The organism is Devosia sp. 63-57 (assembly GCF_001899045.1).
Classification (GTDB): Bacteria; Pseudomonadota; Alphaproteobacteria; order Rhizobiales; family Devosiaceae; genus Devosia; species Devosia equisanguinis.
In genome coordinates, this window is the sequence record NZ_MKUY01000005.1 from 1,129,336 (window position 1) to 1,185,925 (window position 56,590).

Below are 56,590 nucleotides of genomic sequence, written 5' to 3' on the forward strand. Positions count from 1 at the left end.
ATGGCCGGCGGGGTGAGCAGGAATGCAATCAGCACCAGTGCCTTGCGCATTAGAGCGACTCCAGAAAACGGACCAATTGTGCTCGCTCGGCGGGCGACATGCCAATCACGGCGTCGCGCGCCGTTTGGGCTTCGCCGCCATGCCAAAGCACGGCCTCCAACAGGGTGCGGGCGCGGCCATCGTGCAGGAAGCTGGCTTGCGGATCGACCAACTGGCTGAGCCCGATGCCCCAAAGCGGCGGCGTGCGCCATTCACTGCCTGCGGCCAGACCCTCGGTGTGTGCGTCGGCCAGGTCGGGTCCCATGTCGTGCAGCAGAAAATCCGAATAGGGCCAGATCAGCTGGAATTGTTGCGCCGGATGGCCGGCGTCGCGCCGGGTGACATATTTGGGCGTATGGCAGCTCGTGCAGCCGCTGGCGTAAAACTGCGCCTTGCCGGCCAGCACATCGGGACTGTCGATATCGCGTCGCGCCGGAACGGCGAGGTTGCGCGAATAGAACGCCACAAGATCAAGCAGGTCGCCGGGCACTTCTTCGGCACCAAATTGGGGCTGCGCCCCATGCGGCAGCGCGCGACACGCCGTTTGTGCTGCGGTGCAGTCGCCATAGTGGTCGGGCAAAATCGGCGTGCTCAACCCCATGTCACCGGCAAAGGCGTGGGCCGTCTGCTGGATAATGCTGGGTTGAGCGGCCTTCCACCCGAAAAGGCCCAGCCGCCTCTCGCCATCGGCGCCCAAGCTCCAATTGGCTCGGCCAGAAATGCCGTCGCCATCAGCATCGTCGGGATCTGCCTTGGCCAGAATATCCTCGGGGGCGATGGCTTCGACCAGACCGAGCCCAATCATCGGTGGCGATACGCGGGCCGAGAACCGCAGCGTGTCGACAAAAGGCCCATAGCCGGGGTCGACCAATTCCAGTTTCGGCCGGCGCAATTCGATGCTCTCATCCCCGGCAAAGGCGAGGATCACAGGCTCGTATGTGAACCTTATGCGCGCCTCGGGCGGCAGGCCGGCAACGGCACCATCCTGGATCTGGCCGCCATAGATGGTGTCGGGCGCAGCCGTGAGGCGGCCCTCGGAAATCGCCTCGGCCTGTTCGGGGGTTGGCTCGACCGAAATGCGCACCAGAAGCGAGGTGGCGCTATCGTCGGGCCCCATCGGCGCATGTCCACGGCCGTCCTTGATGTGGCAGGACTGGCAAGCGCGGGCATTGAACAATGGCCCGAGCCCGTCGGAGGCCTGGGTGGAGGAAGGTGCCGAAACCCAATCCTTGCGGAAAATGCCATTGCCCAGGAGGAACTGCTGCTGCCCCTCGAAATCGAGATTGGCCGAGGGCAGGGAGAACGCATTGCTGTCCAGCCTGACATCGACAGTCGCGGCGCCCGCCTGCTTTGCCTCGAACGCTTCGGGCTTGTCAAAGGCCACGGTCGGCGCCGTTACGCGCGTCACCCGTGCCAGATCGGCGGCGTCGAGATCGGTGCGGTTTTGGTTGTCGAGCGCTGTGGCCGTGGCTGCGGCGAGCATCACGGAAAGCAGGGCGAACAGGCTGGGGCGCAGGCGCATCGGAAAACGTCCGACAGGGGTTTGCCCGGCAGGGGAGCCGCCGGGCCTCACGTTTGCTGGAAAATTTGCCTGCGACTACTGGAACACGGCGTTGGGATTGTCGAGGCTGTCCGAGCCCTCGATAGTCACATCAGCCAGGTTGAGATCGGCAATGACCCGCTCGAAACTGCGGGTCTGGGCGATAAGCCCGTCGATCACCGCCTGCACAGCCGCATTGCCCTCCACATTGCCTTCACCGATCATCTGATCATAGGCCTCGCCTGCCTCGGCACGCGCCACGAGCGCCTTGGCGGCGGCCACCGTGTCGCTGAGCTTTTGGCTGACCTCGTCGGCCAGTGCTGCATCGCGCTCCGTCATCAGGTCGGCCATGGATGGACCCTCTATCACCGAACCATCGATGCGCTGATAGCGTCCATTCCAGACATTCTGCATGCCCAGCACGTCATAATAGTGCGAGTTGTGCGTGTTGTCGGAGAAGCAATCATGTTCCTCCTCTGGGTCGTTGAGCAGGAGCCCCAGCTTCATCCGCTCCCCGGCCATCTCGCCATAGGACAGCGAGCCCAAGCCGGTCATGATCGCGGTGAGACCGGAGGTCGGGTCGCCATCGATGATGGCAAGGCGCGCTTCTCCGTCTTCGGCCCACTGGCCGGTCATGTCTTCAAGATCTGAGATCAGCAAATCGGCTGCGGCTTCGAGGTATTGGATGCGTCGGTCGCAATGCCCGCCGGTGCAATTGGCGGTATCGAAATCGCTGGCCGGGCGATTGCCGGCGCCCGGGCCGGTGCCGTTGAGATCCTGCCCCCAGAGCAGGAATTCGATGGCGTGGTAGCCGGTGGCGACATTGGCCTCGACACCGCCAATCTCATGCAATGCGCCCAGCACTTCAGGGGTGATGGTGGTGGCATCGACGCTCTGCCCATCGACCGAGATATCGGAATTGGCGATGACGTTGACGGTGTAGAAGGCATTCTCATCGGACTCGCTGCCATAGCGTGCGTCGACATAATCGATCAGCCCTTCGTCCAGCGGCCAGGCATTCACCTTACCCTCCCAGGCGTCGACCAACGGATTGCCGAAGCGGAAGGCTTCGGTCTGCTGATAGGGCACGCGGGCCGCGAGCCAGGCCGCGCGCGCAGCGGCAAGGGTGTCGTCGCTGGGCTTGGCCGCAAGCGCGTCGATGGACTCTCGCAACGCCCTGGCCGAGATCAGGCTGTCCTCGTAACCGGCATGCGCGATGTCGGCATAAGTCTCGAGAATTCCCGCCTCGTCTGCGGCATAGGCGCCCTGGCTCCCCATCAGGGTGAGAGCGAGAAGGGACGAAACAAGGTGAAAACGGCGCATCGCAAACTTCCTCCGGAGCGCCTGCCTCCTATGGCCGGACGCTCTTCTGCTGGCCTGTCTGGACAGGGAGACAACACGTCTCGCCTTCACCGATCGGCGACCGATCCGTTGACTAGCAAAACTTGAGGTTGAGTGTCAATTTTTACATCAGCCACCGCTGATGGTCGAGGCGACGCTGCCTGCGAACACCTTGATCATGGCGGGCGACAGGATGACGATGAACAGCACCGGCAGGAAGAAAATGATCAACGGTACCGTCAGCTTGGGCGGTAGGGCCGCTGCCTTCTTCTCGGCTTCCATCATGCGGGCTTCGCGACCTTCTTCGGCCATGACGCGCAGCGCCTGGCCCACGGATGTGCCGTAGCGGTCCGCCTGGATCAGCGCTGTCATCACCGCCCTGACGCCGTCGAGCCCGGTGCGGCGACCGAGATTTTCATAGGCGCGGGTGCGGTCTTCGAGAAAGGACAACTCGGCTGTGGTCAGCGTCAGTTCCTCGGCAAGTTCAACGCTTTGCGTCCCGATTTCCTTGGCTACCCGCTTGAAGGCGTGTTCCATCGACATGCCGGCTTCGACACAAAGCAGCAGCAAGTCGAGGCAATCCGGCCAGGAGCGCCGGATAGAGGCCTGCCGCTTCTGTGTGGAGTTCTTCAACATCAGGATCGGCAGGTATGATCCGATCAGGCCCGCACCAATGGCATAGACGATGTTGAGATAGACCGGCCGATCGCCGGACGAGACGAACAGCAGATAGAAGGCGACGGCGGCGAAGATGGCCAGCGGCGTGGCGAAGCGCTGGAACAGGAAACTCGTCAGGTGCCCCTGGCCACGAAAGCCGGCCGTGGCCAGCTTGTCGATGGTGGTGTCGTCCTGAAACGCCTTTTTGAGGTCGAACCGCTCGACCGCGTTCTTCATATAGCTCTTGGCCTCAGAGCCGCGGCGAATGGAACTGCGCGAATCCGAAACTGTGCCACCTCGCAGGCGCGCCATTTCCTCGGCGCGCATCTTGTCCCGTTCCAGTGCCACACGCTTGATGCGGCCCTTCACCTCTCGCTTGCCGATGAACGAGGTTCCGAAGGTGAAAACCACCGCACCCGCCGAAATGGCGGCCAGCATCGCGATCAGGAAATCGCGCTGGGTGATCATATCGATAATGCTCACGTGAACGTCTCCTGGGTCCCGTACACCGATCAGATCTCGAACTGGACCATGCGATACATGATGAAAATGCCAAGCGAGAGCATGATGCCTCCGATCCCCAGACAGAGCATGCCGATGGGGGTGGTGAACAACGGCTGCAGGTAGCCCGGCGAGAAGACGGAAACGAGGATGGCCACTACGATCGGCAGCGATCCAATGATACCGGCCGAAGCCTTGGCCTCGGACGACATCGCCTTGACCTTCTGCTTCATCTTCTTGCGATTGCGCAGCACATGCGCCAGATTTCCCAGTGCTTCGGACAGATTGCCACCGGCCTGTTGCTGCACCGAAATCACCACCACGAAGAAATTGACCTCCGGCAGCGGCACGCGGTCGAGCAGCACCTGCACCGCCTCGGTCATCGAGAAGCCGAAGCTCTGCTGGTCCAGCACGCGGCCGAATTCGGATTTTACCGGTTCCTTGGTGTCCTTGGCCACCACGCGCATGGAATCGTTGAGCGGCAGGCCGGTCTTGATGCCGCGCACGATCGCCTCGATGGCGTTGGGCAGTTCATCGAGAAACCGGTCCTGATAGCGCTTGCGCTTATGTTTCACATAGAGCCGCGGCAGCAGATAGGCGCCGGCAACAGCGAAAATGGCGGCGAAATAATAGGGTATCTGCACAACCAGCAGGATCAAGAACAGGCCGCCGCCGAAGATTATGCTGTTGCGGATGAACGTTGCAGGCGTGATGGTCATTCCGGCCTGGAACAGCAGGTCGGTTAGCGTCAGCCGCTTCTTGGTATTGAGTTCGTCGGACTGCGCCTTGAGCGCCAATTGCACGGTCTTGCGGCGCTGGTCGCGGGTGCGGTCGGCGTTCTGGCCGCGGCGGGCGGCACTGATATCGCCCTGATAGAGCTTGCGCCGTGTATCGGCACGGCTATTTCCGAGGGCCGATGGCACCAGGGCAAAGCCCAGGGCGCCGATGAAGACTGCGAACAGCAGGGCCAGCAGGAGAGTTTGCATGCTCAACGCCCCAAAAGCTCGTGCTGTTCGGTATTGGCTTTCTCCAGCGCCTCGACCAGATTGGCCTCTTCGTTGAAATAGCGGGCGCGCTCGGTAAATTGCGGCTTGGTGATACCGGTTGAGCGGTGCTTGCCCAGCAGCATTCCACCTGCATCCTCGCCCATGATGTCGTAGACGAACACGTCCTGGGTCACGATCACATCGCCTTCCATGCCCAGCACTTCGGTGATGTGGGTAATGCGGCGGGAGCCGTCGCGCAGGCGCGCCGCCTGTACGATGACGTCGATGGACGACACGACCATTTCGCGGATCGTGCGGCTGGGCAGGGCATAGCCGCCCATGGTGATCATCGATTCCAGACGCGACAGCGCCTCGCGCGGTGAGTTGGCGTGCAGCGTGCCCATCGATCCGTCATGGCCGGTATTCATGGCCTGGAGAAGGTCGAAGGCCTCCGGGCCGCGCACTTCGCCGACAATGATGCGTTCGGGCCGCATACGCAGACAGTTCTTGATAAGATCGCGCATGGTGATCTCGCCCTCGCCCTCAAGGTTCGGCGGGCGGGTTTCGAGGCGCACCACATGCGGCTGCTGCAACTGAAGTTCGGCGGAGTCTTCGCAAGTGATGACCCGCTCGTCCTTCTCGATGAAGGCTGTGAGGCAATTGAGCAGCGTCGTCTTGCCCGAGCCGGTGCCGCCCGAAATCAGCACATTGGCCCGTACGCGGCCAAGGATGCGCAGCACTTCCGCGCCTTCAGGCGAGATGGAATTGTATTTGACCAGCTGGCCCAGGGTCAGCTTGTCTTTTTTGAACTTACGGATGGTGAGTGCGGCGCCGTCGATGGCGAGCGGCGGCGCGATGACGTTGACGCGGGAGCCGTCAGGCAGGCGGGCGTCACAGATGGGCGAACCTTCATCGACGCGACGGCCGACCTGGCTCACGATGCGCTGGCACACATTCATCAAATGGGCGTCGTCGCGGAAGCGCACATTGGTGAGGCGCACCTTGCCGGCCACTTCGATATAGCACTTCTGCGACCCGTTCACCATGATGTCGGCGATGTCGTCGCGCGCCAGCAGCGGCTCCAGCGGGCCATAGCCCAGCACGTCGTTACAGATATCCTCGAGCAAGTCCTCCTGCTCGGAGATCGACATGACGATGGACTTGAGCGCGATGATCTCGGCGACGATGTCGCGGATTTCCTCCCGCGCCGCCTGGCTTTCCATCGTGGCCAGCTGGCTGAGGTCGATGGAATCGATCAGCGCGTTGAAAATGGCCGACTTGGTCTGGAAATAGTTCTGGTCACGTGCGGCGTCCACCGGTGCGCGGACGTCGAGCACCTCGTCGGTGGTGCGGCCACGCGCACCGATGCCATCGGTGTCGCTCGCCCTGCGGATAGGGGCAGAAGTGGCGGCAGCGGTCGTCGAAGGCGGAGGGCTGGCGATGGGCCTGGGGACTTCTCCGACCCCAGGGGTATTGCCCCCGAATGTTGTGCGCTTGCCAAACATGGTTCCGTCCTTGGTCCGTCAGTGCCGGTGGCGTCTCAGGCCCGCTTCTTGAACAAAGCGGGCAGGGTGGTCAGCAGGCTTGTCGCTTTGCTGGCGCTGTGTGAGGCCTGCCGCCCGGTGACATGCATGCCGATGGCGCGGTAGATCTCGTTGGCCTTGTTGTTTGCCGAGACCTCGGCGATCATCTGGCCATTATTGGCGGCAGTGCCGAACAAGGCTGCATCGAAGCCGATCTGGCCGATCAGCGCGCATTCCACCGAGCTGGCAAACTCGCTCGGATTGATCTCGGGCCGGCGGGGCACGCCATGCTTGTTGATCACCAGACTCACGGCTTTTTCGGTGGGACGCAGCGCCTTGATGGTGTCGGCGAGGTTTTTGGCATTGCGCAGATTGGCCAGGTCGGGTTCGGCCACGATCACCACCTCATCGATGGCGGCGAGCGTGTGCCGCGTCCAGCCACTCCACACATGTGGGATGTCCAGCAGAATCACGGGCACCGATTTCTGGCAGATCTCGATGATCTGCTCGAAGGAGCGCTCTTCGAAATCCCAGGATCGATCAAGCGTTGCGGGCGCGGTCAGCAGGTTGATGTGGTTGGCCGCCTTGCTCATCAGGCGGTCCAGCATGGTCTGGTCCACCTTCTGGTTGGCCAGCAGTGCATCGGCCAGTCCGTGCGGCGGGTCCTGATTGAAGTTGAGGCCGGCCGTGCCGAAAGGCAGGTCCATGTCGAGGATCAAGCAGTCCTGGCGCAATGTCGTTGCAATGGACCAGGCTACATTGTGCGTGATTGTGGAGCCGCCGGCACCACCCTTGGCCGAGATGAAGCCGATGGTCCGCCCGATGGGGGCAGCGCCTTCGGCCGCATAGAGCTCGGTGATGGCCGTGACGATCAGCTGCGGCGAGGCCGGCAGCACGATATATTCGGAAATGCCCGAGCGGATCAGCTCGCGATAGAGCGTCACGTCGTTGAAGTGGCCGAGGACGATCACTCTGGTCGAGGCGTCGCAGACCTCGGCGAGGCTTTGCAGCGCCTGCGGAATGGCTTCGGGCGGCAGCGAGGTTTCGACGATGATCAGATTGGGGGTGGGGTTGGACTTGTAAGTCTCCACCGCCCCTTCAATCCCGCCATTATGGGTGGTGAGCGCCACCTTGGACATGCGCCGGTCATGCAGCGCGCTTTCCACCATCTGGGCGGTCTGGGAATGCTCGCAGAATGCCTGGATGGTGATGCGCGGCACCAGCCGGGCGCCGGCGGCGATCTCGGCTGCCGGCTCTTCTGCCTTGGGGGTGACGGATGGGGTGAGGAAACTCATTGGTCTGAACTCCTGGCGTGGTGCGGGTCAGGGCTTAGTCGAGCACGAAGCCGACTGAACCGTTGAAGCCGCCACGCATCTCGCCGCCGCCGACGACGCCATAGCGCCGCTCGAGAGCACCAAGAAAAATGCCTTCCGCATCCGTGGCGGGCACGCTGAAATCGGTCGGAACGGCGACGGTGTTGGCAGGGGTAGGCGAGACGAAATAGGGGGTTACCAGAATAACCAGCTCGGTCTCGAAATTCTGGTACTGGCGCGAGCGGAACAGGGCGCCCAGTATCGGGATATTGCCCAGCACCGGCATCTGGCTGATATCGCCGGTGGTGCGTCGATCCAGCAGGCCGCCAATGGCCAGGGTCTGGCCGACGCCCAGCTCTACCGAGGTGACGGCTTGGCGCTTGTTGATCGAGCCATCGGTTTGCGGCTCGGAGACCGCGGTATTGACCTCGAGCCCGATCGTGCCATTGGAACGCACCTGAGGGGTGAACTTGAGTTCCACGCCATAGGGCTTCCACGTCGTCTGCCGGACATTGTCGACGACAGTGTTGTAGGGCAATTCACCGCCGGCCAGGAAATCAGCAGACTTTCCGGACATAGCCGTCAACGTCGGCTGCGCCAGCACGTGCACGGCGCCCCGCGTCTCGAGCGCCTTGATGGCGGCGTTGATCTGCACATTGCCGATAGGGAAGCCGCCGGTGGCATTGTCGCCGCCCCAGCCGGAGCCAGTGGCCTGCGTGCTGTTGAAGCCCAGGCTCACATTGCCGATCGTGGCGCTGCCCGAAAGGTTGATGCCTAGCTGCTTGGCCACGTCGCGGCGGATTTCCGAGACGGTGACTTGCAGCATCACCTGCTGCGGCCCTGACACATCGATAATGCTGGCGACGTTCTCTGCAGAGCCTGCGAACTGCACCGCCACCGCTACGGCGCGGTCCTTGTCCTCGGTGGAGAGCACAGAACCGGTCAGTACGACACGATTGGTCGATCCCCCCAAGGTGACGGACTCCACCTTGATGTGCGATCCGGGAATGACCCGGGCCAAGGCTGCTTCGAGTGCGCTGCCGACCTGGGAGGGTTCTTCCATCACCCGCACGTCCAGCACCTGGATGGTGCGGCCGGCATCGTCGATGAACAGGATATTGGTGTCGCCACCGCGCACGCCCTGGATGATGGCACGCGTCCTGGTCCGCATGATCGCAGCCGCAAGGTCGGGCTGCGACACGATCACTTCGGCCACCCCTGCGGGCAGGTCGACGATCATGGATTTGTTGAGCTGCACCTCCACCTTGCGGGTCGCGCCATAAGCGCCAGCCGCGATGGCGATCTGCGCTTCCTGTGCCACAAGCGGCAGGCCCGGCGCTGCAGTGGCCAGCATTGCGCCCACCAGCGTGGCACCAAGGGTGCGGCGGAAAAAGGATTTCGGCATGGTCATGGACTTGCGCATCTGCATCTCCGCCCCCTACTGCGGGAGGACCTGGGGCGCCTCGGGCGCCATCTGAATCTCGGGATCCGACGACACGTAGTCGCTATCGGACGAATAGTCGGCCGCAAACTGCTGCTGGTCGGGCATGGTGCCGCCAGCTCCGGCGCCGGCCATCACTGACTGTTCCTTGCCGAAGCGGATCAGGCGCACGGCCTGGTTGGCCGTTGTGGGGCGCCCCATATCAGGGCGGTTGAAGTCGGTTACCGCGCGCAGCGTCAGGCTGAGTTGGCCACGCATCGAGGCGTTGATCAAGGTTTCGGCCTGGGCCGGATCGAGCTCGAGAGTGGCAATGGTGTTCTTGTCGAAGGTTACCGGCACCGGGGCGCCATTCTCCGATTGCTCGCTCCCGCCGCTGGCGCCCATTTCGCCCAGGCGCTTGCCGATAGCGAGAACGCGCACATTGGACAGGATGACTTCGGAGCGCTGCCCCATATTGGTCGAGGTGGTCAGCACCACGTCCACATGGTCGTTCGGTACCACGAAGCCGCCGGCGCTGGACACGGCCGTCACGCCCACCGAGACGCCGCGCATGCCAGACGAAAGGACGGCCGAGAGATAGCCCTGGTCGGCATTGACCAGCTTGGCGGCACGGATCGGCTCGCCTGGGAAAAATTCGAAGCGCACCACCGAACCGGTCAGCTCAGATGGCGCTTCGGGCATGGCGGCAATGGTGACATATTCGGGACGCAGCGCGCCTTCCGGCCAGTCCTGCCATTCGACCGAATTCGTGGTGAGACGCTCACCAATGCCGATTGGCCCCTTGGCCACCAGCACCTGGGTCCTGGCTTCGGGAACGACCTGGGTAACGACCTGCTGTGGTGCCGGTGCGCGATTGCCGCGTGTGACGAGGAAAGCGGCAAGGCCGCCAGCCACGAGGGCAATTACCAACAGGATAATACGCGCCGGCTTCATGACCACACTCCGGTTGTCCGCGGGCCATGCAGCCCCAGTTCCACCAGATCGACTATGGAGTGAAAGGGTCAAAGTTTAGTTAATCGCTCCTTTTCAGGATAGGTTAATGAACTGTGAATGCTTGCGTTTTGCGAATGAAGACGCCCGCTGTTCGTCGTTTTACTGATGAGGTGACGCCAAAATGCAAAAGGGTCGTGCATGGCACGACCCTTGAAAGCCCGCTGAAAGGGCTGCGAAGATCAGGCAGTGAGGTGGAGGAAGATGGCCGAATGCGAATAGGTCATCAGCCCGGCGACCGCCATGGCGATACCATAGGGAATGCCCTGCTTGCTGTCATGCAGCCGCTCGAGCCAGCGATAGCGCGCCAGAAACGGGGTGAGTGGCACGCGGCGCAAAACCAGGATCAGCAGCGTCAGGACGCCGCCGAACAGGGCTGTGTAGACGAGATAGGGCAGGGCCAGCCCAAAGCCGAGCCAGAGGGTGGTCGCCGCCGCGAGCTTGGCGTCACCGCCGCCGATCCAGCCCAGAGCAAACAGCCCGAACGCCACAGCCAGCACCGCCAGCGCACACAGCACATGCATGGCAAATTGCTGCAGCGGCAGGTTGATGGCTATAGCAACGACGAAGAAGCTGGCGACCAGCAACAGCACCAGTTTGTTGGAGATCCGCATGGTCAGAAGATCGGAAGACGCAGCGAAAGCCATCAGCAGCGGAAAGATCAGCAATGCGATCGTGGACATGGTGGTGGTCTCGAAAACCTTGGGCTTCTACCAACCTGCCAAAGCACGATTAATAAAGCCCAAAAATAAAAAGGGAGGCCGTGTGGCCTCCCCTCGAAAATGTTTGGCTACTGCCGGATAAATTACGGCGAAGGTGCGGGTGTAGTGCCATTCATGTTGTTTACGCTGTCACCCAGCACATCAGAAATGCCGTTGAACAGGCTGCCGAGATTACCACCCAGCGCCTGTGCGGCGACGATGATACCAACGGAGATAAGTGCGGCGATCAGGCCGTACTCGATTGCGGTCGCGCCCGACTCGTCCTGCGCGAAACGTGCGAAAATGTTCATTCCCAGGCTCCTTTTTACACGTTCTCGGGTGACGGCTATGTCGGACACGTCACACAACGAACATGAGCAAACCCTAGCCCTGACCTATTGAAAGAGCGTTAATCGGCGCACCGATCCGGTCGCGATGGAGCTCCCCATTATTCATAGTCGACAATGGGTTAATGAGAAGAGTTGCCTTTTATCAATTGCTATCCGCAACATTTGCGGCTTTAGTTTGTCCATATATAGTATAGGGCGCTTCCACTGTGCTGGCGCCTTCGGTGCGATACTCATATGGACCTGTGCCTGCCGGTTTGGCGGTGCCGAGGACTTGGATTGCTCGTTTTCGAAGTATTTACCATTCTGGCAGATCGTAGGGGCCTGCGTATCAGTTGCCGGAATGTCGCCATGTCTCGATTTATAGCCGCCCTTATCGGTCTTGCCATGGCCGGCTCGCTGTCACCGGCACCGGCCATTGCCCAGGATGGCGCCCCCATCAATGTGAACGTCAATATGGCGCGCGTGCTGCGCATCAGCGCGCCGGCGGCAACTGTTATCGTCGGCAACCCTGGAATTGCCGACGTCACCATTCAGGATCCACTGACGCTGATCCTGACCGGCAAGAGTTACGGCCAGACCAATCTCATCATCCTCGACAGCGCTGGCCAGCCGATTGCCGACACCCTGGTTGAAGTCGCGCAGATGCAGGCGGGAGTGACGACCGTTTACCAGGGGCAGCGCCGCACCAGTATCGCCTGCGCGCCGGTTTGCCAGCCCTTGGTGATGATGGGTGACGACAATGGCTTTTCCAGCACTGCGCTGGCCTCCTCGCAGCTCGTGCAATCGACAGCCAACTGACCCGGACCTTCGGGCATGACTTAACCGGCTGGCAACTGTCTCTGCCGAAACTGCCCCAATTCGGCGCGTTCTAACCAATGATTAGCTCTGCCCACCTAGGTTTGTGGCAGATGAGGCGCGTGGGGCATGGCGACAGGGTTGATAAACAAATCCGCAAGATCGGGCAGGGCCTGGCGTCGCCGCTTCATGCGCAATGAGGATGGCGCGACGGCAATCGAATTCGCGCTACTCTCCTTTCCGTTCTTTCTGATTGTCGCCGGAATCCTGCAGACTTCGGTGATTTTTCTGGCCAGCCAGGTGCTGGAAAGCGCCGTCAATGACGCTGCGCGCAACATCCGTACCGGCCAGTTCAACGCGGCGACGACGATTGACACCTTCCGCGCGTCCATCTGCGATCGGCTTTACAATCTCTATGCCGATTGCTCGGGCCTGCATGTGCAGGTGACCGAAGTGCTGAACTTTCAGTCTGCTACAGTCGTGCCGCCTGTCGACCCGACCTGCACGGAGAACTGCGACTGGCTGGTACCCCAGGTGTGGCAGCCCGGCGGCTCCCGCAGCATTGTCCTGGTGCAGGTGCATTATCGCTATCCGGTCTATCTGCAGGCTGGCGCGCTTGGCATGTCCAACCTTGGCGATGGCCGGCGCCTGATCGGGACCGCGACCGTGTTCCAGAACGAGCCGTTCTGATGCGTCCGTTTGTCAAGACGCTCGCCATGTTCACCCGCTTCCTGCGTGCCAGAAAAGCCTCTGCTGCCGTCGAATTTGCCCTGATCCTGCCGGTCATGCTGCTGGTCTATATCGGCACCATGGAGGCGAGTGCGCTGATCTCAATGGATCGCAAGGTGCAATCCGTCGCTTCATCGATGGGAGACCTTGTCTCACGTACCAATACCAGTCTGACTCGCGCCCAGATGCGCGATTTCTTCAGCGCCGCCAGCGGCATCATGACCCCCTATGACGCCAGCAAGGTGCGTCAGGTCGTAACAGCCATCTCCGTCTCCAGCTCCGGCGAAGCCAAGGTCGCTTGGTCGCGCGAATATGTGGGAGGGGCAAGCGACTATACCGTTGGCACTCAATATCCGCGCGACAGCGCCTATCCGCTGCCGCAAGCGATGATCGATATTGCCAAGGGGCATATGGTGATTGCTGCGGAGGCGACCTATTCCTACACTCCGCTCTACGGGATCGTCTTCGACCAGCCGGTCAATCTCTACCGATCCGGTTTTTACCTGCCCCGTTTCGGTGGCATAATTACTGTGCCGTAATCGGCGAGACTAGATCTCTTCGTCGCCGTCTGCCTGTGGCTCATCATCGCGTGCGGGAATGGCGTAGCTGCCGCTGAGCCAGCGGTTGAGGTCGACGTCGGCGCAGCGTTTTGAGCAGAATGGCTTGAATTTCTCCACTGCGGACTTGCCGCAAATGGGACATTTCTTGGCGGCAGGGGTGTTCATCACACGCCTGAATGGCTCGATTGGTTGAGCCAGTTGAAATGGACGGGATAGCCTTCACCGGCCAGAAGCTGGGTGACTTCGTTGAGCGGCAGGCCGACGACACCGGTGTAAGATCCTGACATCTTTACAACAAATGCCCCGGCAATGCCCTGGATGGCGTAGCCACCGGCCTTGTCGCGCCATTCGGCGCTGGCCAGATAGGCCTCCATCTCGCGATTGGAGAGGCGCTTGAAACGGATGCGGGTCTCGACCAAGCGCTGCCGCTTCGCGCCCGAAGGGGTAATGAGTGTGACCCCAGTATAAACGCGATGTGAACGGCCAGAGAGCAGGCGCAGGCAATCGGTCGCCTCCTCCATTGTCTCGGCCTTGGGCAGGATGCGCCGACCCACGGCCACCACCGTGTCCGCACCAAGAACCAGCGCATTGGAGCCGAAGCCGGCAATGCGCGCCTTGTGCTGGGCGGTGAGGGCTTTGAGGTCGGCGAGGCGCTGCGCCAATTTGCGGGGCAGCTCGCCCTTTTCCGGCGTCTCGTCCACATGGGCCGGCACCAGATGCTCCGGCTCCACGCCCACCTGGTTCAGCAGGGCCAGCCGGCGCGGCGAGGCGGATGCCAGGATCAGGTCGGGACGGCTGGACATGCGCTCAGATCACTTGAAGCGATAGGTGATGCGACCCTTGGTGAGGTCGTAAGGGGTCATTTCGCACAGCACCTTGTCGCCGGCGAGAACGCGGATGCGGTTCTTGCGCATGCGACCGGCAGTGTGGGCGATAATCTCGTGATCGTTTTCCAGCTTGACCCGAAAGGTCGCGTTGGGAAGCAATTCGGTGACCACGCCCGGAAATTCGAGCACTTCTTCCTTGGCCATACTTTCTCCTGGGAAGGCCCCGAGCCGCGCAGAAAAGGCGGGCAGGGCCGTAAATTTGGGCGGAACCTACTGCAAATCAACCGGTTTGTGAACCACCGGAAACCAAGGGTTCCAAACGCTCGCGCACACGCCGTCTCAAACCGTCCCGAAGCTCGCGATAAGCGTTGAGAACCAGCTCGCGACTGCCCTCGACAAGGGACGGATCTTCGACCTTCCAATGCTCGATGGCGCCGGCCTCGAGCCCCTTGCGTTCGACGGCCTCGGGGGCGTCGTCGGAAAGGGTGATGACGAGATCGAAATGGTTGGCAACCAGCTCGTCGAGGATATGGGGCGTGTGGATCGACATATCAATGCCAATCTCTTCCATCACCTCATGCACGAAACCATCGGCCTTGCCGCCATTTACGCCCACCGAGCGGGCAATGACGCGGCCCGGGAAAGCCTGGCGCGCCAGCGCTGCGGCAATGGGGGAGCGCACCGAGTTCATCGAGCAAACGAACAGCACAGTGGGCAGTTCGCTGGTCGCCTCGTCGATGCGGCTGGCATAGGGCTGCACCGCGCAGATGAGCGTGAACAGACGCCGCGCCGTGTTGAGATCGATGATCAGCTTGTTGGTCAGTCGCGTGCGCAACAGCTCGGCGGCCTCGTTATGCATGCCCCGCCGGGCCATATCGACGGTCTCGATCTGAAACGGCTGGGCCGAGCGGATGGCCTCGTAATAGGCGTCGCGAATGCGGAAATAGTCGCGAATCAAGCGTCGGAACGGGGTGAGCGAGAGATAGTGCGCGGCGATCGGCTTGAAGGTTTCAGGATCACGCACGTCGAGCACAATGAAATTGCCGACAATGGAGACGTGAAGGGCGAACGGACCTTCCGCCGCGACGCGAGCCGGGCGGAAGCTGTTGTCCTCGAGCAGGTCATAAATGGCGATCCGCCATTCATGCACCTCGTCGGGATTGATCGAGGTGATGGTATTGGGGTCGAGCGTGACGGTGACGAGCCTGTCCTTGTCGGTCACCTTCTGCTCTGTACCCATGGATACGCTCACCGATTGAGACGAATGGAAATGGAGCGGCCATGGCCGTCGAGCGCTTCCACCTCGGCTATGGTCACCGCAGCATCGGCAAGCGCCGCCAGCGAAGACGGCGTACAGCCCAGGATCGAGGTGCGCTTGACGAAGTCGAGTACGCCCAGCCCCGAGGCGAAGCGCGCCGACCGTGCGGTCGGCAACACATGGTTGGAGCCGCCGACATAGTCGCCAATGGCCTCGGGCGTATGATGGCCCAGAAAGATCGCGCCCGCATGGCGTATGGCAGGCACCAGCGATTGCGGATCGTCCACCGCCAGTTCCACATGCTCAGAGGCAATGCGATTGGCCAATTCGGTCGCGATGTCGAGCGAGTCAACGGTGATGATGGCACCGAACTCTTCCCAACCTTCCCGGGCAATCGACTGTTTTGGCAACAGACTCAATTGGCGGTCGACTTCGGCCGCCACGGCATCGGCTAGGCCCGGGTCCGTCGTGACGAGGATCGACTGCGCACCGCCGCCATGTTCGGCCTGGGCAATAAGGTCGGCCGCGACCCATGCCGGGTTGGCCGAGCCATCGGCAATGACGAGAACTTCGGAGGGGCCGGCAATCATGTCGATGCCCACCTGCCCGAACACCTGCCGCTTGGCGGCGGCGACATAGGCATTGCCCGGGCCCACCACCTTGTCGACGCGTGGAATGGTCGCGGTGCCGTAAGCAAGGGCGGCCACCGCCTGCGCGCCGCCGATGCGGTAAATCTCGGTAACGCCGGCAATCTCGGCTGCCGCGAGGATGGCGGGCGAATAATGGCCGTTCGGGGTGGGGACCACCATGGCAATGCGCTTGACCCCCGCCACATGGGCAGGCACCGCATTCATCAGCACGGATGAAGGATAGGAGGCCAGGCCACCGGGCACATAGATGCCGACGGCGTCGACCGCAGTCCAGCGCGAGCCCAGCGTCACCCCGATATCGTCGGTGTAGACGTGGTCGACCGGCTTCTGCTTTTCGTGATGCGCCTTGATGCGGTCATGGGCGGTCTGCAGTGCCGCCCGCACCTCCGGCGTCACCCTTGCGGAGGCCGCTGCAATTTCCTCGGGCGTGAAGCGCAGGGTTTGGGCCGATACATCCGCCTTGTCGAAGCGGTTGGTCAGTTCCACCACCGCTTCGTCGCCGCGCTTGCGCACATCGGCGATGATGCCGGCCACCACATCGCCGACTTCCTGGCTGGCCTCGCGTTTGCCGGCAAGAAGGTCAGAAAAGCGCTGTTCGAAATCGGTGTCGGCGCTGTCGAGGCGAAGAGGCATAAGCGGACTTTCGTCAGTCGAGAGAGTGGGCGGGCTTGGCCGAAGCGGCCCAGGCTGCGCCCAGATCGGCAAGGCGCGCTTCGATATAGTCGACCCCGAGCCGTACCGTGCCGCCGCCGGAAAAGCTGAGCTCGATGGTGCCGGCTGGCGCATCACTGGGCGTGAAATGGATGGCGAGCAGCTCGAGCACGCCTTCGGGCGCCGCCGGATCGAACCCAGCATAGGCGACGTGGTTGACGGCGTTGAAATGCATGCCCGCACGCTTGCGAACGCCTTTGCCGCGGGGTTGTCCGGCGCTCCAGTCGAAGCGGTTCATCAACAGCGCGAAGCGTCTATCGCCCTTGGCATAGCCCATGTCGGATACGCGGATCACCGCATCCTGAACATGGGCGGAGACGACTTCGAGATCTTCCGAATCGAGCGCGAGAAGTTTCAGGTCGGTCATGCGCGGTAATGGCCTTTGTCAGGGTGAAGTCACCCTATCTGGTCACGTTATTGCCGATCTACAAGTTTGCGCCAAGGGGAGCAATGCGCATGGCAAGGACTTGGCATCATTCCGAGGGACAAAATGCACCTGGATTTAACGGCACCTGTGCCATGCAGAGGCCGAAAGCCGAGGAGGGCAGGGCAATGGTCTTTGGTGGGACGGTTTCGCGGCGGCAGTTTCTGGCCACCGGTTCGGCGGCTCTGGGGGCTTTGGCCCTGCCGCCTGCGCTGGCCGAACAAGCGACTCCGCTTGCCGCCGCCACGGGACCGGACCGCTGGCAGGTGCTGGCGCGCATTCTGGGCGATGGCCTGACCCGGCCGACCGATAGCGACTATGACGGCGCCGCCATGCCGAACAATCTGCGCTTCGCCGAGGTGCGACCCGCCGGCATCGCCTATTGCCGCACGCCGGAAATGGTCGCCGACACCGTAAAATGGTGCCGCGACTACGACATGCCCTTCGCCATCCGTGGCGGCGGCCACTCCTATTCGGGTTTTTCCACCTCGCACGATCTCATCATCGACATGCGCGACATGGACACCATCACCGCCGACGCGGCGACGGGCCGGGTGACCATCGGAGCGGGCGTCATCAATGGCAATCTCTATGAAGCGCTCGACGCTAATGGCCGGATGATCACCCATGGTCGTTGCCCCACTGTCGGCGCCGGTGGCTTTTTGCTGGGCGGCGGCATCGGCTTCAACATGCGGCGGCTGGGCATGGGGTGCGACGCCGTGCTCAGCGCCGAGATCGTCACCGCCGATGGCGAAATCCGCCAGCTTTCGGATGAACAGGACCCTGATCTGTTCTGGGCCATTCGCGGCGGCGCCGGCGGCAATTTCGGCGTCAGCACCGCCTTTACGCTCAACACCCATCCCGCCGACGCCGCGATGACGGTGTTCCGCATCGTCTGGCGCCGCAATGTGCTCGGCATTGCCACGGCCCTGTTTGAAGTCGCCGACACGGCGCCGCATGGTCTGGGTACCCGTATTTCGCTGGGCGGTGTTACGCCGACGACAGGCGCGCGCGGACGCCAGGTGCCGCTCACCCTGCTCGGGCAATATGCCGGCAGCAAGGATGAATTTCTGGCCCTGATCGCTCCGGTGCTGGCAGTTGGCGCGCCCGATTTCAGCGATATTCAGGAGCGTTCCTATTGGGATGGCCAGGCGTTCCTGGCCGATGCAGGCGAGCCGGCCTGGTTCCGGGAGCGCTCGGCCTTTCTCGGCACTGCGCCCAGCCGCGATTTTCTCGCCGCCGGCATCGACGCCATGGCCAGCTGGCCCGGCACCGGCGCCGCGGCCAATCTCGTTTTCTTTCAGACCGGTGGCCGGATCAACGAGATCGCAGCCGACGCCACCGCCTTCGTGCATCGCGACAGTCACTGGCTCAACGTGGTCAATCTCAGCTGGAGCGAGGATGATCTCTCGCGTCCCCACGTGGTGCGCCACGCCATGGATTGGCAGGACGCGCTTTATGGCGAGGTCAATGGCGGGGGTGGGGTCGGCGCCTTTCAGAATTTTCCGGACGCTTCGCTGGTCGATTGGCGCCAGCGCTATTATGGCGCCAATCTTCCCCGCCTCGAGGCAGTCAAGGCAAAGTACGATCCGACCAATCTGTTCCGCTACGGCCAGTCGATCTGATCGCGATGAAAAACGCCCCGCACCGTTTCCGGTGCAGGGCCTAATGTTTCAAGGGACAATAAGCCTTAGCCGGCGACGCGTTCGATCACGGCGCCGCAATTGGAGAGCTTGTCTTCGAGGCGCTCGAAGCCGCGATCAAGGTGATAGATGCGGTTGACCACCGTCTCGCCCTTGGCGGCGAGACCCGCAATGACGAGCGATACCGAGGCACGCAGATCGGTTGCCATCACCTGGGCGCCCTTGAGCTGCGGCCGGCCGGTGACGGTTGCCACCTGGCCATTGACCGAAATATCGGCGCCGAAGCGTGCGAGCTCGGCCACATGCATGTAGCGATTCTCGAAAATGGTCTCGCGAATCTGGCTGACGCCGCTGCTCATGGTCATCAAGGCCATGAACTGCGCCTGCAGATCGGTGGGGAAGCCGGGGAAGGGATCGGTTTCCACATCCACCGCCATGATGCCATTGCCGTTGCGACGCACGCGCAGTCCGCCGGGCTCCACCGACAATTCGACGCCGGTGCCGGCCAGGATATCGAGCGCTGCCTGCAGATGGGCGGGCTCGGCGCCCTTGAGCAGCACATCGCCGCCGGTCATTGCGGCCGCCATGGCGAAAGTGCCGGTCTCGATCCGGTCGGGAATCACCGCAACGGTGGCGCCGTGGAGTTTTTCCACACCCTCGATGGTCAAGGTACGCGTGCCGATGCCCGAAATCTTGGCGCCCATGGCCACGAGGCATTCGGCGACATTGGTGATCTCCGGCTCCTGCGCCGCATTCTCGATCACCGTGGTGCCGCGCGCCAGCGTCGCTGCCATCAGGATGGTGTGGGTGGCGCCTACGGAAACCTTGGGGAAATTGACCGTGGCGCCGACCAGGCCACCCTTGGGCGCCTTGGCCACCACATAGCCGTCATCGATGTCGATTTCGGCACCCAGCGCCTTGAGGCCGTGCAGGAACAGATCCACCGGCCGCGTGCCGATGGCACAGCCGCCCGGCAGCGACACACGGGCTTCGTGGCAGCGGGCCAGCAGTGGTCCGATCACCCAGAAGCTGGCGCGCATCTTGGAGACGAGGTCATAGGGCGCGGTGGTGTCGACGATATCGGCGGCATGAAAGGTCATGCGCTGGCCGACGCCCTCGTCCTCGCCGCGACGGCGGCCATGCACGGCGATATCGACGCCGTGATTCTCCAGGATCCGTTCCAGCTGCTTGACGTCGGCCAAGCGCGGCACATTGGTGAGCACCAGCGGCTCATCGCTGAGCAGCGAGGCGATCATCAGGGGGAGGGCGGCGTTCTTGGCCCCGGAGATGGCAATCTCTCCGCGCAGTTCATTGCCGCCGACCAAACGAATACGATCCATAAAATGGTTCCTCAATAACGGCCCCGCGGGGCCTTCTACCTTTTGTGGGAGGTAGGCGAGGTCTTCGTTGCCACGTAAGCTAGACCAGCCGCTCTCTGCGAAAGTGTGACGACGCTAGAATCGCCCGAAAATGGTTTACGGTTTCTTGTCCGTGTCCGTTCCGGGGGCCGGGTCAGTCTCTCGAGCCGAGCGAGCCCGAGCCTGTTCCTTGCGACGCTTCAGGTTTTCACGCAGCTTTGCGGCCAATCTTTGCTCACGCAGCTGTGCTTCGTCCGATTTGCCCATCAACCTTCCTGGCCTTCGAGTCAACGAAGGCGGTGATAGGCGCTTTTTGGCCTTGCGTCGAGAGAAACGCTATGGCAAAGGAGCCCCCGTCGCCGCAAAGAACCACCAGCGCCGACCCAAAAGATGCTGCCGTAGCTCAGTGGTAGAGCACTCCCTTGGTAAGGGAGAGGCCGACAGTTCAATCCTGTCCGGCAGCACCAGTTTTCCCAAAGATTTCAGTTAGTTAGCCTGCGCTTGCGACTTCGCATCATCGGCTTTACCGCTAGCACACGGGTAGCACGTCATTTGCCCGTTCATAAATTTCAAGGACTTAGCGGGTAGTTTGTGCCCGTGTTAGCACGGCCCTAGCACATCGACACACCGCATAAAGTCGAAGGGTGCCAGCATGAATGCCATCGACAAACGCCCGTATGAGCTGTTCCAGCGAAGCGACAGCCCAAACTGGTGGATGCGGTTTTCGATCACCGGCCACGGCCAAAAGCGGATCGGTTTGAAGACGCCCGACTTCGAGCTAGCGCGCGTGCTAGCCGAGCGAGAGTACCAAAAGGCTGTTTGGTCAGCAGAGGCAGGAGTTTTGCAGGGGAAAACTTCCTTCAGTAAACTCGCCCAGCAATACCTGGATCGGCTCGACAGGCTCAGGGCTAACGACCCAAAACAGGATACCAAGTACTTTCACGATAGGGGCATCATCGACCGCTATCTGGTCCCATATTTTGGGAAGAAGACGATCACTTCGATAACTCACGCCAAAGTGCAGGAGTACCTGGAGTGGCGCCGCCAGTACTGGACCACCGGTCCAGGTAAGGACGAATACGCGATCAAATACGAGCGAGATGGGAAGCAGTTTTCTCGGCCAGTTCAGCATATCGAGCCGGCACTATCCACACTCCGGCGCGAGGCCGTAACCCTACGGAATGTATTCAAACAGGCGGTCACGCTTGGCTACATTAAAGCAGCTGATATCCCTGCGCCGGAATTGAACACTGCTCCCAGGAACAAGCGCCCATCGTTTACTGAGGCAGAAGTCGCCATTCTGTTGACCGAAGCAATGAACCGTATCGCGTTTGTCGGGAAACCCGACGAGCCGCAGCGCCTGGTGGATGCAAAGACGCGTTTCGAGCGCGTCATGCTGTGGGGGTTCGTGCAGATAGCTATCCACACGGGAATGCGACCTACAGAGTTGCACAATCTGTCATGGGCCAATGTCGAAGGCCTTGATATCGCCCGGAAGACAGCGATCAAGGATGGTCGTATTCGCATCGTAGCCTATGGGAAGGGCAAAGCACCGCAACGGCTCGTTCCAAACGTTGAGGCCCTGGGAGGGTTCATCGCGCTCTGGGACGCATTCAAGTCCCAGTTTGGCCGCGATCCGGGCCCCACTGACGCCGTTTTTGTGAACATCGATGGCGGGCGCGCTCAAAGTTACAAGAAGAGCCTCAACAGCCTCCTGGAGGCCACTGGTTTGAAGGCTGACGCCTTTGGTCGCGTGCGAACGGCTTACAGCTTCCGGCACACGTATGCGACGAACCAACTTCGCAAGGGCACGGACATCTACACGCTGGCCATCAACATGCGAACCTCGGTCAAAATGATCGAGATGTACTATTCGGATGTGGTGCCTGATGATGTAGCGAGCAGGCTGGAAGGCAGCTTTTAGGCGCAGCGGCCGGGTTGAGCTGAGCAGACCGGAAGGCCCAAAACGTCAGTTACAGCGCTGCCATGCCTTTTGATACTCGGCATCTTCTGGTCGGCCATAGCACCACCCCCTGCCCTGCAGAATGGCGTGGTATTCTTCACGCGCTCCACACGCACCCATGGTGCGTGGGTCGTCGCCACTGCCACCACGGCAGCCAGAATTGGCCTCAGACCACAGATCGATGATTTCTTCCGTGCTAGCCGCAAATCCGTCATCTGGTGCGATCGACTGGGCAGCATCACAACGGGTCAAAGTCTGACCACGAAAGTGAAAGGCGTCTTGCGAGATGTAGGTGTAACCACCCTCGACGGTTTCCACGAAGTCGTCGGTAGTGCATTGCGCGGTGAACAATACCCGATCACCATCCCGGCGCACGTTCGAAACCGCGCAGCCAGTCTCGATGTAGTCCGTAATCTGCGGGCCGTTTATCACCCTCACAATGCCGCTTTGAAAGTACTCGTGCCAAGCCTCCATGCCGCCTTCGATGGCGTCGCAAATGGACAGACTGCTGGCATACATGCCGTCATTGAAAGGGAGTGGAGCAGAAATTGCTGAACTGGATACTGCCCATAAGCTGACGAGACCGATCGATAATCGCATGGTGCACCTTGCTCGATAAAAGCTGTGTGGAAGCGTTCTTATCGGGCTACTTGCCATCTGGCTCAGAATACAAGAAGAAATTTTGGACCGCCCCTTGAACTCAGAAGTTCCCCGCCCCAATTCTCAACAATCTGTTAACGAAGGGGGCTCCCGGGGGTGACAGAGTACTGCTTGAAGCTGTCAAGACCGAACGCAGCCAGCAAGATATTTATGGCGATCTGCATAAGATACTCCATGATTGACGACTGGATGCTGAAGGTTGCGGACGCGCACAGCGCTCCACAGCTAATATAGGCATTCGCCTCGATGAGTGTGCAGCAGGGCACTTCGGTGTCCGTAATAAACAGTTCCGGGGGAGAGCATAACCGGAAGCACACGGTGCTCTCCTCCCGGTATCGGCTGGGGGAACGTGTTGGCGGCTTGGTCAGCTGTGGTGCGGCAATATCCGCATTTTGATCCATTGATATCTAAAACAGATGCTGAAGGTGTCGCGACTGATCCGAAACGGGTCGCGGAGCACAAGTTCTATCCCTTTCTCAAGTATGATGATCGATGGACCCGGTTCGCTCCAAAAGGCGCGAAAGGCAAGGTGAAATCGCGACCGATCAGGTTTGCGGCTCGCTTGGATGCCTGCGTTTTTTCGTACTACCGAACGAAATTGTCGGCTCGATATGAGGCTTGGTTATCTGCGGCGGGACTGGAAGGAGAAGTGCTAGCCTACAGGCGCATTCCGAAAAAGAACGGTGGCGGGAAAAGCAACATAGAGTTCGCGAAAGAAGCCTTCGACACAGTTAGGGCCTATGGCTCCTGCTGCGTCGTCGCGCTGGATATCAGCGATTTCTTCGAAAATCTGGACCACGGGGTCTTGCAGCGGAGATGGGCGGCACTCCTTGACGCAAAGTTGCTGCCCGCGGACCACTTCCAAGTCTTCAAAGCGCTCACTCGCTACGCCTATGTCGACGTCAAGAAAGCGTATGAGAGGCTCGGATATTTCGGTTTAAAGACGCGCCCTGACGGATCAAAGGTCGAAGGCTACCTCCGCGCGAAAAAGGACATCCCGAAGCAGCTATGCGATGGAAGGACGTTCCGAAGCAAGATCACCGGGGACGGCGCGGACCCATCTATTATTGTCGTCAACAAGACCGGGAAAGGCGTGCCGCAAGGGGCGCCGTTGTCAGACCTGCTGGCAAATCTATACATGTTCGAGTTCGACAAAGCGGTGTCCGATAGGATGGAATCGCTAGGTGGAACTTACATGCGCTATTCGGACGACATTCTGCTTATCGCCCCTGTCAACGTCGCTGAGGGCGAGAAACTGGAAGAGTGGGTGCGAAAGTCGATCGCCACCTATGCCCCGGGCTTAGACATAAAAGAAGAAAAATCATCTCTGCACCTTGTCGAACCAGACGGGTCAGACCAGAGGGTTTCCGCCATCCTTCCATCGGGAAAACCAAACAAAAATCTTGAGTATTTGGGGTTCAAATACGATGGAAAGCATATTCTCATTCGCGACAAAACGATGAGTAGCCTGTACCGAAAAGTGGCAGCAAACTGCCGTGCGATCGCCCACAGCTTCGCCAAGCGGTATCAAGGCAAGTCGACGGCCGAGATCATGAGCATGGCCAATGTCGAAAAACTCATTCAAGCCTTTGGTCCTGTCAGAGATTTCGAGACGAAAAGTGACGACTACAGGAAGTGGACTTTTTCGACTTACGTAAAGCGCGCCAGTAAGGTCATGGGGCCTCTTGGCAACCCGATCAGTCGGCAAACTCGACGGCTACGCTCAGTTATCCGACAAAGGCTTGAGGCAGACTTGCTGGACATAGTTGGCCACTAGGTCGGCACCAGGTCTCAGTCAGTCTCTGCGAAAAAATCTTCATCCAGCCGCTTGAACTCGATGGCCCGGCTGACCCGAACACCGACGTTGTGTTCGATCATCAACCCGGTCAGGTCGTTCCCATCAAGCAGGACTACGCGCTGTGACAGGTGACGGACGAAGTCTCGGGCTTGTTGGCTGAAGCTGGAGGTGGTGACGAAAACTCCTTTGGTGGCCCCAAGGCCGACAAGGCTGCCCACGAAGGCTTGGATGTCGGGTCTCCCGACAGTGTTGCCCTCGGCGTAGCGCTTGGCTTGCACGTAAACCCGGTCAAGTCCGAGGCGATCTTCGTTGATTACGCCATCAACTCCACCATCGCCTGAGCGCCCGAGCTGGGCTGCTGCGTTCTTGTGGGACCCGCCATAGCCCATGGCCACGAGGAGATCGACAATCAACTGCTCGAAGAAGCTGGGGGAATTCTGAATGATCCGTTCCAGAAGGTCGGCACGCAGTGCCGCCTGCACCGATTGATACGCGGTCTCGATCTGTTCTTCCGGCGTGGCCTCGGCCAGATCCGAAGTTCCAGCATTGACTGTGGCACTGGTAGCCACAGCTTCCGCGCCTGTCTCGTTTCTGTAGAATTCGCGGAACGTGGGCTCCCGCATGAGTAGGGCTACATCGATTTTGGCCGGATTGGTTGCCAGCAGTGCCTTGCCCGCTTCGGTTGCCACAAAACGACCTCGTGCAGGGGACGAAATCAGCCCGGCCTTGGACATGTAGAACTTCGCCCAATGAATGCGGTTGTGCAAAATTCTTTGGCGACCGCTGGGCAGCAATTGTTCGCGTTCGGCTTCGGTCAGGCCGAACTGACTGGCAATTCGGTCTGTGATGTCGCCAACACGTTGTTCGCCTTCGCTAGCCAGCACTAGAACCGGCAACATCAGGGTCTGATAGTCTGGAATGGCCATGCCGTCATCTTACCGGGGAATGAAGTAGCGGTTTTCACCCTCGGTGCGGCCGGAGCGGGCGAGGCCGATGGTGGTGAGGGTTTCAAGAAGCGAGGCGACGCGGTCGCGGCGCTTTGGCGTGTTACGACCATCGAAGCTGGCCGAAAGGGCCTCGGGTAGCACCGGGGCCGGGGCCTTGCGCAGGAGATCGACGAGGACGGTGATCTGCTGGCTATTGTCGGCAGGCCATTTTGGCTTTTTGGCTCCGGGCTGGATGACCAGATCGGCCTCGGTCTGGGTGCCGTCGGGGCGGGCGACCTTATGGCCGAGTTTGGGGATCTGATAATCGGGGCGCAGCCAGCGCACGAGGCCGCGGGCTTCCTCGGCGGCGCGGGTCTGGTTGAGGGCGACGAGGCGCGTCAGCAGCTCTTCCTCGGATTTGAGCTGGGCGTCGGTCTTATGGGGGCTGGGCGTCGTGGCGCCGGGGCGGGCGACGAGATCGTGGGCGAGGTCCGACCAGCCATAGGCGGCGAGGACCAGTGTGTCGATTTCGTCGTGAATTTCCTTGAGGATGGCGATGTGGCCGGCGTCGTAGATGTCGCGCTCCTTGTCGGAGAGGGGCGCGATTTTCTCGGCATTGTCGCTGTGGCGGCCGGGGCCGGCTTTCCATTCCAATTCGCGCACCCGTTCGAGCACATTGTAGAGCCCGGTCATGGTGAGGAACGGATGCGCGGCAAGGCGCTCCTTGCGGAAGTCGTCGAGGCGCTCGCCAAGGTCAGAGAGGCGGGACTTCAGGCCGGGGTTTGAAGAGAAGTCGGGGAAGGGGAAGGGATCAAAAGTCGCTGTATGCTGGTACACAGGGTCATTTCCGACACCTTGCCAACCACCGGTCCTATTTGCAAAATCGACGTGAGCGCGTGAGGAAAGCACAGCGAGTTGAGATCGTTGCGAGAGCGCTATCATGACAATTTTGCTCTCGGCCACAGAAGTGGATGATAGCATCACAAATGTCCGATGCTTTGCAGTTCTGCATGTCCCAATGTAATAGTCAGTGTCGATAGTGGCTGCTCTTTGATTTTCGTGTGTACGCCCAAACCACCACCAATGCGCCTTTCGAAAAGGCTCATTGTTTTGATCTCGTTCCGGCTTCACGCGGTCTCGTACGATTTGGACCAGCTCCGGCTGTGACACAGACAGCGCTTCAATATGTTCAGGATACAAGTCTATTACCCATAGGTCGCGAGGCGTCTGAACAAGGTCGCGACCATTGAAGTATGGCTTGATGAAGCTGCCGGCACTTGGCCTCGATCTGATGAGCTTCTGCCGCTCTTGTTCATCAATTATGAACCCAGCCCCATGAAGCTTGTAGCCCATGTAGGCAAGATCAGCGTTGGCTTGGGTACTAGTCAGGCTAGCCAAGTCTGGCCCAACTGAAATGTCTGCCCGAACCTTCCCCTCCCGACGCTCCAACCCCACCTGCGGCGTGTCCGTGTTCAATCCCGCCTCGCTGACCACTTCCGCTAGCACGCCATCCTTCTCGCCGGCCTCGGCCACGGTCATGGCAATGCGCACTGCCGCCTTGTCGGCAGCTTTCATCCAGGGATGGTCGGGCACGGCGAAGACCAGCGAGAGCGGGTTTTTGGCCGCCATGTGGCGCTCGATGACGCGGCGGGAAAAGGTCTGGGTGATGGAATTGGTGGTGATGAAGCCGAAGCGGCGCAGCAGATTGGGCTGGGTCCTCGTGCCCTTGCGGGTCAGGCGCTCGGCGGCGGCGTCCCAAAAGTGCATGACGAAATCGGCGCCACCGGGCAGGTGCGGGCGGGCCTTCCAGGCCGCTTCCGCATAGCCGTCGCCCAGTTCGGCGCGCATGTCCTTGCCGCCAATAAACGGCGGATTACCGACGATGAAGTCCACTTCGGGCCAGTGGGCCGGGCGGGGATTGCGATAGGTGTAGAGCTCGATACGGGCTTGCGGGTCGGGCACCAGTTCGCCGGTTATGGGATGATCCATGCGGGTGATGCCATCCCAGCGGGTGACGGGGGCGCCGGTCTCGTCGCGCAGCGGATCCTTGCTGTCATAGGCAAGGATCGCATCCTGCTGAACGATAGTGCCATAGCGATGCAGCACCGGCTCGGAAATCGAGGCGATGCCGGAATTGCGCAATTGCCATTTCAAATAGCCGATCCAGAGGACGAGATCGGCAATGGGCACGGCGCGCGGATTGAGTTCGAGGCCGTAGAACTGATGCGGATCGACGGTTTCACCCTGCATCTGGAAACGGGCTTCGTCCTCGCCCAGTTCCTCGATGGCTTCGAGGACTTCGCCCTCAAGTTTCTTGAGAAGCTCCAGCGAGACATACAAGAAATTGCCCGTGCCGCAGGCGGGGTCGAGCACTTTGATAGTGCAGAGTTCGTGGTGGAAAGCGCGGGCAATGGCGAGGGCCGCCTTGTCGTCGCCGGAGCGCAGCGCATCTTCGATTTCGGCCTGGGCGCGTTCCCAATCGGCGCGGAGGGGCTCGATGATAGTGGGGACCACAAGGCGCTCGACATAGGCGCGGGGCGTATAATGGGCGCCGAGCTTGGAGCGCTCGCGCGGATCGAGCGCGCGTTCAAGCAGGGTGCCGAAAATGGCGGGTTCGACATCGCGCCAATCCTGTTTGGCGGCAACCAGCAGCTCGTGAATATCCTCGGGCGCCAGGGGCAAGGCGGTGGGCCTGGCGAAAAGGCCGCCGTTGAAATGTTTCAGCACCGCCATTGAATGGGGCTCGAAGCCGCCGGTATTCATGGTCTGCCAGAGGCTCTCCATGGCGGGCGGGAACGCTGCGGGATTGCCCACCAGCTTTTCGAGCAGGTTGGCCATCAGCTTTACGGGGAGCAGGCCCACATCCTCGGCGAACATGGTGAAGAGGCACCGCATGAGGAATTCGGCGACGTCGCGGGCGTCGTGCTTGCCCTCAAGGCGCTTGGCGATGATCGAGAGACGACCGGCAATGTCGCGGGTGACTTCGGCGGATTTTTTCGCCGGGTCGAGGCTCAGCGGATCGGTCCAGATGGCTTTCAGCCGCGCCTGAATGGCGGGATCGCGCAGGTCCTCCATGGAGATGCGAAAACTCTGGGCATCGGGAAATTGCGCATAATTCTTTCCCTGGCCGGAAAAGTCGGCATAGAGCTCGATGACATGGCCGACATCGATAAGGATGACGAAGGGCGGATAGCCGTGTTCGACCGGCAGATGGCGGGTGTAGTCGACCGCCTGTAGGTAAGCCGCGCGCATGACCCGGTCCCAGCCGCGGCTGCCGCGCTTGGCATGGCCCAGCTTGCGGCTGCGCGCTTCCGATCCGAACATGTCGGACTGGCGCAGGTCCTGGGCTTCGCGGCGGGCCGATTGTTTGGCTTCGAGCACAAAATGCCCCCGCTTGTAGCAATCGACATAAAGTTTCGTCGTCGAGCCGTCGGGATGCTGATAGTCGAGACTGCGCTCGAAGACATAGTCATTTCGCGCATTGGCTTCCTGGCTCATGCCCGGTTCCGGCACTCCGAGGGCCGCGCAGAGCCGCGTGATGAAGAGCTGGTAATTGGCGCGTTCGGAGCCACCAGACGCGGACGCCTCGGTGATCAGATCGTCGAGGTCAATCACGTTATATCAAAGCTCCCCCAGTACTTTGGACAGTTCTGCGCCCGAACCCTTGGTGCCATGCTGACCGTCCAACTGGCAAGACAGCAGTGCACGGCAGCGAGCTAAACGTCACAGAATGTATGTTTTATTAGGTTGCCGAAATCGCCGAGACGCCCGCAATCGCTGATGCTTCGGCCGTTTGAAGGCTTTGGTCGCGAGCGCGGGCCAGTGGCAACATCGTGTTTTCTAGCAGACCGCGACAAATCATGAGGTTCCTGTGCGCGAAGCCCGATCTCCTCTTCCTTTCACGTCGAGCGGTAATCTTTGTGCAAGGATGCTTCTGGCATTTGCACCCCGATTCAGCATGCAGGATGCGCGTCTGACAGTCAGATCGCGGCTGCCAGAGTGCTGAAGCGCTACGACAAATAGCGCCCGAGGATCGAGATCACTGTCTCACCAGTCATCCCAGAAGCGCGCTAGAGCAGTGAGGAAATCCTCGCAATCCGCCGGCTCCCAAGAAGTCGGGAAGCCGTTTCGGAGCAGATAGAATTGCTCATTGGCCGTGACGAAGTTCGTCTTGTCAGCGCGCGAGGTCCAGTTCCAGAACTGCAGAAACGTACGTTCAAATGAGTGGTCGAAGAGCGGGCTTGGGAGGTTATAGAGCAAGCCTTCGATGTAGTAGGACGGCGCCAGCCCGTCGCGGATCAGACCACCGCTGACCATGCGGTTGCGCATGTTCTTGATGACCCGCGCCATCGGCTTGAACCAGCCATTGGTGCCCTGATGTTTTGTGGTGCAGTTGTCTGCATGCTGCTTGGGGTAGTTCTCAATGCGGAGCCCATCATTGCGGTAAAAGCAGATGCCTTCGACGTAGCTCTCATCGTACATCGCATTGAACCGGTGATAGCGACGGAAGCGCATGCAGGGGAGCACGTCGGCGTCCCGACGGTTTCCGTTGCCATCGACCCGTATGGCCTTGGTCCCCACGTGCACCGTGTTGCCGTATTTCGCGCGCATCCACGAAGCCACTTCGACCTTGAACTCGGCATATCCGTAAGGGACACCAGCGTACGCTCTGTCGAAGCGCGCGCGGGAATCGTCCGTGAGGCGGTCCACGTCGTACTGAAACGCATCATCTAGGCGCATGACAACGTCCACGTCGCTTTCAGACCAGACGTTAGTGTCGTTCCCGTAGGAACCCTGAAGGAAGGTCGAGAAACCGTGTCCACTGTATGGTGCGTTCGCGTCCTCAAGCGCTCCCTTGATGGCAGCGTAGGTGTCTCGCGATCCAGAGATCGATCCTTGCTTAGACCAAACTTCCAGCTGTTCTTCTGGTATCGCCATCCGTGCCCCCTACGACAGATATTCCCGGAGCACGCCTTCGTGCTTTGCGAAGGAAGCTCTTCCCCGCTGCCGGATGATGTTGAGCTTTGTTCGATCGTGTTCGAAGATGTCTGTAGCCATTTCAGGCTGGGTGAATCCTTCGCTGATCCGTACGGTCGCGATGTGACCGAAGAGGATGGTCCGCAGCTGATCCATCGACTGCGTATTGATCTCCATCGTCTTTTGCAGGAGCTTCACACTTGGCAGTTTCGAAGCCCACCAGAATGCGTCCAGGGGCTTCTTGATGGCCGGATACTCTCCAACACCTACACTGACCACGCGAAGCCGCTCAGGAGCTATTTTCAGGCCATTGGTGGCATCTGCGATCGCATACAGAGTAGGATTGTTGGCGCAGTAGCCACCATCGATCAGGTCCACCGTGTCACCAGAGCCCGTGGTAATCGTCTTGCGGGCAAAGAAGGGGTAAGCGGAGCATGAGGCTTGCACAGCATCCCCGATCGAAACACCGAAGCCAGGTTCGAACGATCCAGTCCGTCCATGCGCTTGAGCAATGTCGCTCTTGAAGATCATCGGACGTTCCATCACCCACTTTGTCGTCACGATCCCGATGTTGGTCTTAAGCGCATCGAAGCCGACGCCTTGGAACACCGCATCGGCCAAATCCTTCAGAGCCGCCGACTTCTCCCATGGCCAGGTCTTCGACATGATCTTCACTACATGCTCATCGTAAAGCGCGTGAACCTCGTCCACGCTCTTTCCTAGCGCCAGAAGCGAACCGATGATCGAGCCCGTAGACGTGCCAAAGATCAGGTCGAAGCGATCACAGAGCGGACCGCCGACCATGCGTTCTATCTCGTGCAGCACCCCAAGCGTGTAAAAGCCTTTGGCTCCCCCGCCATCAAGGCTCAGGATACGGAAGTAGTCATTTGCCATGTGACGCTCAGTTGGGTCTTTGGGCTATTCTGTCAGGTATCGACCGACACTAGTAGGAACGCTAGGGTTTTCGCCAGTGCGGGAAATGGACCTCGCGTACCCTCGTAAGGTCCGGATTAGTGCGGTAGGTGCCGCTCCATAACGTGACACGTCTTCGTTCGTCATACGGTCAAAAGCGGGTCATCCCTAAATCTGCCCGGCCGCGAAAACTGAGCATAGAGCCATTCCAGGACGTCTTCGTCTAACAGTCCACAGACAAAGATCGACAACCAATTGTTCCTACTCTCGTGAAATTCATCCAGGCGAAACAACTCTTTCTCCAGGGTCATCCGTAGCTCGCCTTTTGAAGACGGATTCTGCGCAAGTTCGGTGCTCAGTTGTCCGGGGCGCCGGATCAGTTTCGCCCAGGTCCTCATCACAAACTGAAGAACGCCTGTTTTGCTCACCACGTTATCCATGTGAAACTTCACTGCTGGAAAACTCTCATCGTCAGGCGGCAATAGCACGCGCAAAGAGGCTACTGGTATCGGACCAAGTTCTGTGAACCGAGCTGCTAAAAGTCGCTCTCCGAGGACATTGTCGAAATAAGGATGTAGGATACGCTCTCCGTCGTGTGCCCCGATGAGATGGGTGCTACGCAAACCGTTGCATTTGCAAGCGGGCACCAGGTTCATCCCGAAAACCGCAAACTCAGGATAATCTGTTTTAGGAAGCAGGTGGTCGAGGGTGCCACTATGAAGAGAGCCGCACATCGGGCAAGTGTTAACCTCGCTCCGGGAACGTAGTTCCTTAATATGGAGAAGGTCAGTGTTTGGCGAATTATAATGCCCCAGTAGGTACTTTCCGATTTCGTCCGGGATGGGAACAGCATGCACCATAGAAGCATTGCCAGCTGCAGCAATATACTGCAGATAGCCGCCTCTCATAGCGTCGACGTATGGTTGTAGATGGGGATAGCTGCCTACGCGCGTGTTTTGGGATAACGCATGCAACGCAACATGGTCATCGAAGAAATCCGGGATTGGTAGCCTATTCACTTACCGCCTCCGGCACGGCGAGACATAACTGCTCGAATTTCGCCCAACAACTCCAATGACAGTTCATCTTTGTACCGAGCGAATACCTCGTCCCATGTGTTGGAGGACTGCGCAATGCGTTGCTCTACATCATTCCCTAGCAGAGATGGCTGGTCCTCACCGAAAACGAAGTAAGAAATAGCGCCGACATCAGCGCCAAACGTTTTGAGGGTAGGCGTGTCAATGATGATCGATCTATCTGAGCTTGATCGCAATACTCTAACCTGGTCTTCGAAAGCTTCGCGCACGAAATACACGGAGTGGGTTGCGATTATTGCCACAGAACCGGTTTCTGCGAGCAAACTATCAAGGACAGCCACAAACTGGCTGATTAATGAAGGGTGTAAATGGGTCTCAGGCTCGTCGAACAGGAGCAAGGTCCCGTTCTCTATGTGAAGGCTGGTGAGCGCAGCAAACCGTACAAACGATTGCTCCCCGCTCGACAACCTGTAGCTTCTCCCATCGATAAACCGGGTTGGCTCCCCGTCAGGGTCGACTGCTGCCATGTGACCAAGAAGCTCCTGCTCAGGCCGGGCGCGCAGGTCCGCTATCGAAACTCCCTGAGAGTATTTTTCTCGGCCAGGAAGCCTCAGTTCTTCGAAGCGCTCGATCTTAGACAGCGCGTTCAGAAAAAGGCGGAAGCGAGAATTATCCTTTATTCGTTCCCCTGCCCGTGCGAGCTGGACTATCAGGTCTGACGTCGCTTGATGGTTGCGCTGACCATCACGCCCGGTGAGTACAAACTTGCGGTACCAAACCCTAGACCCACGGCGACGAGGTGGAAAAACTGATGCAGAGGCCGTAGGTGCGAAAGCCAACAGACGATTGAATGTTGGTCGCTGGCCAGCAAGATCTCTAAGGTCGTTTGTGCCCCGCTGCGCAGCCTCAGCGATGCGTGACAAAGTCTGGCTTTTACCAACTCCATTTGGCCCAATCACCACAGCAAAACGCTTAGGTAAGATGGTCTCATGTTGAGCAAACTTGAAAGCTAGCTCGTGCTCGTTTGGCCGACCAGCAAGATGAAAGTTGACCACCAAGCCTTCGGAGATGCGCCCCAACTCCTCGAACTGTACGCCCTCTAAAATTGTGCTTGCGTTCTTCCAGGTGAAGTAGGCCTCAGTGGATCGCAAGAAGCCGATCTGAAACACATCTGAAATCTTTGCTCGTCGGAGCCAAGTGCGTCCTTTCGTAACAACCTCAGCCACAACCATGTCGTGTATTGCTTGAAGTGCCTTTTGAGCATCCTTTGGTCCCAGGCCTTCTACCAATCTCCTGTAGCCTGACATCTCGGGGAGCATAGTGAAGAATTCCGGCAACTTGGCCGGTTCCAGAAATTGCTCGTCGACATTTCGGAGCGCGTCATCAAGCAAGCGAGTGTCTGGATGGCGAACATCTGGAGCAATGAAGCCCAACAAACCTGGGACCACTATCTGCTCACCAGTTCGATCGTTATCTAACGGGTTTATGAAAATATCTATCCGGATGCGAAAACCGAAGTCGTTCCACTTGTCTTGCGACGGGCAGATCAGAATAGATCCCGGCTCCAGGGCGCTGATAGGTTGGGCCGCAAATACCACCCGATAGTCGCGATCGCTAGAATTTGGCATTTGTATCTCTGTCAGCACTTCGCCAGGAAACTAAATGCGCGCTTCTGGTCAGGCAAGATGCAGCGCTTGCGATCCGTGGCGCTTACGCCGCTCCGTGGTCATCGATTTTCAAGCGGGGTCATGTCAACATCATGGTAAGCGCGTAGCCGAGGCCGTTACGGCTTGAAGTTCCATGGCATGAGGTCTGCGATCTGGCTGTTTGGCCAACCGGCGGCGATGCTCTTGAGGGTTTGTGCCAGCCAGGCATTGGGGTCGACGCCGTTCATCTTGGCGGTTGTCAGCAGCGTGGCGATCGTGGCCCAGGTCCGACCACCACCATCCGATCCGGCGAAGAGAGCATTTTTGCGGGTGATGGTTTGGGGCCTGATGGCGCGTTCGACAATGTTGGAATCGATCTCGATACGACCATCGATAAGGAAGCGCTCGAGCGCTGCTCGGCCACTGAGGGTATAGCGGATGGCCTCGGCCAGTTTGGACTTGCCTGACAGGCGCGGCAACTCCCGATCCAGCATGGCGAACAGCTCGGCCACGATGAGACTTGAGCGCTCTGCCCGGACGCTGGCACGCAGTTCTGGATCGTGACCGCGGATATCCTCCTCAATGGCCCAGAGCGGAGCCATGGCCTTGACCATGGCGCTGGCAAAGGGCGAGGCATCGCTGGAGTGGAGATCGAAGAACTTGCGCCGCGCGTGTGCCCAGCACCCGGCAAGGGTCACCGCGTCATTGGCGCCGCTCTGCTTGCCCAGCCGGTTATAGGCAGTATAGCCGTCAACCTGCAGGATACCGCGATATCCATCCAGGTGCCGGGCGACGCAATCGCCGGACCGAGAGTCTTCGAACCGGTAGGCCACCATGGGTGGTCCTGATCCACCGAACGGTCGATCGTCCCGGGCATAGGCCCAGAGCCAGGCGGTCTTCACCTTGCCCGAGCCCGGCGCCAGGGTCGGTAACTGGGTCTCGTCGGCGAAGATCCGTTCGCCCTGTTTGATGGTGTGAAGGACGTACTGGGCCAGCGGTTCGAGTTCGAAGCCCAGCCGCCCCATCCACTGGGCCATCAGCGAGCGGTCCAGCTCCACGCCATCGCGGGCGTAAATTTCCTCTTGCCGGTAAAGCGGCAAGCCATCGGCATATTTGCTGACTGCCACCTGGGCCAGCAGCGCCTCGGTGGGGATGCCGCCGACAATCAGGTGGTCGGGCGCCAGCGCCTGTACAATGCGATCTTCGCCGTCAGCCAGGCGGTAGGCATATTTGGGACGACGGGTGACGATAACGCGGAAGGTCGCCGGGGTCACATCGAGCCGTTCGGAGACGTCTTCGCCAATGCGGACGGCCTCCAGACCAACGCAGTCGGCCGGCACCTCGGGCTCGATGACCTGCTCGATGCGCTCCAGGTGTGGAGCAAAGCCTTTTCGCGGCCGCGACGGACGGGGAGCGGCACTGTTCCTGTCGCGTGCCTCCAGCCCAGCCTTGATCTCCTCAATGCCGGTTTCGATCTCGTCGAACACGAAGGCCATCTGCTCATCGTTGAGCGGGTCGTGCCGCAGCCGTTCCGAGCGTGTGCCGTATTGGGCGCGCTGCAGCATGGCGACGATCGAGGTCAGTCGCGCTATACGCTCGTCGGCCGTGGCGTTGATGACCTTGAGTTCGGCGATCTCGGCATGGGCAGCAGCGATCATCGCCTTGAGCGCATCAATGTCATCTGGGAACTGTTGCGGATCGGTCGGAGCCATAACCGCATTGTAGCACAAAACACCCCGGATTGCCTGGGATTTTGCGTCAGTGAGTCAGTCTGCCACAGGCTTTTACCCAGCCGACTGCGGCCGGCTCTCAGTCACCGCGTGCACCCGTTTCCAGTCCATACCCTCCACCAGTGCCAGCAGTTGCGCATGGCTCAGGTGGATCCGGCTGTGGCCGATCCGCGGCCAGCAAAACGCCGCCTTTTCCAGCCGCTTGGCGTATAGACACAAACCCGTACCATCCCACCATACGATCTTGATCCGGTCCGCGCGCTTGGATCGGAACACATAGAGCGAGCCGTCGAACGGATCGGCTCCGGCGTCGCGCACCAGACCGACCAACCCATCAGGTCCTTTCCGGAAGTCGACCGGATGGCTGGCCAAAAATACCCTGGCGCCCGAGGGGATCATGCGGACCGAACAGCGCGCAAAACCCGGCGCAGGTGATCCTCGCTGATTGTCGGGCCAACCCGGATCATGGCACCTGCGATCTCGATCTCGACAGTCCCGCCCGAGCAAGCATGCTCCTCGCTCGGCGTCTCAAGCCGCTCGACCTGGCCTTTGGCAACGGCTTTGCGCCGCCAGCCGAACAATTGCGAGGGCGACATTCCGTATCGGCGCGCTACTGCTGACACGTTTGCGTCCGGGGCAAGCGCCTCTTCAAGGATCCGAGCCTTGGTCTCATCGGGCCAATTCCGCCGCGATACCGCAGGACTGCTGTCCATCCGACCCGGCACCACCTCTAGCAATTGGAAACTTCTATCACTGGGCATAGGAGCAGACATAGAAACTCACACCGTCATCAAGTCAGACGTGCAAATAATCCAACTCAAGGCAAAGCGTCAGACGGGGGCGCCTTGGCGCTTACACATCATGGAAGGCGGTTCATTCCGCATTTCATCAGGTTCTCAGGCGACGAGCTCGAGTGCTTACCAACGCCAGTTCGAGCGAATGCTGACGCAAAAGTCGGCGAGAATTCTTAGCACGTTGTGACTGTCTGCACGACGAAGGCTGCACACCAATGCCACGCCAGGCGCGGCCACCTTATTGTTTGACACCATCCAGACGATTGGCGACGCTTGTGTAAAGTGCGGAGCGCCAATGTCACGATACAACCCCCACCACCCCTCTTCCAATCAAGTGTTTCACGCTGCCGAATTTTGGAAAAACAAGTGCCTTCTTGAAGATGGCTCTGCCTTCTCTACGGGGGAGATTTGGACCTACGCTCATACTCAAGAGTTAGTAACGCATTTCGTTTTGCAGCCCGACGAAGGTGAAGGGCATTTCCTTGAGAAGCTCAAGACCCAGCTTGCAAACTCATCTTCTGGAGCCAAGCGCCTTATGGCGGAGTTGCTCTGGGTCTACTGCCTTTTTCCTAGTAACTTTGGCCCGGAAGCAAAGCGCAGGCTTGTGCTGCCAGTATGGTCTTGGTCTGGGGCCACATTGGATCCTGCGACTCCGCTTTTGTCCGATGATACGCTCGGCGGACTAGGCTCGGGCGGCCCAGGAATACTCAATCACCGTTGGCGAGAAATCCGGTTCCTGGTCAATTTTGCCGCGCGAGTTAAGCAGCTGTCTCCGCATGAGAGAACGAGTTTGCTGCACGATCCATGGGCGTTCAACGACTTTGTGGACAGCACACCGGACCAGGGCAGAAGACAGCTAAAGCTCATACTACCACACCTCGTCTTCCCAGATACGTTTGAACGGATAGCAACCACAAGCGCTGTGCATGCTATACTGCAGCGTCTTGGGAACACCTCCCGCAGTGATATCAACGCAATGGACAAGCGAGCACAAGACGAAGCGCTCGTTAGGATCCGTGAGAGGCTTGAGGCTGACGCGGGTGAATCTATCGATTTTTATGAAGGCCCAATCTCAGTTCGATGGAATCAGGATGGTGTAGCGGCGCCCGAAACCAATGCTGCGCCAGCACAGGTCGCTGCAGGCGCATCACCCCCGCTCAACCAGATACTCTTCGGCCCACCCGGTACAGGAAAAACCTTCCGGACAATCGACAAGGCTTTAGCCATTGTTGATCCGGCGTTCTATGCAGAAAACCAAAGCGACCGCTCTCTACTTCATGAGCACTTCATAAAACTCGTAGAGGTGGGGCAAATTGCGCTCGTTACATTTCATCAAAGTATGAGCTACGAGGATTTTGTCGAAGGCATAAGAGCAAGCACCGATAAGGATGGGCAACTCTCGTATTTTGTCGAAGACGGAGTCCTCAAACGGATGGCTCGACCATCTACATCCATACGCGTCGGCCAAACGTTCTCCCGTGAGTATCGCGTGCTCCGGTCGACCACGGAAATCCTTTGGTTGCAGAAACCAAATAGAGCGAGCTTGCCTCTGGCGTGGGACATGCTCCACGAACTGACCGAACACGTTCGCAGCGGGACGATCTCAATCAATGACCTCCGGGAAGGCACCTGGTTTGAGAGGCTGGAAGATAGTCGACTAGAGAAATACATAGTCAATGGCTACAAAAATGTAATACCTGAAATCATCAGCTTCATGATCACCGCTGCCGACTCCAATCAGAGCGCAGGGTTGAAGAAAGTACTAATAATCGATGAGATCAATCGCGGTAATATCTCAAAGATATTCGGCGAGCTGATTACCTTGATTGAACCTGACAAGCGTCTCGGGAACGACGAAGCGCTTTCGGTCACCCTTCCTTATTCCAAGGAGCAGTTCGGCCTTCCCAAGTCGCTGCATATTATCGGAACCATGAACACAGCTGACCGGTCGTTGTCAGCGTTGGATCTAGCCTTAAGACGTCGCTTCGTTTTCGAAGAGATGGAGCCAGATCCCGGAGTGTTAGCTGAGATCGAGATCGAAGGAGTTAACATTGGACAGCTTCTTACTGCTCTCAATGCAAGGATCGAGGTCCTTCTTGATCGTGAACACCGGCTTGGGCACGCCTATTTTACCCACCTCGACAGCTCACCAACGTTGTCTGCATTAGCCGCAGTATTTCAGACCCGCATCATACCTTTGCTGCAAGAATACTTCTTCGATGATTGGAAGAGGATCGCACTCGTTCTCAACGACGGCTACAAGCCAGTCGAGAACCGTGTTTTGTTGGAGAAAGACCGCAATATAAATTTACTGTTTGGCACAGACGTGGAGATCCCCGACCGCCCTAGTTGGACGGTCAATTGGGACGCCCTGAACCGAGCGGCTACTTATGAAGGCATGCTTCTCCCTTGACGGTGATTTCAGTACGGGAATTCGCGGTTCTAACCACTCAGGATGGCTCATTCAGCATAGATCGAGCCACTATTTCCGACGCCGACTTTGCGTGGCTTGCTGACAGTAGCCGCCGCTCAGCTGAGAATGCGTCGTTCATCAATGTTACTGGACGCGGCACGCTTACGGTCCAGAACTATGTCGGTGTCTTGAGACTGCCGAGCGGCAACGAGATCGAGGTTCTCCCAAAGCACACCCATGACCTCGATAGCGTGCATGGTTCGCGTCAACTCCTGTTCCGCATGATTGCGCAATCGCTTGGCATATCGCCCCGCGTTGCCGAAGCAGCCAATCTGAAGGTGCTCAATCGGCCTTTCACTGAATGGATGGCTGAGACCTTTCTCCGTGAAGCCCTTGTGTTGCTCTCCAGAGGCTTTAGACGCGACTATCTGCTGACGGAGACTAAGGAGCGGAGCTTGCGTGGCCGCTTGCATATAGCAAGACAAATGCGAGCAGGGCCTGCAGATGCTACTCACTTCCACGTAGAGCACGATATTTACTCATTTGATCGACCCGAGAACCGCGCTATTAAAAGTGCGGTAAGAATGATCTCGCGCCAAACAGCGGTAGCAAGCACATGGCAGACTGCTGCCGAACTACTCAACTTACTCGGCGACATTCCCGAAAGCCGAGACTTTACATCGGATCTCCGGAATTGGCGGTCTGATCGGCTTATGGCGCACTACGAGCCACTCCGCGAAATGTGCTCGCTCATTTTGACCGGCAGGACACCATTCGCGGTTTCGGGTCCGAACCTGGCCCAGTCCATGCTGTTCCCAATGGAGAAGTTATTCGAGGGTTTTGTAGTTCGCGCAGTGCAGAAAGCACTCCCCGCCGCCTTTCAAGTGCATCGCCAGCCACGAAGGCACAAGCTCTGCCACTTTGGGTCGGCCCAGTGGTTCGATTTGCGACCGGACTTGCTCGTCACCCGAGACGAAGAAGCCTGGATACTAGACGCTAAGTGGAAGATCCTGCATGGGGTGGAAAAAGAGCATTACGGCTTGAGCCAGTCTGATTTCTATCAACTCAACGCCTACGGGCAGACTTATCTCGGCGGCACCGGCGACCTGTTTCTAATATATCCTCGTACACCTGGCATTCCAGCGTTCGGCAAACCTTTTCGGATGCAACCAGATTTGCGTTTGTACGTGCTGGCCATCGATTTGGAGGATGGCTCGGTCGATCTTAGTCCTATCAAAGAAAGTGCGGGCCGCGTGGTCGATAACCTGCGCTCGAACTCTTCAGCAGTGGGTTTGCACACTTAGCAATAGGCACATGCCGGTTCCATTGTTGCGAAAGTTACAACTTATGCAACAGATCGCCGGTCACCCAATTTCAATGGCTTGTCCGTTGCAGAAGTTCGTTGCATAACGATAGCATGATTTACGGCTATGCAAGAGTATCTACCGACGGCCAAACGCTCGACGCCCAGCGCGAGGCCTTAATTTGCGCAGGGGCGGATGAGGTCTTTGCGGAAACGGCGAGCGGAGCCAAATTCGACCGCGCCGAGCTGGCCAAGGTGCTGGCGCTCGTTGGCGAAGGCGACACGCTGGTCGTGACACGGCTGGACCGGTTGGCACGATCCACGATCAACCTGCTCAGCATCTTGGACAGTCTCTCTCATAAGAGAGCAATGTTCCGTTCGCTCTCCGAAGGGTGGGCCGATACAACTACTCCCCATGGTCGGCTGACCGTGACCATCGTAGGCGGGGTCGCAGAATTCGAGCGCGAACTGATCCGTGCCAGAACCGGCGAAGGGCGCTCCCGAGCCAAAGCACGAGGTCAGAGCCTCGGTAGACGTCCCGCACTCACTCGCCATCAACAGGACGAAGTTCGTCGTCGCAAGTTGGCCGGGGAAGCCGTGCGGGAAATCGCCCGCAGCTATAACGTCAGCGCCAGCACCATATCGCGTATACCGAGCTAGCTGCATAAAAGCGACGGAAGAACTGCTTCAAGCAAACTTTCGGCCGAAACTTTTTCTCACTCCACGATGCATACGCTGAGAGCTGAAGTATCTCGGCCTTTGCTTCAGTGCCAAAGCTAAAACTGCTCGGGAGCAATTTTCCATTTGCAATGGGTCTAGCTCCAGATAAAATGGCCAATGTGGAGAAGGGGTGATGCCCCCTTCTGGTTGGTCTCATAGGCCGACAAGCTATAGGGAAAGCATTTCCCCCATGACGCTGAACCCCGGGCCCGTTTAGGGCTAAGGAGCATCCGGTTAACGGAGAGGCTGATGAGCCTCGTGCCCTTGTGAAGCGCCGGCAGGTGCATATCTGTTCACAGCCCAACCGGGTGCGACAGGTAGTTGCTCGGGCAGTTTTGGCTATCGCCGCAACTGCTCCTGACCACTGAAACGTGTGTTCCCCGGAGACATCTAGGGAGTGGGTCCTAGTGCCTGCTAGAGCAATCAGTTCGTTGGCGGCACCACCGAGACGCACCCACAGGCGGCTCACTATCCCGATAACGCGGGAGGTGAGCCATACTGCCTGGCCCTCGTCCAGGTTTTCGCTCACCTTCCATTTGGAATGTGAGTATAATGTCGACCAATTCGGAAAATCTTGGCAGCAAGGCGGATTTTCTTCGACTTGTCGAAGAAGGGCGCGAGTTGAACTCAGCTGCCTTGTCCGCGGAACTGCAGGCCACGACTGCTTTGTCTGAAGGCCTGGAAGCAACACGTGCCGAGCTAAGCAAGCTCTATGAGCTTTGCTATTTCTTGAAACAGCAAGACGAAGTGACGCGGCAGAAGCTGTTCGCCAATCAAAAATACATCGACGCAGTCGGTGATGAAAAAGTGCTGCCATATGGAAAACCAGCCCGCGAAAAGCCGGAGGTGCCTGCGGCAAAGATCATCATGCAGCGCAGAGATGCCGGAACGCTGAGCAAGGCTTCCCTCATTTGTCGCGCGGCGATCGACGAAAAAGTTCTTCCAGCTCAGTTTTCAACGTGGCTGATGAAGGAACACATCGATCGGTCCGATGGCTCTATCACAGGCCGAGGTATCGAAGGTGCTTACAAAGCTTACAGAACGCGCCGAACCTCTGCTGGAAACCGGGTGTCGAGCGGGGCCGCGGCACTATCCTCGACGCATGCCGATACGCCCACTGGGGACCAGATCGAGCAACTCATCAGGGAAGCCTTCAAGCCTGGCCTGACAACAAAGTGGGAACTCAAGGTACCCAGCGAAATCGTTCATCACCAAGTCTATTCGGTCTTGGTTCGGATACAGGGCCCAGGGCTGGTGACGTTGGTACCCGATCGGGCGCCAATGCACCTTTTGCTGGACCGACTTCAGAACGTCATCGAGCAGCAAAAGATCAAGCCTGCTGACTGGAAGGCAATGGCTAGCGGCGCCACAGGAGATGAATCAGCAGAGGCTCCCCTAGAGGATAGCAACATTCAAGCTAAGGTCGGTGCAGCATGACAGTCATTCTCCAGCCCAATCATCTGAGTGACGTTCTTCTGCACACCCAACATGATCGAGAAGTCATCAGGATGGCAGTTCAATCACCCTCGCTTGTCAACCTGTTGTTCTACGGGCCACCAGGTACGGGGAAAACCACGCTCATGCGTGTTTCGGCTTTGGAAGCCCTGCGTTTCAGAGGGCTTGTTGTACAGGACCATAAAGAGGCTGTTGCTTGGGGCAATGTCTTCGAGCTCGACCACAATACGGGGTTCTCAAAAGCGGCGCTCGATAAAGCTTTGAGTAGGATGATGCTGGCGACATTGAGTTCAGTGGACCGTCGCTTCGTTCTACTTGATGAAGCGGATAGCATCGATCCACGCAGCGTCAACAACGTCAAAAAGTGGCTGGATAGGATGTCTGAACGGGACGTCCAAGTATTTGCAGCCACTAATCATTTGGACCGTATCGATCCAGCCATACGCGATCGGTGCTTGCTGATCCACATGGCAGCGTTCAGTCAGGCGCAAATGCTTCTCTGGCTAACTAAGCAGGTCAACGCTGCGGGCTTACCTGTGCCTGATGAGGTGCGGGCAGTCGACATGGTAAACCGCTCTGGCGGAAGCATGCGGAATCTACGCCAGGAATTGCAGCTGTATGCATTTCAGTGTGGAGCTCCAACAACGCCGCCACCAAGATTGACCATACTGCCGGGTGGGCAGGTCTAGACCTTACTCGGGAGGCACTGCGTAGCTTCCCCAGTCGGCTCCGATCTGACCGGACCCACAATGAACTCCCTAGGTCATTTGAACCCAAGAAACTGCCTTGGCGAGACGACTCCGCACGCCCGTGTTGATTGCTTTCAATCAGGCAATGAGATCGCCAAAGCGCACGCTCCCGCCCTCACAACAACCATCGATGATTGAAGAATAGGAAAGGAACACAATGCTCTCCGATGTCCTCTATGAAGCTAATACGAGAATTCGGCACTACCAGGTCGAACGCGCTCAGATGTACAGCTCTCTGAAGGAACGGCTCGACGCGCTTCGAGCACAGATGATCGTGCTTCAAATGGAACTGGACCTTAGCCCAAGCGATACCATTGAGGTGCTCCACACCAATCCGTTCTACATTGCGGCACTTGCTGGTGATCCAGGGCCGAGCGACGCATACATGGATGGGGATGACACGCTGCGCGATGCTTGGGTCGAACAGTACGCCAAGCAGTTTGGAAAGCCGACACCCTGAAACAGAGATGGCCACCGATGAAATTTCGGTGGCCATCTACTTATGATGGGATCCTTGCTTCAGACTGTCGATGTGGGATCTAACTTGTTGCCTCTTGGGCTTTGTTGGTCTGGTTTTGTGGTTCAATGTCATTGTTCAATACCGTTTCACTGCGCGCCTCCAAGGTGAAGGCTCGCAAATGACAACAGCATTGTCCATCCACTTCATGCCGACCGCGCGTAGCAACAGGCCGACCTCGTGGGTAGGGTCAGTCTTTACTGACGAAGGTTGAAAGTAGAATGGTTTGGTCGAAGTCGTAGTGACCTCGCTCCATTTCCTTGCTGACATAGAGACCAGGCCCACCATCGAATTCGGCCTGCACCAGCAGATCGCCACCGGGACAAACGGCGCTCCAGTGTCGTGAGCACATCTCTTGCAGTTCTTCTAGGGTCTTCTGCCCGTTTCCGGCAAACACAACAGCGGCGTGGCCGTGGATGTTTCGGCCAACGTGTTCAACGAACATAAGGCCATCTGTTCGAAGGTCTTTGCGTCTTTTGCTAGCCCGTGTACCGAGCAGTTCGGTGTCGATACGTTTGTGAAAATCCCGAACGCAATCTCGAAAGTGCTCCAGCGACATGAAGGTCATATCCTTGGCGGACATCGTGTTGCGGTTGGCAGCCAAGGTCAAATGGTAGTCGCAGTACCGAGCAGAAAGTTCCCGGTATGCTTTCCTCAGTCGGCGCAAATACGCTTTTGTCTGACAACTGGATGAGAGCGAGTTCGCTATCATTGCTAAATCTCCTGAGCGCGGCTTGGCCGCTAAATACGATTGCAGCAGCCGTTTTCGGCCTGCTGCTCAATTCTATTTATGCGGGGAGGGTCAGCGACGATGACCGAGGGGATCGAATTTCTGGAAATCATCTATGGGCAGCTTCACGAGGCCGGAATTATTCGGTCCAAGGGCGAATTCTCCAAACGGCTGCTCGGCAAGTCACCCAGCTATCTGACTTCGATGCGGGCAAAGCAGCGGGTCATTTCCGGCGAGGTCATTATGGAGCTAGGCGATAATCTCATGGCCGAGATTGCCGGAACTATATCGGACCCGGCAAATGCGGAGATTCACGCTGTGATGCGTCGTGCCGTGGCGCAAGTGAACAATTACTTGGCCGACCAGACCATCCCCATGGGAATAACGCCGGCGGAACCAGCATCGCCATCGCCAAGACCACGCAGATTTTCGACATGGTTACGCATTTTTCACTAGCCTCACGGCACGGCGGATCAATTAGCGAAATTTCTTCTTAGAAGATCGGCTGCGTCAACGTGCAGGGCCAGAGAAAGCCGCTCAAGCTCATCTAAGCTGAGATCAAACTTGTCGCCGTTCTCGATCTTATCGATTTCTGCTAATGGCCAGTCGAGGAATTCCGCCAAAGCGCGAGCCGTCATTCTGCGCTGTTCCCGATACCGCCAGACGTTGCGGGCTAGCAGCCGCGGTGTCTCAGGGTGTTTCATACGAGGTCGCATCAGCGCTGCCTCTCCGGAACAAATAGCTCAGATGGATGAACCGCCAAGGCGTCACAGAGCTGGTCAATATCGTTGAGGGTGAGGTCGAACTGTTTGGTGGCCTCTATGTCCTCGATCATCGCGAGAGGCCAGCCCACGGATCGCGCCAATATGTCGGTGTTAAATCCGCGTATTTCCCGCCAGCGCCGAACATTGTGGGCGAGCAGTTTGTGCCCCTCCGTGATCCTTGACCGCAATCAGCATCTCCGTCGCCATTTCCATGCCGCGATAGCGCCAGAAGGGCGGGAAGCCAAGAACAGACCAAAGATCCCGTTTTTCGGGAAAAAGGCTTAGCAAAACCAATGTGTTAGGAATGCGTTTTGCGCGTCCGGGCACTTTGGCTAAGGCCAGAGAGCTATAGCCGATGGCTATAGCTCTCTGGGTGTCACGCGCGCTGATTAAAACCCGCTTTACTGCCGCAGCAGCACAAGACCAAAGCCCGATAACGTCCTGCTATAGTTCCGCTGGTTTCAAGGGAATTGCCGTTACATGGATCACCGCACACCCAAACTTGCCGTGCTGATCGACGCCGACAACGCGTCCGACAAGATCGCAGCGGGTCTGTTCGAGGAAATCGCCAAGATTGGCGAGGCCAGCGTTCGGCGCATCTATGGTGATTTCTCAAGCACGCGCCTCAAGGGGTGGACAGATGTTCTGCCGAAATATGGCCTTCTTCCGCATCAGCAGTTCGCCTACACCACTGGCAAAAATGCCTCAGACATTGCCTTGGTCATCGATGCGATGGACCTGCTCCATAGCGGGCGTTTCGATGGTTTTTGTCTCGTATCGTCGGATAGCGATTTCACCCGGCTCGCTGCGCGTATCCGAGAGCACGGCGTTGATGTCTATGGGTTTGGAGAACAGAAGACGCCCGAGAGTTTCAGGCAGGCCTGCCATCGTTTCATCTACACCGAGAACTTGCTCGAATTGCCCAATCAGGAACAGGTCGAAGCGATTAAGGCAGGAGCAAAAAAGAAGCTGAAAGAAGCAGTCCCGCTGTTGCTTCGGGCATTTGGCCAGCTCGAGGATGATCAGGGCTGGGCACCTTTAAGTGCGCTTGGCAGTCGTCTCGCAATCATGGCCCCGGATTTCGACCCAAGATCGTTCGGGTTTCGCAAGCTCAGCGATTTGGTGCGCGGCACGAACAAGTTCGAGGTCGAGCAGGCCAGTGGCGGACCTTTGCGTATCCGATCCCGCTAATGCGCACCCAACCGCATGTTTGCTGCCCCTACGGTGCCCGCTGGCGGGGCTGGTAGCAGTCGGGCAAGCCGCGCTGCTCCGACGGGCCACCAACCCGCTGTGCCCCTGCTTAGGGAAGGTGCGAAAGATCATTGAAAAACTTCTCGTCCAGCTCACGAAGGCGCAACAGGTGACTTCGCCTTCGTGAGCACATTCAGCTTCACGACGTTTGCTGGGATCCGCTGGAAATATTTGAGCTTACCCCGCAATCTCTTAGCGAGGGCAGCTTCGCGTTCGTCTAGGGATTGACCGATGGGACGCGCCAGATACGAGCAGAACACGTCATTGTCCACGTCCGTCAAGAGGGCGTAGATATGCCCTGTGCTACCCTACAGCGCCCGCTGGCGGGGTAGGTATCATTCCTAATCGCGCCGCCAGCGGGGACGTACCATGTAATAGTCATCAGGCGGCTTCGCGAACAACGCCGATAGCGGAACGGACAAGAATGCAGCCATCTTCTCAAGATAAGCGATCTTGTCTTCTCGGGTCATTTTCGCTGCGCGGTCAAAATGGCCGCTGTCCACGCCCATATGGTTGAGTAGCTGTGTGCGGGTGATCCCACGCTTAGCCTCCCAATAGATAAGGTTTCGCTTAAACCGGATCTCCAGTTCCATTTGCGGCCAATTCGGTGGCAAACCCGTGTCGTCGGTCATTGGAAAGATACCGGGAGCAGCTTCCCAGCCGCTCCCAGCACTCGGCGGCATTTCGGGATCAAGATCAACCTGCGTTGCGCAGTAGGTGCCCGCGTTCGGCGGCAGCAGCCGCAAGCTGGGCGTCGAGTTCACCGGCACGAACTGCCTCGGTCAGGGTGTCGAGGATCGCGGGAAGCGCCGAGAGCTCGCCAACTGCGATGGCGTTCTTGTCCTTGGCAAACTCGATGGGCTTTCCGGCATAGCGCAGACCGAAGAAGGTCTGACCGCTAGCATCGACAAACCAGCCTGCGCGGAGACGCTTCGGGGTCTCCACCTGAACCCGCTGACCTTCCTCGTTCTTGCGCCAGACCATATGCGTCGGCGCATAGTGCTGCCCAGCTAGTTTGGCGTCAGCCATGGCCTTCTGTTCGGCTAGGGCCGCGATCACCTTGTTGCGGGCACGTTCCACCGGGTCATTGCTGGTGCGAACCGGCTGGGCAGTGGTCAACTTCAGGGTCTTAAGGATGCTCATGTGGCGTTTTTTCTCCATGTAGTTTGCTTTCCACATGACCTAGCTCCAACGGCCAAAAGAGCGACCAAAAAGTCTGATAGGACGGCTTGGTCGATCACGAGACCACGAGCCTGACCTTGACCAAAACCTATTCCCGCCAAGAGCTTCTGGATATCATCTGGAGCAAGCCGACCCGCGAGGTCGCAGAAGACATTGGTGTATCAACCGCGGCAATCTCCACCCACTGCAAGGACAACGACATCCCTGCGCCGCCTCGTGGGCACTGGCTAAGGGCTCAAGGCAAGCGGGTGAAAAAGCCCAGCTTGCCACCGAGGGGGATAGGGAAGCGAGACACAATCAGGGTCGGTGGCAGCAACGGCTACTACTATTCCTACCCCGAGCCTGCGGGCCTCATGACGATGGAAATCGGTCCAGCGCCGAGCTTTCAACCCAGCATCGACAAGGTCATGGAAACAGTGCGTCAGCAGGTTGGCAAGGTCGCTGTCCCTCGCGATTTTTCCAAAGCGCATCATCTCATTCGCAGGCTCTTGGAACACGACGAGGAACGCCGGATCAAATATCTGTCGGCCTCGTATCATTCCTATTGGGATGCGCCGTATTTCGATGCGCCATACGAGAAGCGGCGACTACGCATGATGAATGCCCTGATGCTCGACCTGCATCGGTTCGGCGGCAAGGCGACAATGCGTGACAAAAACCCTTCGGGCTTTTCTTACAAAGTCGGACACCAGAACCTTTATGTCATCGTGGATCATCCCGAGAGCCGCCGTTCAACCTGGATGAGTGAAGAACTCGCCACGCGTTCAGCGTCGGAACCGATCGTCATTTCCATTGGACAAGGCGACAAAGACAAGAAACCTCAGCGCCAGTGGATCGATGAGGGTACCGATAAAGTCGAGGGTCATCTTCAGGACATCCTCGTGTCCATGATCGTGACCGCAGAAGTCGAATTTCGCGACGATGAGCTGCGGCGGCACAATTGGCTGATCTCCCGCAAAGAGCAGTTGATCGAGAACGAGCGGAAGCGCATTGAGGAGGAATTGAAGCGCGAGCGTGAACGGAACGAAGCCGACCGCAAAGCCAGGTATGACGGCCTATTGCTTGATGCTGCTGCCCACCGACAGGCTGAAGATATCCGAGCCTATGCGCTTAAAGTCGCTTCAGAAAGAGCCGCAGTCGATAATGCTGAAGCTATAGATGAATGGGTGGCGTGGGCGCTCCGTCAAGCCGATGATATCGACCCAATCGTGAGAATGAAAAGTAGTGGCACCGTAACGAGGGCGCCCGATGAGGTTAGAGAGCTTCAAACGGCTGAGCTTCGAAAGAAAGCAAATGAATTAAAGCCGCTGCTTGAGACGCCACGAGGGTATGGCGCTTACTAACTGCATATTTGCCTTTGCAGGAGCGTGACATTGCCGTTTCGCCTCACAGCTGTTTCAATACGGACATTGGGGAGGCACTATGCGGTTCTTGCTTCTAGTTTTTCTGGCGTTGACGACCGCGTTCGCGCCAGCGCTTTCCGACGAGCGTGTCGGTGCATTTGTGGTGTCCGATCAAAGTCAGTCTGCGATCTTGCTCGACGGCGAGATCGGCATTGGTACTCCGCTAGAGTTCCGGCGCGCGCTGGCTTTGCGACCAGACGCCAAAGTCGTCGTGCTTTCCAGTGACGGAGGGTTGGTCGCGAGCGCTTTGCTTATCGCTGACGACATTCATACAAAAGGCCTCAGCACAGTCATTCCCGACGGTGCCAAATGTTATTCTGCCTGCGCTTTCATCTTCTTCGCGGGTAAAGAGAGGCTAGCAGACGGCGAGCTTGGCGTGCATCAGATGTGGTCTGAAAAGCCTGACCCTTCCGGCGTACAGTCGTCAGTCTCTGACATCCTCGAGGTGCTAACTCGCTTTGACACTCCCACAGAAGTGTTCACGCGCATGTTCCGCACGCCAAGCGAGGAAATGTATGTCTTCACCCAAGCCGAACTAGTCGAGTTAGAGATCAACCGTGTTGGGAAGGGTTTGAAAGGCAAGGCGGACTACACGGCCTTGGCTGAGCTTATCGAACCTGCTGCTCCATCTGAAAACACTGCGCCGCCGGCGGCAGCGGAAACCGTCGAGGATTTCGGCCTGCGTTTGGCCCTTTACGAAGGTCTCGATTTTTACGGCCAAGACATTTCTTCGGAGCGTGAGGTCGACGCTGTTGCTTGTGCTGCCACGTGCCTTGGCAATCAGCAGTGTGTCGCATTTACCTTCAACGCAAACCCATCGCTGACACGTGGTCCAAACTGTTTTCTGAAGAGTGGGACGGATCGTCTTGAGGGGTACTCCGACGCACTGTCCGGCGTATTTCTTCCGCCAAACATGTCGACAGCGCCAACATTTCGCATCGGCGTCATTGATCCCACGGTCGATGTATCGCCACGAACCGACTATTCCGGTGGCGATCTGAGTTCTGCGCCATGGCCTGGAATAAGCACGCCAGGAGCCTGCCGAATGGCGTGTGTTGATAACGACCAGTGTGTTGCCTTTGCATTTGCAAGCGGGCCAAAACAATGCTGGCTAAAAGCAGAGGTGGGTGAACGCCGGTCAGCAACCAACATCACCAGTGGCGTAAAACGGTGGGTGACGTTTACTGCTGGCGAGGTTCTTGATCTATCGGAGTAATCGACCCTGTTGCCGTATAGTCGACACTCGGCTGGCTTGCGATGTCGGCTGCGAACGCCTTTTGTATAGCTAGAAGCCGACGCTGCCACGCTAGCTTGTAAGTGCCCGTATGATCCTTTTCCACCAATGCGGCTATGGCAAACCGGCCTGGTAGTTCCTGGGCTAGTGCCGAGGTGCCCAGCAGCAGGCATACAAAACCAGCTGTAACGTACCGCTTCATATGCATCGCGAACTCCGAGTTACAGCATTGTTGCAGCGCGGAGTTAACAGCTGGTTAAGGTTTACCAGTTGCTAACTTATTGATGTGGTGGAATTGTTGAGCCTCAGCTGTAAACGCAGAGGGGTTTCGCGGCCAATGCTTAAAGCAATAACCTCCGGCAAAAGCGGTCGAATTCCCGACGGGGTTAAGCCTGGCGATCCATGGGCGACAGCTATAAAGCAGAGAGAAGATCTGCTTACGTCCTCAGTCTTCGAGAAGCTATCTTATCTACAGCCAGTGACGTTTTGGTCGATTTTACGGGACACCTTCGGATCAATCTTGCAGGACTACAAAGTAGTCGAGTTAGAGAATTTCGACTTTTGGCCGCGATGGAATGACCCGAAAACCGGCGGCACAGTTGAGCCTGATATGTTCGCGGAGTTTTCCGTGGGAGACCCGTCAAAGACAATCGCGATCATTTTTGAAGCGAAGCTGGGCCAGGCTCAATATGCGTTGCAATGGCAACGCCAATGGATGGCATATCAGCGCCTCTTGAAGGATGGCGAGGTCACCGCTGACGAAGTTTTTTTGCTAGCCATTGGCGGGTTAACTGGCCACCGTGCTCGCGTCGCCGAAGAATACAAGGACGCGATAAGCACCGATACGTCGGGTGAGGTCTCAATTAACGCTGCGGCCGCGGATTGGCGCCGCCTAACAGACGTAGTGTTCGATCATCAAGGTCGCTCAATTGGAGCAGACAGTCGCATTTTGGCCGACGTTGGTGAAGCGCTGGCATTGTTTGGATATCGCCATACCCAGAGCTTTGGGACGATGAACAGTCTACCCGCTCCAATTCATGGACAAGCGAGCCTAAACGTCATTCGGAACTGGGTCTTCAAAAATGTCTGATTTATCGTCCAGCTTAACCGACGTCCGTCGGGCTTATCGTTTGATCTGGGGATACCAGCGGCGTCTCATGGACATGCTGCAGGTTTTCGAAGACGAGTTCCCTACCCATGAGTTCTACGCTTGGTCGCCGTTATCTTTTGCTCGTCCGACACAACTGACCACTAGTCCTGTCCATAAATGGGCGTGGGACGCGTTGCCATTCTACAAGGCGTCGTTTCTGTACACTGTCGTTGGTAGTGATCCTAATCATCATCGCGGGGGAGAGTGGTTGTTCGAGGTGACGATCGACACAGACGATGTCGATTTTTCCACCTTTAAAGGGGAGCCGGATGCAGCAAAATTTCCCGACGCAGAGATGACAGACTCAACCGTGAAGCTTGTAGCGTGGAAATCTACAGGAAATGGAACGTTCAACTGGTACCACGACCTGTGGAATAGGGGAGAATGGCCAACGACGGATGACGTGGCATTTACCCAGCCAAACTATCCAGTACAGTCGTTATCTCTCACTGTAAGGCTCGACGATCTACCAGACCGCGAGGCCGCACTTGCTTTGGTTGCAAGGTTCAAAGCTGCCACGTCGAGAGAACTAGGCCTAGCACACACTTAGCACGCAGTTGTAAAATTCCATATTTTGCTAGCATCTCCGGTGCAGTCACCTGATTTGGTAAGGGAGAGGCCGACAGTTCAATCCTGTCCGGCAGCACCAGTTTTCCCGGCAATTATTGGTATGTCAGAGCGCTGGCTGGGTGTGCCCGGTCGAGAGGGAATCAGTCTGGCTGCTGCTTGGACGGAGTCTTTTTCAGTGTTGGCGAAGCTGGGCGCCTCTGGAGACTGCTCGACCGGGTTCGGGGAGGGGCGCTAATCCGCTACCGGTTCCAGCGGCGAGGCTATGTAAGCCGCGATGAGCTGTCCAAGCGCCACGAGCGAGGCCATGTGCGTGCGTTCCCAGCCATGGGAGCTGTCGAGCGAGAAGCAGACGAGGCCGACGCGGATATCCCAGCCGGCCTCGACGGCGGCGGCGCTGTCGGAGCGGTAGTGGCGGAACGTGTCGCGGACATGGGCAATGCCCTCGCGAGCACAGATATCAAGCATGTGCCGGGTCATGCGGGCATCGAAGGGGCCCTGGCGATCCCGCATTGCAATGGTCACGGCGTCGTCGCGAGAGCTTTGGTTTGGTGCGGTCACCGCATTGTCGATGGCAAGCAGTTCTTCCACTTCGGAGCCGAAACCATGAGTGCCGCCTATGCCGATTTCCTCGGCAATGGTGAACATGGCCTGGAAGGGGACAGCGACCTCTACAGTGCCCTCGGCAATCGCCTTAAGCACCGCCAGAAGCGTGGCGCAGCCCGCCTTGTCGTCGAGATGACGGGAAACAATGAAGCCGTCGATCACCTCGGGCTGGGCATCGATGGCGACCATGTCGCCGACATTAAAGCCGGCAGCAACCAGCGCGTCGTGGCCGGGCAGGACGGCATCGACGCGGATTTCGAGATTGTCCCAGTCGGCAGGCTGGGTGTCGACATCGGTGTTGAAACGATGGCCGGAGGCTTTGAGCGGCAGGATGGTACCGCGATGCTCCCCAGCATCGGAAAAGATGGTGACGCGGGCGCCTTCCGCGAAACGGGCGGCCCAGGTGCCGGTATTGCGCAGGGCAAGGCGGCCATTGGGCTTGAGTTCGGTGACCATGGCGCCGAGCGTGTCGAGATGCGCTGCGAGCGCCCGGCGGGGCGTGCCGTCGCCGACCTTGATATAGAGCACGCCGCGCCGGGTATATTTGGGGGCGTATCCGAGTTCGCGTAGCCAGCGATCGACCAGCGCGACGGCGCGCTCGGTCATGCCAACGGGGCTTGGCGTTTTGACGAGATCGAGGAGCCGGGCGAGGAGATAGTCATGATCGATCATGCGCTGCGGCGCTTTCGGGTCTGGGATGGCTGAATTTCCTCAAGGAAGCGGTCTTCGAGCCTGGCCTCGAGCCCCAACATATGCTGCTCGGCCTCTGCCATGTGCTCGGCCAGGATAGCGGAAGCCGCTGCCGCGTCGCGCTTCCGCATGGCAGCGATCAAATCGCGCTGGTGACCAATACCGCTTTCGCGCGACACCGGTTCTGGCTGCACATAGATGTCCTGCGCGATGGTGAGCTCCTTGAGCAGGCGCTGCAGGAAGCGGCAGGTGAATGCGAGAATGGGGTTGTCGGAATACTCCGCCACCACGCCGTGAAAATCGAGCTCGGCCATGCGCTGGTTCCAGCGCTCGGTGGCGTCGATCGGTTCGTGATCGTAGATGCGGATGATGGCTTCGAGGCGCTTCAAGCCGGCTTCGTCGATATGCGGCGTGGCGCTGGCAGCCAGTTGTGGCTCCAGCACTTTGCGCATCTCGTAGACATTGGCGATGGTCAGGTTCTTGGCGAAGAGGAAATTGGACAACAGGCTCATCGCCCGCCCTTCCGACATGCGCTCGATAAAAGCGCCGCCTCCCGGACCAGTGCGCACCGAAATCAGGCCCTGCACTTCGAGCGCCTTGAGCGCCTCGCGCACAGTGCCCTTGCTGGCCGCGAACTGCGCAATCAGGTCACGCTCCTGCGGCAGGCGGTCACCGGGGCCCAGGCCATGCTCGACAATCATGCGCTTGATGGCGTCGACGATCTCGTCGGTGCGCTTGCGGCGGGGAATGGACTCTACCTGGCTCATGCGGCATCCGGGTTCAGGCGCGGCGCGCTGGCGATCAACGAGCGCGTATAATCATGTTGCGGGCTGGCGAAGAGCTGGGCTGCAGGGCCTACCTCCACCACCTCTCCCAGATACATGACGGCGACTCGATCGGAAATCGATTCCACCACGGCGAGATCGTGGCTGATAAACAGATAGGAGAGCCCCAGATCATCGCGCAATTGCTGCAGCAGCAGCAGCACCTGTGCCTGCACCGACACGTCGAGTGCGCTGACGGGTTCGTCGAGCACCATGATGCTGGCTTCTGCCGCTAGTGCCCGGGCAATGGCGATGCGCTGGGCCTGCCCGCCCGAAAACTCATGCGGATAGCGCTCCAGCGTGTCGAGCGGCATCTGCACAGCGTCGACAAGTTCGCGCTTGCGGATGACGCGGCGTGTTGCGTCATGGCCGCAAAGCAGTTTCAGCGGCACGTCGAGAATCTGGCCGATGGTCTTGCGTGGGTTAAGTGAGGCCACCGGATCCTGGAACACATATTGAATGGTGCGGCCGAAGGCCCGCGAGCCCGACGAGGCCAGATCCGCCCAGGGTTTGTTGTCGATCAGCATGCTGCCGGATGTCGGCGCCTCCAGGCCAACCAGCATGCGCGCCAATGTGGACTTGCCCGAGCCGCTTTCGCCCACGATTCCCAGCGTTTCGCCGCGCCTGAGGTCGAGCGAGATGCCTTTGACGGCCTGAACCTCGTTGGACTTCCGGCCGAAAAGCGAACGCCCGCCGCCGAACGTTTTGACCAGATCGCGAATTTGCACCGCATTGTCGCTCATCGGCGGGCCTCCTGGAACAGTGGGCGGACACGGTCAAGGAAGCCATGGCCCTCGCCCAGTTCGGGCACGCAGGCGATGAGACGCTTGGTATAATCGTGCTGCGGGTCGGTGAGCACCGCCTGGGTGTCGCCCTGCTCGACGATTTCGCCATGCCGCATTACCGCGACCCGGTCGCAGACCTGGGCAACGACACCGAAATCGTGGGTGATGAGCAGCAGCGCCAAGCCGCGTTCACGGCGCAGGTTTTGCAACAATTCGAGGATGCGCGCCTGTACGGTCACATCGAGTGCAGTGGTGGGTTCGTCGGCAATGATGATGTCGGGATCATTGGCGAGCGCCATCGCAATGCCGACGCGCTGGCGCTGGCCGCCAGAGAGCTCATGCGGATAGGCCGAGGCGCGGCCGGCGGCGTCGCGGATACCAACCCTTTCCATCAGCTCGACGGCGCGGGCGCGGGCGGCGGACTTGCCGATAGACTTGTGTGCGAGGATGGCTTCGGCGATCTGATCGCCCACGGAAAACAGCGGATGAAGCGTGGTCAGCGGGTCCTGGAAGACATAGGCAACGCGCGCACCGCGCAGGGCGATCAAGTCCTGTTCGCGCAGCGAGAACGTGTCCTTGCCCTCCACATAGACCGCACCCTCGGTGACGACACCGGGTGGCGAGGCAACAAGGCCCATGAGCGAAAGCGCGGTGACCGACTTGCCCGAACCGCTTTCCCCGATCAGGCCGAGGCATTCGCCCTTGCCGAGGCGGAAGCTGATGCCCTTGACCGCGGGAGTGATGGCATCGCCGGTATCAAAGCCGGTCGACAGGTTTTCGACCACGAGAGCAGGGGCATTCTCCAGCGTCGGGGCCGGCTTGGTCTTGCGATTGATCTTGGTGACGGCCATCGGGCGGTCGAGCGCACCCGAGCGCAGGCGTGGATCGAGCACGTCACGGATACCATCGCCGAGCAGGTTGATGCTCATGACCAGGACAAAGATCATGATGCCGGGAATGATCGAGGCATGGGGCGCGGTGAACAATTGCGCACGGGCCTGGCCGAGCATGGAGCCGAGATCGGAGGTGGGCGGTTGCGCGCCGAGGCCGAGAAAGGAAAGGCCGGCGGTTTCCAGGATCATCCAGCCCACCGTGGTCGACATGGTGATGACGATGACCGGCAGCACATTGGGCAGCACTTCGGTGAACAGAATGGCCGCGTGGCTCTTGCCCGACAGGCGTGCCGCATCGACGAATTCGCGATTGCGGATGGAGACGGTGACGCCACGGATATTGCGGGCGAAGAAGGGGATATTGACCAGTGCAATGGCGTAGAGCGCGTTGAGCAGGCCCGGGCCGAGCGCGGCGACGATGGCGATGGCGAGCAGAATATAGGGAAAGGCCATCAGCATATCGACGAAGCGCATGAGAATGCTGTCGGTCGCGCCGCGCGCATAGCCAGCAACAAGCCCGATCAGCGAGCCAAACAGGGCGGCGAGCGCGGTGGCGCTGATCCCGACCAGCAGG

56 protein-coding genes, 1 tRNA gene and 1 pseudogene (2 of these 58 running past the window's edge) are annotated in these 56,590 nt (G+C 58.9%); 20 read left to right on the forward strand and 38 right to left on the reverse strand.

The genetic code is table 11. The annotated features are described in order from the left end of the window. The 11 genes from BGO80_RS13690 to BGO80_RS13740 all read right to left on the reverse strand — a co-directional run. On the reverse strand, window positions 1-50 hold the 5' portion of the coding sequence (locus tag BGO80_RS13690; RefSeq protein ID WP_286721915.1) for an imelysin family protein. Its footprint begins 1,015 nt before the window's first position; only the first 50 of its 1,065 coding nucleotides appear in the window; its start codon is at window positions 48-50; its stop codon lies beyond the left edge, outside the window. Next, a complete protein-coding gene (locus BGO80_RS13695; RefSeq protein WP_286721916.1) occupies window positions 50-1,561 on the reverse strand; it encodes a di-heme oxidoreductase family protein in 1,512 nt (503 codons plus the stop codon). The genes BGO80_RS13690 and BGO80_RS13695 overlap by 1 nt, the downstream gene beginning before the upstream one ends. A gap of 75 nt (window positions 1,562-1,636) precedes the next feature. Next, entirely contained in the window at window positions 1,637-2,902 is a 1,266-nt protein-coding gene (locus BGO80_RS13700) for an imelysin family protein (protein WP_126149174.1), read from the reverse strand. Window positions 2,903-3,049: 147 nt separating this feature from the next. Then, the gene (locus BGO80_RS13705) at window positions 3,050-4,060 is read right to left on the reverse strand and encodes a type II secretion system F family protein (RefSeq protein ID WP_126149175.1); all 1,011 of its coding nucleotides are present in this window, start codon (window positions 4,058-4,060) and stop codon (window positions 3,050-3,052) included. A 29-nt stretch (window positions 4,061-4,089) separates the two neighbouring features. Beyond that, the gene (locus BGO80_RS13710; RefSeq protein WP_126149176.1) at window positions 4,090-5,064 is read right to left on the reverse strand and encodes a type II secretion system F family protein; all 975 of its coding nucleotides are present in this window, start codon (window positions 5,062-5,064) and stop codon (window positions 4,090-4,092) included. Window positions 5,065-5,066: 2 nt separating this feature from the next. After that, on the reverse strand, window positions 5,067-6,569 hold the full coding sequence (locus BGO80_RS13715) for a TadA family conjugal transfer-associated ATPase (protein WP_286721917.1): 1,503 nt from the start codon (window positions 6,567-6,569) through the stop codon (window positions 5,067-5,069). A 35-nt stretch (window positions 6,570-6,604) separates the two neighbouring features. Continuing rightward, window positions 6,605-7,882 (reverse strand): CpaE/TadZ family protein, encoded by a 1,278-nt coding sequence (locus BGO80_RS13720; RefSeq protein WP_286721918.1) that lies wholly within the window; start codon window positions 7,880-7,882, stop codon window positions 6,605-6,607. Window positions 7,883-7,916: 34 nt separating this feature from the next. Continuing rightward, on the reverse strand, window positions 7,917-9,323 hold the full coding sequence (locus BGO80_RS13725; RefSeq protein ID WP_286721919.1) for a type II and III secretion system protein family protein: 1,407 nt from the start codon (window positions 9,321-9,323) through the stop codon (window positions 7,917-7,919). A gap of 15 nt (window positions 9,324-9,338) precedes the next feature. Then, window positions 9,339-10,274, reverse strand: a complete 936-nt coding sequence (gene cpaB, locus BGO80_RS13730) for a Flp pilus assembly protein CpaB (protein ID WP_286721920.1) — start codon at window positions 10,272-10,274, stop codon at window positions 9,339-9,341. 239 nt (window positions 10,275-10,513) lie between these two features. After that, window positions 10,514-11,014: an A24 family peptidase gene (locus tag BGO80_RS13735; protein WP_126149181.1), complete on the reverse strand. Its 501-nt coding sequence runs from the start codon at window positions 11,012-11,014 to the stop codon at window positions 10,514-10,516. A 122-nt stretch (window positions 11,015-11,136) separates the two neighbouring features. After that, window positions 11,137-11,343 carry a Flp family type IVb pilin gene (locus tag BGO80_RS13740; protein ID WP_286721921.1) on the reverse strand — a complete coding sequence of 69 codons (207 nt, stop codon included), beginning with the start codon at window positions 11,341-11,343 and terminating at the stop codon, window positions 11,137-11,139. A 387-nt stretch (window positions 11,344-11,730) separates the two neighbouring features. On the opposite strand from BGO80_RS13740, the gene BGO80_RS13745 reads away from it, so the two are divergent. From BGO80_RS13745 to BGO80_RS13755, 3 genes are all read left to right on the forward strand, one after another. Next, a complete protein-coding gene (locus BGO80_RS13745; RefSeq protein ID WP_286721922.1) occupies window positions 11,731-12,180 on the forward strand; it encodes a pilus assembly protein N-terminal domain-containing protein in 450 nt (149 codons plus the stop codon). 186 nt (window positions 12,181-12,366) lie between these two features. Continuing rightward, window positions 12,367-12,867, forward strand: a complete 501-nt coding sequence (locus BGO80_RS13750) for a TadE/TadG family type IV pilus assembly protein (RefSeq protein ID WP_286721923.1) — start codon at window positions 12,367-12,369, stop codon at window positions 12,865-12,867. Beyond that, window positions 12,867-13,445: a TadE/TadG family type IV pilus assembly protein gene (locus BGO80_RS13755; protein WP_286721924.1), complete on the forward strand. Its 579-nt coding sequence runs from the start codon at window positions 12,867-12,869 to the stop codon at window positions 13,443-13,445. The genes BGO80_RS13750 and BGO80_RS13755 overlap by 1 nt, the downstream gene beginning before the upstream one ends. Before the next feature lie 9 nt (window positions 13,446-13,454). Here BGO80_RS13755 and yacG read toward each other — a convergent pair whose 3' ends face one another. The 7 genes and pseudogenes from yacG to BGO80_RS13790 form a co-directional block, all read right to left on the reverse strand. Then, window positions 13,455-13,631: a DNA gyrase inhibitor YacG gene (gene yacG / locus BGO80_RS13760; RefSeq protein WP_126149186.1), complete on the reverse strand. Its 177-nt coding sequence runs from the start codon at window positions 13,629-13,631 to the stop codon at window positions 13,455-13,457. Continuing rightward, window positions 13,631-14,269, reverse strand: a complete 639-nt coding sequence (locus BGO80_RS13765; RefSeq protein WP_126149187.1) for a Maf-like protein — start codon at window positions 14,267-14,269, stop codon at window positions 13,631-13,633. Before BGO80_RS13765 ends, yacG begins: the two co-directional genes overlap by 1 nt. A gap of 9 nt (window positions 14,270-14,278) precedes the next feature. Continuing rightward, a complete protein-coding gene (gene infA / locus BGO80_RS13770; protein WP_046103343.1) occupies window positions 14,279-14,497 on the reverse strand; it encodes a translation initiation factor IF-1 in 219 nt (72 codons plus the stop codon). Window positions 14,498-14,573: 76 nt separating this feature from the next. Then, a complete protein-coding gene (locus BGO80_RS13775; RefSeq protein WP_223214087.1) occupies window positions 14,574-15,053 on the reverse strand; it encodes an arsenate reductase/protein-tyrosine-phosphatase family protein in 480 nt (159 codons plus the stop codon). A gap of 6 nt (window positions 15,054-15,059) precedes the next feature. After that, a pseudogene (locus tag BGO80_RS13780) lies at window positions 15,060-15,533 on the reverse strand (UPF0262 family protein); the annotation flags it as partial. An 8-nt stretch (window positions 15,534-15,541) separates the two neighbouring features. After that, entirely contained in the window at window positions 15,542-16,834 is a 1,293-nt protein-coding gene (hisD, locus tag BGO80_RS13785) for a histidinol dehydrogenase (protein WP_286721925.1), read from the reverse strand. Window positions 16,835-16,847: 13 nt separating this feature from the next. Beyond that, window positions 16,848-17,279 carry a DUF2948 family protein gene (locus BGO80_RS13790; RefSeq protein WP_286721926.1) on the reverse strand — a complete coding sequence of 144 codons (432 nt, stop codon included), beginning with the start codon at window positions 17,277-17,279 and terminating at the stop codon, window positions 16,848-16,850. Window positions 17,280-17,464: 185 nt separating this feature from the next. Between BGO80_RS13790 and BGO80_RS13795 the strand changes: the two genes are divergently transcribed. Then, on the forward strand, window positions 17,465-18,961 hold the full coding sequence (locus tag BGO80_RS13795; protein ID WP_126149191.1) for an FAD-binding oxidoreductase: 1,497 nt from the start codon (window positions 17,465-17,467) through the stop codon (window positions 18,959-18,961). Window positions 18,962-19,026: 65 nt separating this feature from the next. Here BGO80_RS13795 and murA read toward each other — a convergent pair whose 3' ends face one another. Beyond that, window positions 19,027-20,319: a UDP-N-acetylglucosamine 1-carboxyvinyltransferase gene (murA, locus tag BGO80_RS13800; RefSeq protein ID WP_126149192.1), complete on the reverse strand. Its 1,293-nt coding sequence runs from the start codon at window positions 20,317-20,319 to the stop codon at window positions 19,027-19,029. A gap of 410 nt (window positions 20,320-20,729) precedes the next feature. Between murA and BGO80_RS13805 the strand changes: the two genes are divergently transcribed. Together BGO80_RS13805 and BGO80_RS13810 are read left to right on the forward strand one after the other, a co-directional pair. Beyond that, window positions 20,730-20,804 (forward strand) — tRNA-Thr (locus BGO80_RS13805). 185 nt (window positions 20,805-20,989) lie between these two features. Continuing rightward, complete coding sequence (locus BGO80_RS13810; protein ID WP_286721927.1) at window positions 20,990-22,261, forward strand: tyrosine-type recombinase/integrase; 1,272 nt, start codon at window positions 20,990-20,992, stop codon at window positions 22,259-22,261. A 45-nt stretch (window positions 22,262-22,306) separates the two neighbouring features. Here the strand turns inward: BGO80_RS13810 and BGO80_RS13815 are convergent, their stop codons facing one another. Then, window positions 22,307-22,900 (reverse strand): hypothetical protein, encoded by a 594-nt coding sequence (locus tag BGO80_RS13815; protein ID WP_286721928.1) that lies wholly within the window; start codon window positions 22,898-22,900, stop codon window positions 22,307-22,309. A gap of 409 nt (window positions 22,901-23,309) precedes the next feature. Between BGO80_RS13815 and BGO80_RS13820 the strand changes: the two genes are divergently transcribed. After that, on the forward strand, window positions 23,310-24,737 hold the full coding sequence (locus BGO80_RS13820; protein ID WP_286721929.1) for a reverse transcriptase domain-containing protein: 1,428 nt from the start codon (window positions 23,310-23,312) through the stop codon (window positions 24,735-24,737). Between the two features lie 14 nt (window positions 24,738-24,751). Here BGO80_RS13820 and BGO80_RS13825 read toward each other — a convergent pair whose 3' ends face one another. Further along, window positions 24,752-25,684 carry a restriction endonuclease gene (locus BGO80_RS13825; protein WP_286721930.1) on the reverse strand — a complete coding sequence of 311 codons (933 nt, stop codon included), beginning with the start codon at window positions 25,682-25,684 and terminating at the stop codon, window positions 24,752-24,754. 9 nt (window positions 25,685-25,693) lie between these two features. Then, a complete protein-coding gene (locus BGO80_RS13830; protein ID WP_286721931.1) occupies window positions 25,694-29,299 on the reverse strand; it encodes a class I SAM-dependent DNA methyltransferase in 3,606 nt (1,201 codons plus the stop codon). A 245-nt stretch (window positions 29,300-29,544) separates the two neighbouring features. Between BGO80_RS13830 and BGO80_RS13835 the strand changes: the two genes are divergently transcribed. Beyond that, complete coding sequence (locus tag BGO80_RS13835) at window positions 29,545-29,661, forward strand: hypothetical protein (RefSeq protein ID WP_286721932.1); 117 nt, start codon at window positions 29,545-29,547, stop codon at window positions 29,659-29,661. Window positions 29,662-29,731: 70 nt separating this feature from the next. On the opposite strand, the gene BGO80_RS13840 is transcribed toward BGO80_RS13835, so the two are convergent. The 7 genes from BGO80_RS13840 to BGO80_RS13870 form a co-directional block, all read right to left on the reverse strand. After that, window positions 29,732-30,622: an anti-phage nucleotidyltransferase gene (locus tag BGO80_RS13840; RefSeq protein ID WP_286721933.1), complete on the reverse strand. Its 891-nt coding sequence runs from the start codon at window positions 30,620-30,622 to the stop codon at window positions 29,732-29,734. Window positions 30,623-30,631: 9 nt separating this feature from the next. Beyond that, window positions 30,632-31,555, reverse strand: a complete 924-nt coding sequence (locus BGO80_RS13845) for an anti-phage phospholipase (RefSeq protein ID WP_286721934.1) — start codon at window positions 31,553-31,555, stop codon at window positions 30,632-30,634. A 161-nt stretch (window positions 31,556-31,716) separates the two neighbouring features. After that, window positions 31,717-32,592 carry a hypothetical protein gene (locus BGO80_RS13850; protein WP_286721935.1) on the reverse strand — a complete coding sequence of 292 codons (876 nt, stop codon included), beginning with the start codon at window positions 32,590-32,592 and terminating at the stop codon, window positions 31,717-31,719. Further along, complete coding sequence (locus BGO80_RS13855) at window positions 32,589-34,238, reverse strand: AAA family ATPase (protein ID WP_286721936.1); 1,650 nt, start codon at window positions 34,236-34,238, stop codon at window positions 32,589-32,591. Before BGO80_RS13855 ends, BGO80_RS13850 begins: the two co-directional genes overlap by 4 nt. A gap of 155 nt (window positions 34,239-34,393) precedes the next feature. Beyond that, entirely contained in the window at window positions 34,394-35,968 is a 1,575-nt protein-coding gene (gene tnpC, locus BGO80_RS13860) for an IS66 family transposase (protein ID WP_286721937.1), read from the reverse strand. Window positions 35,969-36,040: 72 nt separating this feature from the next. Continuing rightward, window positions 36,041-36,385, reverse strand: a complete 345-nt coding sequence (gene tnpB / locus BGO80_RS13865; RefSeq protein ID WP_286721938.1) for an IS66 family insertion sequence element accessory protein TnpB — start codon at window positions 36,383-36,385, stop codon at window positions 36,041-36,043. Further along, window positions 36,382-36,759, reverse strand: coding sequence for a transposase (locus BGO80_RS13870; protein WP_046143976.1), 378 nt, complete (start codon window positions 36,757-36,759; stop codon window positions 36,382-36,384). The genes tnpB and BGO80_RS13870 overlap by 4 nt, the downstream gene beginning before the upstream one ends. A 316-nt stretch (window positions 36,760-37,075) precedes the next feature. Here BGO80_RS13870 and BGO80_RS13875 point away from each other — a divergent pair, with 316 nt between their 5' ends. From BGO80_RS13875 to BGO80_RS13900, 6 genes are all read left to right on the forward strand, one after another. Next, a complete protein-coding gene (locus BGO80_RS13875) occupies window positions 37,076-39,193 on the forward strand; it encodes an McrB family protein (RefSeq protein WP_286721939.1) in 2,118 nt (705 codons plus the stop codon). 2 nt (window positions 39,194-39,195) lie between these two features. Further along, window positions 39,196-40,497 carry an McrC family protein gene (locus tag BGO80_RS13880; protein WP_286723041.1) on the forward strand — a complete coding sequence of 434 codons (1,302 nt, stop codon included), beginning with the start codon at window positions 39,196-39,198 and terminating at the stop codon, window positions 40,495-40,497. 113 nt (window positions 40,498-40,610) lie between these two features. Beyond that, window positions 40,611-41,156, forward strand: a complete 546-nt coding sequence (locus tag BGO80_RS13885; protein ID WP_286721940.1) for a recombinase family protein — start codon at window positions 40,611-40,613, stop codon at window positions 41,154-41,156. Window positions 41,157-41,768: 612 nt separating this feature from the next. Continuing rightward, window positions 41,769-42,653 (forward strand): hypothetical protein, encoded by an 885-nt coding sequence (locus BGO80_RS13890; RefSeq protein WP_286721941.1) that lies wholly within the window; start codon window positions 41,769-41,771, stop codon window positions 42,651-42,653. Next, window positions 42,650-43,360: an ATP-binding protein gene (locus BGO80_RS13895; RefSeq protein WP_286721942.1), complete on the forward strand. Its 711-nt coding sequence runs from the start codon at window positions 42,650-42,652 to the stop codon at window positions 43,358-43,360. The genes BGO80_RS13890 and BGO80_RS13895 overlap by 4 nt, the downstream gene beginning before the upstream one ends. 217 nt (window positions 43,361-43,577) lie before the next feature. Further along, complete coding sequence (locus BGO80_RS13900; protein WP_286721943.1) at window positions 43,578-43,880, forward strand: hypothetical protein; 303 nt, start codon at window positions 43,578-43,580, stop codon at window positions 43,878-43,880. A gap of 247 nt (window positions 43,881-44,127) precedes the next feature. Here BGO80_RS13900 and BGO80_RS13905 read toward each other — a convergent pair whose 3' ends face one another. Beyond that, window positions 44,128-44,547: a hypothetical protein gene (locus BGO80_RS13905; RefSeq protein ID WP_286721944.1), complete on the reverse strand. Its 420-nt coding sequence runs from the start codon at window positions 44,545-44,547 to the stop codon at window positions 44,128-44,130. A gap of 201 nt (window positions 44,548-44,748) precedes the next feature. Between BGO80_RS13905 and BGO80_RS13910 the strand changes: the two genes are divergently transcribed. Then, window positions 44,749-45,123, forward strand: coding sequence for a DUF6626 family protein (locus BGO80_RS13910; protein ID WP_286721945.1), 375 nt, complete (start codon window positions 44,749-44,751; stop codon window positions 45,121-45,123). 17 nt (window positions 45,124-45,140) lie between these two features. Here the strand turns inward: BGO80_RS13910 and BGO80_RS13915 are convergent, their stop codons facing one another. Together BGO80_RS13915 and BGO80_RS19475 are read right to left on the reverse strand one after the other, a co-directional pair. After that, window positions 45,141-45,383, reverse strand: coding sequence for a helix-turn-helix domain-containing protein (locus BGO80_RS13915; protein WP_353744209.1), 243 nt, complete (start codon window positions 45,381-45,383; stop codon window positions 45,141-45,143). Further along, the gene (locus BGO80_RS19475) at window positions 45,383-45,619 is read right to left on the reverse strand and encodes a helix-turn-helix domain-containing protein (protein ID WP_502686561.1); all 237 of its coding nucleotides are present in this window, start codon (window positions 45,617-45,619) and stop codon (window positions 45,383-45,385) included. The genes BGO80_RS13915 and BGO80_RS19475 overlap by 1 nt, the downstream gene beginning before the upstream one ends. Window positions 45,620-45,911: 292 nt before the next feature. Between BGO80_RS19475 and BGO80_RS13920 the strand changes: the two genes are divergently transcribed. Beyond that, the gene (locus tag BGO80_RS13920; protein WP_286721946.1) at window positions 45,912-46,622 is read left to right on the forward strand and encodes an NYN domain-containing protein; all 711 of its coding nucleotides are present in this window, start codon (window positions 45,912-45,914) and stop codon (window positions 46,620-46,622) included. A 401-nt stretch (window positions 46,623-47,023) separates the two neighbouring features. Here the strand turns inward: BGO80_RS13920 and BGO80_RS13925 are convergent, their stop codons facing one another. Next, complete coding sequence (locus tag BGO80_RS13925) at window positions 47,024-47,428, reverse strand: hypothetical protein (RefSeq protein WP_286723106.1); 405 nt, start codon at window positions 47,426-47,428, stop codon at window positions 47,024-47,026. Next, window positions 47,379-47,825, reverse strand: coding sequence for a hypothetical protein (locus BGO80_RS13930; RefSeq protein WP_286721947.1), 447 nt, complete (start codon window positions 47,823-47,825; stop codon window positions 47,379-47,381). Before BGO80_RS13930 ends, BGO80_RS13925 begins: the two co-directional genes overlap by 50 nt. Window positions 47,826-47,941: 116 nt before the next feature. Between BGO80_RS13930 and BGO80_RS13935 the strand changes: the two genes are divergently transcribed. From BGO80_RS13935 to BGO80_RS13950, 4 genes are all read left to right on the forward strand, one after another. Then, complete coding sequence (locus tag BGO80_RS13935) at window positions 47,942-49,207, forward strand: hypothetical protein (protein WP_286721948.1); 1,266 nt, start codon at window positions 47,942-47,944, stop codon at window positions 49,205-49,207. A 79-nt stretch (window positions 49,208-49,286) separates the two neighbouring features. Continuing rightward, complete coding sequence (locus tag BGO80_RS13940; RefSeq protein ID WP_286721949.1) at window positions 49,287-50,483, forward strand: PAN domain-containing protein; 1,197 nt, start codon at window positions 49,287-49,289, stop codon at window positions 50,481-50,483. A gap of 538 nt (window positions 50,484-51,021) precedes the next feature. Continuing rightward, window positions 51,022-51,591, forward strand: a complete 570-nt coding sequence (locus BGO80_RS13945) for a hypothetical protein (protein ID WP_286721950.1) — start codon at window positions 51,022-51,024, stop codon at window positions 51,589-51,591. Continuing rightward, window positions 51,584-52,201 carry a PM0109 family protein gene (locus tag BGO80_RS13950; RefSeq protein ID WP_502686562.1) on the forward strand — a complete coding sequence of 206 codons (618 nt, stop codon included), beginning with the start codon at window positions 51,584-51,586 and terminating at the stop codon, window positions 52,199-52,201. Before BGO80_RS13945 ends, BGO80_RS13950 begins: the two co-directional genes overlap by 8 nt. A 251-nt stretch (window positions 52,202-52,452) precedes the next feature. Here BGO80_RS13950 and BGO80_RS13955 read toward each other — a convergent pair whose 3' ends face one another. The 4 genes in view from BGO80_RS13955 to BGO80_RS13970 are tightly spaced (each overlapping or abutting the next) and all read right to left on the reverse strand, a layout consistent with a single transcriptional unit that may run on beyond the window. Beyond that, entirely contained in the window at window positions 52,453-53,496 is a 1,044-nt protein-coding gene (locus tag BGO80_RS13955; protein WP_126149496.1) for an osmoprotectant NAGGN system M42 family peptidase, read from the reverse strand. Next, on the reverse strand, window positions 53,493-54,281 hold the full coding sequence (locus BGO80_RS13960; protein ID WP_126149497.1) for a FadR/GntR family transcriptional regulator: 789 nt from the start codon (window positions 54,279-54,281) through the stop codon (window positions 53,493-53,495). Before BGO80_RS13960 ends, BGO80_RS13955 begins: the two co-directional genes overlap by 4 nt. Next, complete coding sequence (locus BGO80_RS13965; protein ID WP_286721952.1) at window positions 54,278-55,081, reverse strand: ATP-binding cassette domain-containing protein; 804 nt, start codon at window positions 55,079-55,081, stop codon at window positions 54,278-54,280. The genes BGO80_RS13960 and BGO80_RS13965 overlap by 4 nt, the downstream gene beginning before the upstream one ends. Next, window positions 55,078-56,590, reverse strand: the 3' portion of a protein-coding gene (locus BGO80_RS13970) for a dipeptide/oligopeptide/nickel ABC transporter permease/ATP-binding protein (protein WP_286721953.1). Its footprint extends 275 nt past the window's final position; 1,513 of the gene's 1,788 nt are visible here — the last part of the coding sequence; its start codon lies off the right edge, out of view — the gene reads right to left on this strand; its stop codon occupies window positions 55,078-55,080. Before BGO80_RS13970 ends, BGO80_RS13965 begins: the two co-directional genes overlap by 4 nt.

Bases quoted from the DNA above. Each gene is read 5' to 3' on its own strand.
- BGO80_RS13720 (WP_286721918.1), bottom strand. From the start codon at position 7,882: ATGAGTTTCCTCACCCCATCCGTCACCCCCAAGGCAGAAGAGCCGGCA.
- BGO80_RS13725 (WP_286721919.1), bottom strand. From the start codon at position 9,323: ATGCGCAAGTCCATGACCATGCCGAAATCCTTTTTCCGCCGCACCCTT.
- tnpC (WP_286721937.1), bottom strand. From the start codon at position 35,968: ATGGCTCCGACCGATCCGCAACAGTTCCCAGATGACATTGATGCGCTC.
- BGO80_RS13765 (WP_126149187.1), bottom strand. From the start codon at position 14,269: ATGTCCAGCCGTCCCGACCTGATCCTGGCATCCGCCTCGCCGCGCCGG.
- tnpB (WP_286721938.1), bottom strand. From the start codon at position 36,385: ATGATCCCCTCGGGCGCCAGGGTATTTTTGGCCAGCCATCCGGTCGAC.
- BGO80_RS13885 (WP_286721940.1), top strand. From the start codon at position 40,611: ATGATTTACGGCTATGCAAGAGTATCTACCGACGGCCAAACGCTCGAC.
- BGO80_RS13715 (WP_286721917.1), bottom strand. From the start codon at position 6,569: ATGTTTGGCAAGCGCACAACATTCGGGGGCAATACCCCTGGGGTCGGA.
- BGO80_RS13810 (WP_286721927.1), top strand. From the start codon at position 20,990: ATGAATGCCATCGACAAACGCCCGTATGAGCTGTTCCAGCGAAGCGAC.
- infA (WP_046103343.1), bottom strand. From the start codon at position 14,497: ATGGCCAAGGAAGAAGTGCTCGAATTTCCGGGCGTGGTCACCGAATTG.
- BGO80_RS13735 (WP_126149181.1), bottom strand. From the start codon at position 11,014: ATGTCCACGATCGCATTGCTGATCTTTCCGCTGCTGATGGCTTTCGCT.
- BGO80_RS13855 (WP_286721936.1), bottom strand. From the start codon at position 34,238: ATGCCAAATTCTAGCGATCGCGACTATCGGGTGGTATTTGCGGCCCAA.
- BGO80_RS13755 (WP_286721924.1), top strand. From the start codon at position 12,867: ATGCGTCCGTTTGTCAAGACGCTCGCCATGTTCACCCGCTTCCTGCGT.
- murA (WP_126149192.1), bottom strand. From the start codon at position 20,319: ATGGATCGTATTCGTTTGGTCGGCGGCAATGAACTGCGCGGAGAGATT.
- BGO80_RS13955 (WP_126149496.1), bottom strand. From the start codon at position 53,496: ATGATCGATCATGACTATCTCCTCGCCCGGCTCCTCGATCTCGTCAAA.
- BGO80_RS13845 (WP_286721934.1), bottom strand. From the start codon at position 31,555: ATGGCAAATGACTACTTCCGTATCCTGAGCCTTGATGGCGGGGGAGCC.
- BGO80_RS13965 (WP_286721952.1), bottom strand. From the start codon at position 55,081: ATGAGCGACAATGCGGTGCAAATTCGCGATCTGGTCAAAACGTTCGGC.
- hisD (WP_286721925.1), bottom strand. From the start codon at position 16,834: ATGCCTCTTCGCCTCGACAGCGCCGACACCGATTTCGAACAGCGCTTT.
- BGO80_RS13745 (WP_286721922.1), top strand. From the start codon at position 11,731: ATGTCTCGATTTATAGCCGCCCTTATCGGTCTTGCCATGGCCGGCTCG.
- yacG (WP_126149186.1), bottom strand. From the start codon at position 13,631: ATGAACACCCCTGCCGCCAAGAAATGTCCCATTTGCGGCAAGTCCGCA.
- BGO80_RS13960 (WP_126149497.1), bottom strand. From the start codon at position 54,281: ATGAGCCAGGTAGAGTCCATTCCCCGCCGCAAGCGCACCGACGAGATC.
- BGO80_RS13815 (WP_286721928.1), bottom strand. From the start codon at position 22,900: ATGCGATTATCGATCGGTCTCGTCAGCTTATGGGCAGTATCCAGTTCA.
- BGO80_RS13700 (WP_126149174.1), bottom strand. From the start codon at position 2,902: ATGCGCCGTTTTCACCTTGTTTCGTCCCTTCTCGCTCTCACCCTGATG.
- BGO80_RS13910 (WP_286721945.1), top strand. From the start codon at position 44,749: ATGACCGAGGGGATCGAATTTCTGGAAATCATCTATGGGCAGCTTCAC.
- BGO80_RS13890 (WP_286721941.1), top strand. From the start codon at position 41,769: ATGTCGACCAATTCGGAAAATCTTGGCAGCAAGGCGGATTTTCTTCGA.
- BGO80_RS13795 (WP_126149191.1), top strand. From the start codon at position 17,465: ATGGTCTTTGGTGGGACGGTTTCGCGGCGGCAGTTTCTGGCCACCGGT.
- BGO80_RS13790 (WP_286721926.1), bottom strand. From the start codon at position 17,279: ATGACCGACCTGAAACTTCTCGCGCTCGATTCGGAAGATCTCGAAGTC.
- BGO80_RS13875 (WP_286721939.1), top strand. From the start codon at position 37,076: ATGTCACGATACAACCCCCACCACCCCTCTTCCAATCAAGTGTTTCAC.
- BGO80_RS13740 (WP_286721921.1), bottom strand. From the start codon at position 11,343: ATGAACATTTTCGCACGTTTCGCGCAGGACGAGTCGGGCGCGACCGCA.
- BGO80_RS13900 (WP_286721943.1), top strand. From the start codon at position 43,578: ATGCTCTCCGATGTCCTCTATGAAGCTAATACGAGAATTCGGCACTAC.
- BGO80_RS13710 (WP_126149176.1), bottom strand. From the start codon at position 5,064: ATGCAAACTCTCCTGCTGGCCCTGCTGTTCGCAGTCTTCATCGGCGCC.
- BGO80_RS13695 (WP_286721916.1), bottom strand. From the start codon at position 1,561: ATGCGCCTGCGCCCCAGCCTGTTCGCCCTGCTTTCCGTGATGCTCGCC.
- BGO80_RS13920 (WP_286721946.1), top strand. From the start codon at position 45,912: ATGGATCACCGCACACCCAAACTTGCCGTGCTGATCGACGCCGACAAC.
- BGO80_RS13940 (WP_286721949.1), top strand. From the start codon at position 49,287: ATGCGGTTCTTGCTTCTAGTTTTTCTGGCGTTGACGACCGCGTTCGCG.
- BGO80_RS13930 (WP_286721947.1), bottom strand. From the start codon at position 47,825: ATGAGCATCCTTAAGACCCTGAAGTTGACCACTGCCCAGCCGGTTCGC.
- BGO80_RS13950 (WP_502686562.1), top strand. From the start codon at position 51,584: ATGTCTGATTTATCGTCCAGCTTAACCGACGTCCGTCGGGCTTATCGT.
- BGO80_RS13840 (WP_286721933.1), bottom strand. From the start codon at position 30,622: ATGGCGATACCAGAAGAACAGCTGGAAGTTTGGTCTAAGCAAGGATCG.
- BGO80_RS13870 (WP_046143976.1), bottom strand. From the start codon at position 36,759: ATGTCTGCTCCTATGCCCAGTGATAGAAGTTTCCAATTGCTAGAGGTG.
- BGO80_RS13835 (WP_286721932.1), top strand. From the start codon at position 29,545: ATGAGGTTCCTGTGCGCGAAGCCCGATCTCCTCTTCCTTTCACGTCGA.
- BGO80_RS13895 (WP_286721942.1), top strand. From the start codon at position 42,650: ATGACAGTCATTCTCCAGCCCAATCATCTGAGTGACGTTCTTCTGCAC.
- BGO80_RS13825 (WP_286721930.1), bottom strand. From the start codon at position 25,684: ATGGCCATTCCAGACTATCAGACCCTGATGTTGCCGGTTCTAGTGCTG.
- cpaB (WP_286721920.1), bottom strand. From the start codon at position 10,274: ATGAAGCCGGCGCGTATTATCCTGTTGGTAATTGCCCTCGTGGCTGGC.
- BGO80_RS13915 (WP_353744209.1), bottom strand. From the start codon at position 45,383: ATGCGACCTCGTATGAAACACCCTGAGACACCGCGGCTGCTAGCCCGC.
- BGO80_RS13750 (WP_286721923.1), top strand. From the start codon at position 12,367: ATGCGCAATGAGGATGGCGCGACGGCAATCGAATTCGCGCTACTCTCC.